This is a genomic window from Collinsella aerofaciens (assembly GCF_015548375.1).
GTDB lineage: Bacteria > Actinomycetota > Coriobacteriia > Coriobacteriales > Coriobacteriaceae > Collinsella > Collinsella aerofaciens_AB.
In genome coordinates this window covers 1-57671 of the sequence record NZ_JADMWW010000010.1, presented here as the reverse complement: position 1 = coordinate 57671, position 57671 = coordinate 1, and the positions used below count along the sequence as shown (strand labels likewise).

Sequence of the window (57671 nt, the reverse complement as noted above, 5' to 3'; positions counted from 1 at the left end):
ATCGGTGCGGTGCTGTCCACCATCTTCGGCACGAATATGAAAGACGGCAGCATCGGGAAGATTTCTGAAAACCGTTTTGCCCGTGCCGATCTGGAACACATCCTGCTGTGCGTGGATGATGATATGCGGATGGAAGCTCTGCGTCAGACCAACTATGTAAAATCCATCGTGACTGCACAGGGCAAAATGGACTTGGAACGCAAGGGCAAGCAGAGTTATCAGGGCTGGATGTTTGCCCGGTTGCTGGCATTCAGCAATGGTGATCTGCAAGCCCTATATGATCGCAGCGATGGTTTTTACCGCAGACAGCTTGTGCTGACCACCAAAGAAAAGCCCATGGACAGAGCCGATGATCCTGACCTTGCAGAGAAGATGAAAGCTGAAGCCGAGGGTATCTTCCTGTGGGCATTTGAAGGCTTACAGCGGCTTGTTGCCAACAACTTTAAGTTTACGGAGAGTGACCGTATCCGGGAAAACCGGGAAGCGGTCAAGCGTGACAACAACAATATCTTTGATTTCATGGAGTCGGAGGGATACATCCGATTGAAAGCGGATGCTTCCATCAGCTCTAAGGATTTCTATGAAATCTACCGGATGTGGTGTGAGGAAAACTCCCTTGCACCGCTGAAAGCCCGTAGATTCAGCGATGCCATGATTGCCAATGCCGGGAGATTCAATCTGGAGCATTGCAACAACATCACCAACTCTGCCGGACGGCGGGTGTGGGGCTTTATGGGCGTGGAAGCTGTGGCAAGACCTCATATAAATGGATTTTACGATGTTTCGCCGTGTACGTACGTACCGGAGGACTGGCGGGATTGATTTTGCCAGTCATGCTCTGTACGTATGTACGCAGCATTTACCCCTGTTTTCTTCCGTTATAGGAAACAGCAGCTTTCAAAGCTGACCTGTTTTCGGGCATTAAAAATCAATGGTAATGGAAACAGCAAAGTTTTTGACCGCAGGACGAAACTATTTCACGAAATCGTGCTTCTCTGAACCGTGTACCCTGTTCACGGAACAATGGGTGTTTTCACTGTTCCAGACCAAACCACACAAAACGGCAAAGTGGGATATGGTCATATATGGACAGGACATCACAAGCGAAATTCTGAACGGATTTCGGAGATTGCAGATTTTTCACTGTTCGGTGCATCCACTCCACCTTGGAGCGCAGAGGTTGCACCGACACATGAACTGAATTATGGAGGATTTTATCAATATGAATATACGCAACGAAATAAAGGCACAGATCATCCGTGCCGGGATGACCATGCAGGAAGTTGTTGACCTGCTCTCGGACGAGTACGGTTGGAGCGACAGCGTTTCCAACCTGTCCGCAAAATTACAGCGGGAAAGTATACGATACAAGGAAGTATTGGAGCTTGCCGCTGTGCTTGGTTACGACATCGTATGGCAGAAAAGACGGGAGAAGTGATACCCCGGCAACAGCCCTCCGCATCTCCCGTCCCCATAGGCGCACCGCAGTGCTGCCCATGGACAGGCAGTGAAAGATACGGTTTTCGCTGCCATCGTCTGCAAGAAATGTTCCGCAGAACAGCTTCATGCAGACGGGCTGACCAAGGTAAAAGGCGCAGACATTTTGCCTTGGTCAGCAGAGGTCACCGCAGTGACCGCATTCCCCCTCGGGAGAGCCCTCGGAGAGCCCACGGCACTTTGTAGCCAGCATGGATGAAAGTGTAATAGTGGGTTATTACACTTTGAAAAAGTGCCGTTCCTCAGCCCTCCGCTGTCTGCAAATCTTAAAGAAAGGACAAAAATCTATGGCAAGAAATGATGGAATTGATCGTACCTTAGCCAGAAATCAGGACTTGGAAACTCCGGATGATGTGACAAAAGTACAGGAACACAATGAGCGTGAAAAAGACCGTTATTCCAATGTGGACATCGTGCCGGAACGTACTGCGCTGAATGTTCACTTCAAGTCTCCCACTGACGATTATGTAAAAATGTTTGAGCAGATGGAGCAGGACAAGATCATCTCCACCAGAGGGCTGAAACCGGATGCCGTCAAATATGGCGAGTTGGTTTTCGATGTGAACTCCGCTTATTTCTACAACCACGGCGGCTATGAGTTTGCAAAACAGTTTTATGCCGATGCCTATAAAGCCGCCGTGGAGATCGTGGGCGGTGAGCAGTATATCCTCTCCGCTGTAATGCATGCCGACGAGCGCAACCGGGCAATGTCGGAAGCTCTGGGTGAGGATGTGTACCACTATCACCTTCATGTGGTTTATATCCCGGTGGTGGAGAAACAAATCCTGTGGTCGAAGCGATGCAAGGATGAATCCCTCCGGGGAACGGTAAAGGAAACGATCACACAGGTCAGCCGCAGTAAGAAGTGGGAATCCAAACCCGTTCTTGATGAAAACGGAAATCCTATGTTGAACGCAAAAGGGAAAAAGATTTTGAAGTCGTCCTACAGTGTGCTGCAGGATGACTTTTTCAATTTCATGCGAAACGCTGGTTATACCGATGTAGAGCGTGGAGAATGTGGCAGCACCGAAGAACATCTGACGGTGACACAGTTCAAGGTACAGGCCGAACAGCAGCGTTTGGAAGCTGTGACCGGACAGGTGGCACAGGCCGAGCAGAGCTTAGCGGATGCCAAAGCTGCCACGGAGAAGCAGAAAAAGAAACTGGAAGCTCTGAAAAAGGAAACTCAGGCTGCTAAGTCTGTTGCTATGACTGCACATGAGATTGAGTCGATGGGCAAGAAAAATCCCATTACGGGAAATGTTACCATGACGGCGGATGAGTGCCGCACGCTAAAGGATTATGCGGTCAGCAGCTTTGCGGAAAAGTCTGAGAAGCTGAAATACAAGCAGAAATTCGAGCAGGCAGATAAAAACGCAAAGATATGGAAAGACCGTTTTGAAAAACTGAACAAAGACTATGAGGAGCTGAAACAGAAAGCCCAGCCTTTCCTGGATGCGATTGAGATTGCATCTGAAAAGGTCTGGGCTTTTATCAATGCCATCCTCGCCAGGGGAAAGGAACTGTATGAACACAAACACCCTGCCCGCAATCGTGGACAGGACATGGAAATTTAAGAAAGGAACTATTTGCCTATGAAGAAAACCGTAGATGAAATTAACAAGATGATTATGGAAGATGCCCCGATGGAAGAAATCAACGATGCCATCGGCTATATTGATATTTGCTCCTGCTTCGATCCGATTTTTGAGCCGCCTATTGATTTTCTGGAAGAATGCCGCAAGCGTTGGGAAGCGGCACAGTCCTCTTTCTGCAAAACCATTGAGTGCAAGATCGGAAACACATGGTATGTGATTGAAACGGAGTGTGATGGAAATGAGCCACTTACCGACAAGGTAAAACGGCTCATTTTTTCTGACAAGGGGGTGATTTGTTAATGACTGCGACACAAAAGCATGATATAATTCCAATATGCACAACGGTACTGTCGGCTGACCAACCACCGAAGGAGGATATTATGTTGGATCAGCAGAAAATTACCATTCTCTATTGCCGTCTGAGCAACGAGGATGCCCAGGAAGGCGAGAGTAACAGTATCGCAAATCAGAGAGAGTATTTAACCCGATATGCCCGTGACCACGGGTATACAAACCTGAAAATTCTGGTGGATGACGGTTATACGGGGACGAACTTCAATCGTCCCGGTGTGCAGGAAGGCTTTGAGCTTGTCAAGCAGGGGCTTGTGGGCTGCTGGCTGGTCAAAGACCTCAGCCGCTTTGGTCGTGACTATCTGACTGTTGGACAATATACGGATATTATCTTTCCGAGTTATGATGTCCGCTTTATCGCTATAAATGATGGCGTAGACAGCAACCGGGGAGACAGCGAGGGCTTCGCCGCAATCCGTAATCTGTTCAACGAGTGGTATCCCCGTGATACCAGCAAGAAAGTCCGTGTCAGTTTGCGGCAGAGAGGAACCAGTGGGAAGCACATGGGCAAACCGCCCTACGGATACCGCTGTGACCCGGAGGACAAGGATCACTGGATTCTGGATGAAGAAGCGGCTCCGGTAGTCAAGCTCATCTTCGACCTTTGCATTGACGGCAAAGGCCCGGAGCAGATTGCAAGGATTCTGGAAGAAAAGCAGATTATGACCGCAAAGGCACTCTATGCCAAGCGAAAGAAAAAGCCGATGCCGGAAAGACCGTACCACTGGGGCAACCAGTCCATTGCAGGGATTTTGGAACGGCAGGAGTACACAGGCTGTACCTGCAACTTCAAGACTTATTCCAAGTCCTACAAGCTGAAAAAGCGGATTCCCAATGAGCCGGAGAATATGTTTTATCTGCCGGACACACAGGAAGCGATTGTATCTCAGGCACAGTTTGACAGGGTGCAGGAACTGAGGAAAAACAAACGCCGCCCCGCAAAAGCGGAACGGCAGGGATTGTTCTCCGGGCTTCTGTTTTGTGCCGATTGCGGCGGCAAGCTCCACTTTGCCACAAGCAAAAGCTTTGAGGGCAAGCAGGATCACTACGTCTGCAACAACTACAAGAGCAACCGTGGTACTTGTACTGCCCACTATATCCGGGAAGATGTGCTTCGTGAAATCGTTCTGGAACGCATCCGGGCAGTCAATGAGTATATCCGAAGCGATGTGGACGGTTTTCAGGAGGAATGGCTGCAATGCCGCAGGACTGACCAGGAGCGCAGCATCCGGGATGACAAAAAGAAGCTGGAACAGGCAAAGAAACGCCTTGCCGATCTGGATGTCATCATCGCCCGGCTGTACGAGGACTATGTTCTTGGAAATCTCAATCAGGACAGATACAGAAAGATGTCTGCGGACTATGAAGCGGAGCAGGAACGGTTAAAGCTCGAAATTGAAGTTATCGAAGAATGGGTGGAACAGCGGGAAGAAATGAACGACGGTCTGGATGCCTTTATCGCCCTGACACAGAAATATGTGGATGTGGAGGAGCTGACACAGACCATCGTGAACGAGTATATCAAGAAAATCATCGTCTATGCCCCGGACAAATCCAGCGGCAAGCGCAAGCAGAAAGTGAAGATTTTCTTCAACTTCGTGGACGATGTAGATATTCCCGTTATTTCCGAGCCTATCATCACGCAAACAACCTATGAACACAGAAAAACGGCGTGACCTTCGGGTCACACCGTTCTCTGCGACAAAATAGTTACTTGTCACTATTAAGCCTTGTAGAGTCAAGGTTTGTGTTGGCGGCAGGGCGAAAAAAGTCACGCTCCGAGTACGATGCTTTGACCCCTCCGTGCCCCTCACCTCGCCTCAAACCATCACAACATTCGACGTTTTTTGCCAAAAACGGGAAAAGCATCGAATGTTGTGATGGTTTTTCTGCCACTCGACCGGGTGGAATCGCTTTCTTGCGCACGAAGGTGTGCGGACCCGTGGGCAGGGGAATAAGGTTGGTTATCCGACTCCATTGGAGGGCTCATGGACCTGCCGATTGTCCTGTCCCATAAGACTGCCTGGCTGTACCACAACGTGGCGCGCCCGTCCGAGCCGCTCTCGCGAGCAAGCAGCCTATACGATGAGGACTCGCTTGCTAACGAGGCGGAGCCGACCGCGAGCCTGCCCAAATTGGGACTCGATGCCAAGGGGCTGAGGGCTTCAACGGCAGTTGGGATCGTTACCGACTATCTGGTTTCGCTTGGTATTCCACGAGAAGAGCTCGATCATATCGACACGCTCGTCAACTTCGATTTTGAGCGCTCGACGCCGGCTGGATTCAGGCGCCACGTGTTTGGAGCGCCGTACCTTCAGACCATCTTATCGAGGTGGCAGAGGGCCTTCTAGTGGTTGATGAGGCCATGTGCTTTGTCCAAGCGGGTTCGTGGATGAGCGAGCCCGAGCAGCTGGAATATGGCTACGAAATCTGCGCTCGATACCATTTGAATCATCTGTCGACAGGCGATTATATCGAGATGGGGCAGAGGTATACCGTTGCCGACTTGATTGCCTATTGCAATGAGAACCGATCTTGTCAGGGGGCCATACGCGCGGCCGCCGTGCTCAAGCGCGTGCACGATGGCGCGCGATCGCCCATGGAGACGGCCACTGCAATCATGGTCGTAGCAAAACGTTCCCAGGGAGGGCTGGGATATGCCAAGATCGAGCTCAACCATCGGGTCGATGTTCCCAACGAGTTCAAGTATCTCGCAAAGGCCGGGTATTTCGAGATCGACGTATATGCGCCTGCGAGCGGTACGGGGATTGAATACAACGGCTCGGACCATCTTGATAAACAGCGCAGTGCGTCGGATGCGGAGCGCATGACCGTGCTGAGCGCGCTGGGCTTTAGGATGATCGTCCTCACCGGGACTCAGTTTGCCCACCAGCTGCAATTGCACCGGGCGATGAACGCTATCGCGCTCGCTATGGGCCTTAAGTGCGACCGAAGCGAAGCGTTCCAGAAACGTCAAAACGACCTGCGAGAATTCGTGATTCGACACTGGGACGGCGGCCTTTAGGGGCGTTTTGGTCCTTCTACGGGGTGCCGTGGGCAGGCAAGCCATCACAACATTCGACGTTTATCGCCAAAAACGGGAAAAGCATCGAATGTTGTGATGGTTTGTATGCTGAGGATGGGCTTGGGAAGCCGGTCTTGCTCGAAGCGACCTGTCCTGTCGTACGGGTGTCGGCATAATTCTCTCGTGGGGTATTATGTTTTCCGAAGAATAAAACGCCGCGTGAGGGGAGGGCCGCGTGGACGGGCACGTGCAACATGACGGCTTTGGCCGCGACATCAACTACCTGCGCATTGCCGTTACCGACAAGTGCAATTTCCGCTGCATCTATTGCATGCCGGCCGATGGCGTGGCGCCCCGTGCACACGACGAGCTGCTCAGTGCCGAGGAAATCGCCCGCTTTGTGCGCTTGGTGGCGGGGGAGGGCATTCGCCGCGTGCGCCTGACGGGCGGCGAGCCGCTGGTCAGCCGCCGTATTATTCCGCTTATTCGCGACATCCGCGCGATTCCGCAGATCGAGGACATCTCGCTCACCACCAACGGCGCCCTGCTGCCCAAGCTGGCGCCGCAGCTCAAAGATGCCGGGCTTAACCGCGTCAACATCTCGCTCGACACGCTCGACCCTACGCTCTTTGGAAAGATCACGCGTCTGGGTCGGCTCGAGCAGACCATGGCTGGCATCGACGCGGCGCTGGCTTGGGGCTTTGAGCCCGTTAAGGTCAACTGTGTTGTGGTGCGCCGGCTCAACCAGGATGTGGCGGCCCTCGCGCGACTCACGCTCGACCGCCCCATCCACCTGCGATTTATCGAATACATGCCCATCGGCGACGAGCACACGAGCTCGCATTGCGCTGTGGACCCTCACGCGCCCGCGCTCAATCCCGAGCTGTGGGACGCGAGCGACACCGTGCCGAGTGACGAGCTGCGGGCGCGCATCAATGCCGGGGCAGCCGCGGCGGGGCTGGGCGAGCTCGAGCCGCTCGGCATCAACGACGCTCCTGCCGGCGCGGGCCCTGCGCGCTATTGGCACTTTCCTGGCGCGACGGGAACGGTCGGTTTCATTAGCGCCATGTCCAACCATTTTTGTGCGAATTGCAACCGTCTGCGCCTGACGGCCGATGGCAACGTGCGTCCGTGCCTGTTCAGTGATGCCGAGTATTCGGTGCGCGACGCCCTGCGCCGTGGTGACGATATGCAGGTACTTTCGATTTGGCGCGATGCCGTGGCCCACAAACCGCAGGAACACGCGATAATTGAGGGCACGCAACGATTTATGTCCCAAATCGGAGGATGATCATATGGCCAAGAGCAGGTACGCCGATGCCACCAAGGCCGCTCGCAGGGCCGCGATGTCTGCCCACAAAGGCACGGCTGCGGCGAATGCTGGTAACGCCGACGCGTCCGCACAGCCGACTGCCAGTGCTGCCACCGAGCCCGCCCGCGACGCCCGTCGCGACGAGCTGACGCATGTGGACGCCAAGGGCGAGGTGCGCATGGTCGACGTGTCCGACAAGGCCGAGACCCATCGCATCGCCATCGCCGAGGGCACCATCCTAATGCACCCCGAGACGCAGGCCATGGTGCTGCAGGACCGCGCCAAAAAGGGCGACGTGCTCGCTTGCGCGCGCGTGGCGGGCATCATGGCCATCAAACGCACGAGCGACATCATCCCCATGTGCCATCCGTTGCTCATTACCAAGAGCAAGTGCGACATTGCGCCCATCGCTGCGGCGGGGACGCCGGCCGAGGACGTGCCCGAGGGCTGGGCACCGGCGCGCACGGACGGGCAGGTTGGCTTTCACGTACTGGTTACGGCCGGCGTGACGGGCAAGACGGGTATCGAGATGGAGGCGTTGACCGGCGCGAGTGCCGCGTGCCTAACGATCTACGACATGTGCAAAGCCGTCGATCGCGGCATGGAGATTGTCGACGTGCGCCTGTTGCACAAGGAGGGCGGCCGCTCGGGCGTGTGGGATCGCGCAGAGCGCCAGGCCGCTGCTACTGAGGCCGTGGCCGCTGACGGTGCCGCGCCCGCAAGCGCACCCGTCGCCGTCGCTCCCGCAGCTCCCACTCCGGCCGTCCCCGCGATCGCGTTTATCGGCTACCAAAACTCGGGCAAGACCACGCTCGTCGAGAAGGTTATCGCCGAGCTCACCCGCCGCGGCCTGCGCGTGGGTTCGCTCAAACATCACGGGCACCACGGCTTTGATATCGATGTGCCCGCTAAGGACACTTGGCGCCATCACCAGGCCGGATCCAAGCACGTGGGCCTCATCTGCGCCACGCGCTGGGCGGAGTACGCCGACACGCGCGAGGAGGACGAGATGCCCGCGCGTGAGCTGCTGTCGCGCTACAACGATGTCGACGTGGTGATCATCGAGGGCTACAAGACCGAGGGCTTCGACAACATCGTGGTCGCGCGCTCTGGTGTTGACCGTCTGCGCGGCAAGAGCTCGCTCGACCTGGTCGATGGTCACACGCTGGCCCTTGCCTGCAACGAGGCTCTGGCGCGCCAGGCATTCGATGCCGGCTTCGCGACCCGAGCCATCAACATCAACGACGCCCGAGCCATCTGCGACCTTATCCAAGATCACCTTTAAGGCTTGACGCTGCGCCAGCTCCAAGCACCCCATCTCGCCCCTCAAGCCGTCGCTCGCGTACCAAAGTACGCGTTGCTCATCTTTCGGGGCGACCTGGGGTACTTGGAACCGGCTCGCTGCGTTGCCATAACATGCCAAAAAGGGACAGGTTTATTTTGGCAGGTTTTATCTGGGCAAACGTCATTTCCGCCACAAAGGGGCCAGGCACCTTTGTGGCGGTTTTTGCTTTGGTGGATGTGTGGGACATGCCTTACAATCTACCAAGTAGTTCGTGCTGGCAAAAACGGAGAGAAGGGGCTTGATGCGTCCTTAATGTTTCATGCGGATAGATTGATTTGACAGACGGTGGCGAATGCCCGCCGTCCGCATTCGTACGAAACAAGGAGTCTCCATGCTCGCCTCTCTTTTCTCAAAGCCTCAACCTTCGCTGTCCGTGCAGGCCAAACGCCTGGTGGCGATGCGCTTTCTCATCTACACCGGTTTTCAGACCAGCTACTTCATCGGCGTCATCGGAACGCTCACCTATGCAGACGATGCCTCGGTCGTGGCGACATCGCTGGCCGTCCTGTTTATGAACGTATTCGTGATCTTGGGATCCTTTGCGGGTGGCGCGGCGCTTGACGCCTGGGGCCCGCGCCGTCATTTCTTGCTGAGCATCGTGGGCACGTTGGCAACCGGCGCGGCGATCCTCGTTTTTGGCAGCGCGACCGGCATCGTCCTGCTCGGCGCGGTGCTCCTGGGCTTTGTGATGGGATTCGCCCAGCCCATCGCCACATCCTATCCAGCCTACCTCACTGACGATCCTGTCGAGCTCAAAGACATCAACTCCGCCATCGCCATGTTCTCCAACGTGAGCATTATCGTCGGCCCCACACTGGGCGGCTTTGTCGCAGCTGCTGCGTCGTCGCGTGCGGTGTTCGTGCTCATGATGATCTTTACCGTACTGGCGCTCGTCGCCGGTTGGGGCTTTAGACCGCAGACCAGCCATGTCGCCGGAGATGCGGATGCCGATTCGGCAGAGGAAGGGGGGCGTGCGGGACAAAGCTCCAACCCCAGCACATCCGCCCGCGTCACCTTCGCGACCAGTATCAAGACGGTCTTTACCAATAGCATCCTCGCCCTGCTGTTCTGCATTATTTTTCTTTCAAACTTTGGCTACGGCGCCTTCGATCCACTGGAGTCGTTCTTCTACCGCGATGTCCTACATGTCGGTGTCGAATGGATGGGCTGGCTCTCGTCGGCCAGCGGTGTGGGCGCGGTGCTGGGCGCTGTTATTGCGCTTCGTTTGCCGCCGCACCTAATCAACCTTAAAACGCTGCTCGCGGCGCTTATGTCCGTGGGCCTGGGAAGCCTGCTCTACGTGGGAACGCCGTACGTGGGTGTGACCCTCGTCGGCCAGATTGCCCTGGGTGTGGCCTGGGGCGTCGTCAACCCGCTCCACAACACGATCGTGCAAACGACGGCCCCGCTCGAGCAACTCGGTCGCATCAACTCGGTCATGGGTTTTGGCAATATGTTCGCCGGCGTGGCCCCGCTGGCGATTGCCCCGTGGCTGGCGGCGACATTTGGCGTGCAACAGGCGCTCGTAGGGGCGGGCATGGTCGTGACGGCAGTTCCCGCGGCGTTGCTGCTGTTTGGACGCCGGCATTTTGATCGTGCCGCAAGGCAGTAAAAACCATCACAACATTCGATGAAAATCGCGATTTTGCCGAAAAACGTCGAATGTTGTGATGGTTTGCGCCCCGGGCCAGGCCACCCTTCGGGTCCGGTCACCACAAAGGGGCCAGACACCTTTGTGGTGGTTTTTGCTTTGACGGGACGCGCCCGCGCCTTGGTATACCATGTACGCCGTTCACGAATACACCCCACACCGCCGCACAACCCAGAAAGGCCCCCATGGACGCCACCTTCAGCCACATCAAAGCCGTGTTCTGCGATATCGACGGCACGCTGCTCACGAGCCAGCACACGGTGTCCCCGCGCACCGTGGCGGCGATCCGCGCCCTGCGCGAGCGCGGCGTGCTCTTTGGCCTGTGCACCGGGCGTGACGCCCACGCGACCGAGGCCATGTACGAGCTCTGGGGCATCGAAGGCCTGGTGGACGTGCTCGTGGGCTGCGGTGGCGCTGAGGTCATCGACCGCGCGCACGACATCAACGAGCTGAGCTATCCGCTGCCGGGCGAGACCATCGCGCGTATCTGCAAGCACATGGCGGACCTTCCGGCAACGCCCGTCTGCCCCCGAGACGGCGTGTTCTACGTGCCCGAGAGCAACGCGTGCGTCGAGCACCTGTCGCGCGTCGACGGCGTGCCCTACCAGGTGGTCGATTTTGCCGAGTTCTTGCGCGAGCCGCAGCCCAAGGTGATGTTTACCATGGCGCCCGAGGTAATGCCGCGGGTGATTGAGCGGGCATCGACGTTTGTCGATGACACTGTTAAGGCGGCGGCTCTGCAAACCACGCAGTGGCTCTACGAGTTCATGGATCTGCGCGTGTCCAAGACGCGCGGCCTGCGGCGCGTCGCGGAACTCAATGACATGGGGCTCCAGAACATTTGCGTGTTCGGCGATGCGGACAACGACGCCGGCATGGTGGCCGACGCCGGCGTGGGCGTGGCCATGGCAAACGGCAGCGACGCCACCCGTGCCGCGGCGGACTTTGTAACCGCGAGCAACGACGAAGACGGTATCGCGATCTTTATCCAGGAGCACCTGCTGTAGTACTGCGCGCTGGACAAAAACCACCACGAAGGGGACAGGCACCTTTGTGGTGGTTCGATCAGGCGTCCCGGCAACCGATTGCCGGGACGCTTATTGTTCCGAGGCGAATCGACGCGGTGAACAAACGACCACTCGCAGCCAAATATCGACCGTTCACAGATTGAGTAGGTTAAAACAAAATGTTGTACAAATAACAACAGAGTGTCATTTCTCTATATTTGCCAGCAGTTCTACCTGCGGTTTTCCATAATTGAAAAATCGAATAACACAGCATGATTAAATAAATGTCAAGGAAAAGACTCTGAGAAAAGAAATTGACAGAATCGGGCTTTTCGTTGTTTAAACAATGAGTAATAATATGTATATCTTGCGCGAGCAATTATAGGTTGCGCGCTCTATACTAATTCGTGAAAGAGCAAGATCGCGGTCTCTTGGGGAGGAGACATCGATGACAGCAAATTCAGATAAATCTAAGCAGGACAATAAAGCGGCACATCGTGTGCTGGCAGGTGTTTTGTGCGGAGCTTCCGTTTTGAGCCTGGTACTGTCGCTCGTTATGCCCCCGATTTCGCAGGCCATCGCCAGCGACACCCAGACAGTTTCTACCGAGGAAACTGTAATGGGGTGCTCAAAGTGAAGAAGTTCGCCGCATGTAGCTTTATGGCAACTGTTCTCGTTGCAAGCACGCTGCTGTCCCCGTTCAGCGCGGCCACCTCTGCGAGCGCGGCTACCACTGTGAACAAGGGCATCTACAAGCCCACGCCTATCGGCATCGGTACGAATATCGATGTCTCTACCCCCGATCCCGGCGTGGCCACCTACGTCGGCCGCGACATGTACATCGGTGGTAAACCGAGCAACACTAAAACTCTTGATGCGAGCAACGCCCCCGCCGGCTCATATGCCGCTGAGGCGGAGGGCCTTACCGTGGTCCGTGGCAAGCTTGCCATGAATCCACTCAAAGAGAGCTGGCCCTATGAAGGTATTGGCGCTGGTTTCCGCTTTGGCACCGTTGGTTTTGGTTCCCAGTTCCGTCCTGTCGACGGCAGCACCGTGCTTGCGGTGGCTGGAATCGACAGTGCGATCACCAACATGAGCGTTGGTTACAGCGGCGACTTGCCGGGGAAGACTACCGTTGGCGCTTGGAACAAAGGCGCTTGGGTCGGCAAAGCGAGAACGGCTGACTCCGCTGGCTATGACTACACCGCGAAGATCGCCGGTCCCATTACCTATTGGAATACTAATAACGGGCGCCAGTCTGTGGTGAAAACCCAGGGTTATTGGTACGCGGGCGAGAACGCTCAGGACAGTACTCTGTTCAACCAAGTTAACTTCCTCAAGGACATTAATGGCAAGGATTATTCGAATTACAGCGGAGAGACGGGCTATCTCAACACGCTTTCTAATCAGCTGAATTCGTTTGCGAAGACGGGCAAAGTGAGCTACGGCGTTGCTCCGGCGTGCGATAAGGACAACCGCTACATCATCAACAAGTACAACAATACGGATTATAGCTATGGCCTGGTGTTTGATGGGTCGGATAAGACCATCAATGAGGACTGCGCCGATACGTCGCTCAATAGTAAGCAATTCAAGAATAGCGAGCGTCTTATCACGTTTAAGGGTGACAACACCTCTATGCAGCAGGTGTTCACCATCGATGCTTCTGAGCTGAGCAATACATACAACAACGAGTATTATCGTGGCGTTGATTTCGCATTCGAGGGCATTCCAGATGGCGCCTCGGTTGTTGTGAACGTTACCGGATCTTCGAATATTGAGTTTCACAATGGCTGGCGCTTTTGGTGGAACGGCACCGAGATTTCGCGTTATTACGAAACTCGATATTCCGGCACGGCGGAGGGCAAGGCATACGCGACGGCTTCTCAATCCGTCATATGGAACTTTGTTGATACGCAAAGCCTTACCATTCGGGGCGGCATCGCGGGAGAGGACCGCGCGGACTGGGAATACGATGGCGCAGCCACTGGTGCCAAGTGGACTGACGACGATCCTGCGGCGGCTATGATCGGCAGCATCCTTGTACCCAACGGAAGCTTCGACGACCATGTGACCACCAACGGTCGCGTTTATGTGGGTGTCGATTTCTCAATGAACAGCCCGAAGGTTGCCGCACAATTTGGTGAGGGTAACTCGGCTTCCGTCATCGACATGGACCAGGAGCGTCACAACTTCCCGTGGTCCGGTACCTACACGCCCGGCGGCTCCGCCGTTGCGTGGAGCAAGGTCGATGCGGCGGACGACAAACCGCTCGCGGGTTCCGAGTGGGCCATCTACGCGACTGAGGACAATGCACGGAAGGATGAGAAACGTATCGTCTCCATTGTGGATAACGGCAAGAATGACTCCGATCCTGCCGTTGGCACCATTCAGTTCAACTACCTGAACCAGAAGGCCAATATTGGCAACCCTGATGACAAAGACTACTTCACGTACTACATTCGCGAGACTAAGGCGCCGGAGGGCTACGAGCTTTCCAATGCGATCTATACCTCGAAGATGTTCCACACGGGCGATGAACTCAACCTTGTGGGCAACGTGGACGCCAACGGCAATGAGGTTTCACGTCCGCAGAGCGCCATCCCCAACGCCAAGATTACCGGTACGGTGTTTTGGACCAAGGTGGCGGAGGGCGACGCAGGACACACTCCTTTGGCTGGTTCTGAGTGGAAGCTCACCAAGACCAAGGACGCCGATGGTACGGACGTTAACCAGTCCTGGACCGTGAGCGATCAGTCGGATTCGGGTGAGATCACGTGGAAAGACATTGATGGCACGTCTGGCAAGTTCAAGCTCGAGGGCCTGCTGCCGGGTACGTACACGCTTGTTGAGATCCAGGCTCCGTTTGGCTACGAGAAGAACTCGACGGTCTACGAGTTCACGGTGTCCAGCACGGATGGCTCCATTGCGTGGACCGAGGGCAAGAAACCGACGATTGACGGGAGCAACGTCTACATCTCCGACTCGTGCTCCGTTACGTCCGTGGAAATCCCGGTGATTAAGTCCGTCCGTAATACGGATTGGCCGAAGGATTCCAACGGTAACTACGTTGCGTTCGACTTCAGCATCGAGGCTACGGGGCCAAATAAGGATAGCGCGCCTAAGCCTGGCCCGAAGCCTATTTCCGTCGCTCCCGCAGACTCCACCAAGGTCAACGACATCGTGGCATATTTTGGCAAAATCTCGTTCTCCAAAAAGCACCTCGCCACGAACGACGCTTCGAACCCGACTGGCGCCAAGACCTATACCTACACGGTGAAGGAGGTCACGCCTACCACCGGCGCCATCGACAAGCTCCGCTACTCCAAGGCCGAGTACCAGGTGGCCGTCACGGTGAAGGCCAAGCTGAATGACGCCGGCAAGTACTCCGGCCTCACCACCTCCACCACGGTCACGCAGGTGAAGGACGACATGGGCAACACCGTTAATAAGGACATCGGCACCGTCGACGCGCCCAACGCCATCCCTGCCTCCACCTTCACCAACGTGAAAGTTCTCACGGACCTCCCGCTCACCGGCGCGGGTTGGACCGAAAACTCCATGCTCCTCGTGGGCGCCGGTCTCATGCTTCTGAGCGGCATCGCTGCGGGAGCGTATTGGTTCGTTACAAAGCGCCGCCAGGACGACCCGTCCGATGGCGCTGGTAGATAGATGTTTATGAATGTCGGGCTCATTTCTGAAAGGGGAATCATGAACCGATTCGTACAAAAGCTGATCGCCGGCGCCGCCGCCGTAGCGATCGCCGTAACCGGCCTGTTGGGTGGAGCGCCTGTGGCCAAGGCTGCGGATCCCGCACAGGGAACCATCAAGATTACGAACGCTGAGAACGATAGCGTTGAGCACACGCTCTCCGGCTGGAAGCTCGCTTCATTGAAGAACATTGACACGGATGCCAACAATAACCTCACGTTCCTCATCGACACCAATGATAATCTTGTGGACGAGATCGAAGCTTCGATGACCAAGGACCAGCTCAAAGCGTACAAGGCAGACGGCAACTACTATACTCCGGGCGGCACAGACAACAACCCGATCGGTTACCTGGTTGCCAACGTCTTCAAGGACCTCAGCGAGCCGAACGATCCGTGGGGTGGAGACGCGTCTGCGCTGCGCACTTTCGCCACGACGCTCTCCAAGAAGCTCGCCGAGGACGACGCGCCTAATGCTGATAAGGCTGATTTCAAGAGCAGCGCCACCGGTTCCGAGAATACCTGTGAACAGGGCCTTTGGTTCCTGAAGGACACCTCTGCTGATCCGACGACGCAGTCTATTCCCATAATCGTAGCCACGAAGCTCGATGGCTACGACCAGACTTCGACCTGGGGCCAGGTTATCCTGAAGATGAACGTGCCGACCGTTGACAAGAAGATCACCGAGTCTGTTAGCGGCACTGTTACTGGCGGCACCAAAGCTGACGCCCGTATCGGTGGTGTTGTGAAGTATGAGCTCAGCTCCGTCATTCCGACCTACACCGGCTACGACATGACCACTCCACCCCGTGTGTTTAAGCTTATCGATACCGCATCCAAGGGTTTGACGGTTGACGTGAGCTCTGTGAAGTCCGTTAAACTCACCAAGGGTACTGATACAGTTACCCTGACCGATAAAGACTATGCCGTTTCTTCTGACTTCTATGCCCTTACCGAGGATCAGAAAGGCTACAACGCCGAGTATGCTGGCGGTAAGGTGACCACCATCGACCTGGCCAACTACGTTAACAAGGCAGCTGGCTCTACCTCCTCTACCGATGGCATTCTCGAGGGCGCAACTGTGACCGTTGAGTTCGAGGCTACCGTCAACAAGGACGCGACCATCGCTTCCGTGGGCAACCCCAACTCTGTCGAGCTCGAGTACTCCCACACGCCTGATAACAAGTTCACCAGGATTCCCGGTCCCGAGGTTCGTGTCTACACCTACAAGTTCGGTATCCTGAAGACCGACATGGCTGGCAAAAAAGAGCTTTCTGGTGCTAAGTTCGCGATTGCCCGCGTGAACGGTAGCACCGAGACGTTCATGACCCAAGACACCGAGACCAAGGTCTGGAAGAATCTCACTACTGACAAGCCCAATGCCGATGCAGCCGATGATGTGTTCACCACCGATGGTAACGGCAAGATCGCCATGTCCGGTCTGCCTGCTGGCACCTACCACGTCTACGAGATCAAGGCTCCGACCGGTTATACCAACATTGGCCTGCCTGACTTTACCTTCACTATTGGTGCTACCTTCTCTGGGACGCCTGAAACTGCAACCGTGTCTTACAGCAAGAAAACCGGCGATGATCGTATCTCCGTTGGGACCAGCGATGGCCAGGCTACGGTTAAGAACGCCAAGAACCTCACCGAGCTGCCCTTGACCGGTGACCTGGGCATCAAGGTCTTCATCACCGTGGGCGTGCTGCTCATGGCTGCTGGCGCCGCCTTCGCCCTGAGTGCACGTATGCGCTCTTAATCCCCTAGCTTGATGACGCGGCGAGCGGGCGATCGTCGTCTCCTATCAGCGCCCGTGCGCCGCGTTCTCACATTCCCTTTCGCCGCACCCCGTCGCGCTTGGACCCGCGGCGGGGTGTGGTGCATTAACCGTGTCCTCGCACCCACACCCCCGGAGGTGAACCACATGAAGGCAATCAAGCCCGTATCGACGATGCGCACGCCGAGGGGCGGTTCGAACCCGGCTTCCACCAGCCGGCGTAAACCGCCCCTCGTCCTGCGCCTGCTTTCCCTTCTGTGCTTTGCCGCCGGCTTTGTTATCGTGGCCACGCCCCTCGTCCTGCGCGCCATGTCCCAGGCCGAGCAAACTGCCGCCGTTACCGCTGCGCAAAACACCGTGGATGGCTGGCCCTATCCGCAAGCGGAGGAGGCCCTCGCGGCCGCTCGCGCCTATAACGAGCAGCTGGCTGCCGGCGGTCAGGACGTTATCGGCGAGGTCGTGGACCCGTTTGGAAACACCTCTGGCGCCTCCACCGCCTCTGGCTCTGAGGATTCCATCGCCTCGCAAGATACCACCTACCAGGGACTCCTTAACGCGGGATCGGGCCTTATGTGCTCGGTGCGTATCCCCAAGATCGACGTGAATCTGCCCGTGTACCACGGCACCTCCACCGAGGTGCTCGCCGCGGGCGCCGGCCACCTGTACGGAACGTCGCTGCCCGTGGGCGGCGAGAGCACGCATGCCGTGCTCACCGGTCACCGTGGCGTGCCGGGCTCGCTCCTGTTCACGCGCTTGGATGAGCTGCAGGTGGGCGACTCGTTCTACATCGAGGTGATGGGCGAGGAGCTGGGTTACAAGATCGACCGCATAGACGTGATTGAGCCCGACGACGATTCCAAGCTGCGCGTGACCGCCGGCGAGGACCGCGTGACGCTCATGACCTGCACGCCCTACGGCGTGAACTCGCACCGCCTGCTGGTATCGGGTGTGCGTGCAAGCATTCCGGATGAGGTCCCCGTGCCCGAGGACGCGCAGGGCATCAACACCACCGCGGTGGCGCTGGGCGTTCTGGGCGCGCTGCTGGCGATTGTTGTGGGTCTCGTTGTGGCCGGGCGCGTGCGCAAGAAGCGGCGCGCGGCGCAGCGTGCCGCCGTTGCCGCCGCGGTGACGCTGGACGCCGACGCGGCTGGTGGCGATGGCGGAAACGGGTGGGCCGTGGGAGCCTCCAGGCCTGCGGCCCCCTTCGCCTCCTCTGCTTCAGCCTCCTCGGCTTCCCCCGATTCCGATGCTTATTCACCCGAGTATCGCGGGCGACACCTGCGGTAGCGCCTGCATTGGTGCTCAATATCGCTCGAAGTGCAGCGCCTTCGCTCGCTTCCTGGTCATTTGCCAGAACCGCGGCGCTATCCCGAACATGCCGTACGACGCGATGGTCGAGCTTCCCGCCTACATCGGCAAGAACGGCCCCGAGGTCATCTCGCGCGACAACATCCCGCTGTTCCAGCAGGGCCTCATGATGCAGCAGCTCAACTCCGAGAAGCTCGTGGTCGAGGCGTGCATCGAGGGTTCGTATGAGAAGGCGCTCAAGGCGTTCACGCTCAACAAGACCGTGCCGTCCATGACGGTCGCCAAGGAGATTCTCGACGACATGATCGAGGCCAACAAGGATTTCTGGCCTGAGCTTAAGTAACGAGGCCTTCGACGGCCCGACTGCGAACGGTTCGCAGCGGCCTTTGAGGTCCATAGGCTCCCCCTGGGGTCCATCCTAGGGGGGAGCCTCTCAGAAGCGCCCCGAGGGGCGCTTCTTGTGTATATGGAGGCAAAAGGGATATACAGTCTTCATATACGGCCTCCTTTTAGTAGGGTCGATTTCTCCGGTTGATTTCTGATCTCAGCTGAACATACTGAGCGGATAGGCCGTTCCCGCAGTTAGCCGAAAGCCCCCGGGGTCCCTCCCGGGCTCCGGGGCGGCATTTTCCCAGTTGAAGGAACGGTGGAGATGTGTTTCGGTGGGTCCGGTGGCCATGCTCCGCTCTCCGCCCGGCACCTCTTCCAAGGGAATCGACGAGGGCGCCGGCGCCCAGTATGTCTAAGTGAACGGTTCTTTGGGCAATACTGCTTATGATTTTACGACTGATGATAAGGGCGAAATCAGCGTCAAGGGCCTCGATGCTGGCGCTTACACGGTCGAGGAGACCCATACGCTCTCCGGCTATAACACCGTGCCCAAATTCACGTTCACCATTACTGCCACGGGTCTTAATCAGAATGAGGGCGAGAATACGTTGACGGTGACCACATCCAAGAATGGTTCTGGTCTCGTCACCAATTCCTCTTCTGGTGGCGGCACCGTTACCCTTACCGTCAAGAACAAGAAAGGCTCCGGCCTCCCGCTGACCGGTCTTAACGGCGTGACCTTCACTTGGATCGCTGGCAGCGCAGTGCTGTGCATCGGCGTGGCACACCTCATCCGCAGCCGTAAGCAGGCTGAGGAGTCCGAGCAGGAGTAACGCTCACTCACCCATCCCTTTGGCAGGTGGGATGTGATGGCCATGAGACTTGCGGACACTTTTCTCGTCCATCGACGTTCTTGCTTTGCCATTCTCTTTTCGGGGCAGACTCCGCACTGGAGTCTGCCCCGTTCTTTTTGGGATAACGCAGCCAGGCTCCACCGTCCGATGCGGGTACGTTCGTCATCGCGTTTCTTGACTCTTATAAGGTTCAGTTTAAGGTCCGTAGGCGCACGCGCGGTGCGGACGGTAGAAGGCATTTGCGCCGCGCGTGCAAATTGAAATGCCCGTGGTTCGGAGTCCGGACATTTAACAACACCGGAAACTGGTCGCCCGCGCTTTCGAACACTTACGCAGGGTGCGTCGTTTCCTGTAACGATTGTATCCCGAATCATCCGCTGATCCGGGATATTCTGAAAACGCAAATAATGGACTTATGCACGAAAGGAATCTCGTTAATTCCGAAAATTATGTATAATTCCAATTTAAACTGGAACCAAGCGAAAACGATGGAAATGAACGAAGCGCTAATCTACCTACAAGAAGCATTAGGCCTCTCCGCCAAGACCAAAACTTGGCCTGGATCCGCACACTTGCCGCTGCATCTGCGGGCGATTGAGGTCCGCGCTGTTGACGCAAACGGTTTTTCGTTTTTGCTTGCAAGTTTGCCTACTGGCGTCGGGCTTCCCGAGGCTAAGAGAGTCTATAGTCAGCTAGCCTTACGCGCGGAGACTCCTGTTGTCGTTTCGTTTCCTGATGCCGATGCGCGTCAGCGCAAAGCATTGGTCGCACAAGGGATTCCCTTTGTCTGCCAAGGTAGACAGGCTTTTCTTCCATTTATGGGCACAGCCTGCACGGAGAGGGGCGGTGCCTGGTTTCGCAATCACGCGACCAAGATGTCACCCAACGCACAGGCTGCCGCAATCTGGGGAGCAGCCCAGGAGCCATATCGCCCCTATGACCTTTGTCGCGCGCTTGGGATTTCGGCAAGCCGCGCGAGTGAGGCCATAACCGAGCTTGTCGACAGGGGGCTCGCGAGGCGCGAGCGTTGCGAGCGACGTGTTGTCGTGCTCCCTGTTGCCGTTGATCTTCTGCTTAGCGAGCACATGACAGAGCTCTCCTCGCCTGTCTCGAAGGTCTTTTTTGCAAGGAAGACACCGCAGATTGACTGTCTTGTTGACGCCGGGGAGACGGCGCTCGCCGCGCGTTCCATGCTCGCTGCACCGGGCATGGAACAAAAGGCCGTCTTAAGAAGTGCATGGCGTAAACTGAGCGACCTCGAAGTCGCAGACGGGGAGTTGCCGGATAACGAAACGGCGATGATCCAAGTGTGGCGCTATGCGCCCGTGTTTGCCGGTTCCTCCCGTGTCGACGACATTTCGCTTGCGCTATCTTTGGCGGCAATCGACGATGAGCGAATTCAGCTCGAAGTCGATCGCATGTTTGGAAAGGAATATCCATGGCAAGAAGCGCTGTAGAAGGTCTCCAAAAATTTCAGCAGCATATGCAAGAAGCTGCAGGATCGTATGCTCTTATCGGCGGCACGGCATGCGACATTTTGCTCGCGGAGGCGGGACTTCCGTTTAGGGCGACTCACGATTTTGATGTGGTAATTGTCGCCGATGACCGGTTGCCTCAGACGGCAGAAGCTATATGGACTTTGGTGCGTGATGGCGGTTATCGCTGCGGCTGGGGCGAAGGCAAAGACTCATGTTTTTATCGGTTTACAGAGCCTAAGAGGCCGGGTTACCCTCATATGATCGAACTCTTCGGGAAGTGCCCTGACTTTCTAAAGGGTCGTGAGGGGATTGATGTGGCGCCAATTCACGTTGATGAAAACATAAGCAGTCTTTCGGCAATTTTGTTGGACGATGCTTACTATAGCTTGCTCCTTCAGGGAATTCGGACCGTAGGCGGCGTTTCGGTCCTGGGTACGGAATACATTGTTCCGTTCAAAGCGAAGGCGTATCTCGACCTAAAAGCTAGAAGGGAAGCGGGGGAGAACGTTGATTCGAGGAAGGTAAAAAAGCATAAACGTGATGCGCTGAGGCTTGCTCAGCTGCTTGGCGAGTCGGAAGGTGTCGACCTGCGCGGAGAGCTGAAGGACGATATGCTTGCGTTTGTTAAAGATTGTGAGGTGGGCGACGTCAATCTGAAACAGATTGGGATTGCGGGCGTAACGATGGCGCAGTTGCTCGAGACGATGAAAGCAACATATGGCTTGATTAGTTGAGTGGGGTAACGTGGCCCGGACGGTGCAGTCTAGCTGCGTTGTCCGGCGCATGGGCTCGCTATTCGGCTATTATTTGTTTAGACAACTTGAGTTGTAGAGGAGTGACCGGCGATGGTGCAGGGCGCCAAACATATGAAGAGCAATAACGCCGCGGCCAACGGTGGCTCAAGCCCTCAGCCCAAACCTCAACCAAAGTCCAAACGCCGTCGCAAGCGACTGCCGCGCTGGGCCGATCGGCTCATCACCATCGTTATCATCCTTATTGGCGTGGGCCTTATGACCTGGCCGTGGATCTTGGACCGGCTCGAGGCCTCGGGCGTGTTCAATCAGATCAGCACGGTGTCCAGCACCGTGGACGCGCTGTCTGCCGAAGAGCGCGAGCGCATTCTGCTTCAGGCGCGCTCCTTTAACGAGCAGCTGGCGGGCGAGGCCACCGAGCTTCCCGCCGACCAGATCGAGCCCTATGCCCAGCAGCTCATCTTTGACCGCGACCCCATGATGAGCTGGGTCGAGATCCCCTCCATCGACGTGAGCATGCCCATCTACCACGGCACGAGCGAGGAAGTCCTCATGGCGGGCGTCGGCCACCTGGAGGGCACGAGCCTGCCGGTTGGCGGCACCTCGACGCATTGCGTGCTCACCGCGCACTCGGGCATGCGCAACCTGAGCATGTTCGACGACATTCACTCGCTGGAGCCCGGCGACCTGGTGCTGCTGCACACCATGAACAAGACGCTCGCCTACAAGATGGTGGACTCCGAGGTGGTGCTGCCCGAGGAGATGGAGTCGCTGACCATCGAGCCCGGCGCCGACAAGGTGACGCTCGTCACCTGCACGCCCTACGGCGTGAACGACCATCGCCTGCTGGTGCATTGCGTGCGCACCATGTACAACAAGAAGGACGTCGACAAGCAAAAGTCGCTGGCCGGCCGCCACTGGGGCAAGCGCGAGTTTGCCGTGCTTATTGTAGTCGTGGCCATTGTGCTGTTGCTGCTGGACATCGTGATCCACGCGGTCCGCAAGCGCCGCAAGGCCAAGGCCTCGGCATAAGACATTCTTCAGAACCACCACAATGGGGACAGGCACCTTTGTGGTGGTCGGGGCTTTCGAACCATCACAACATTCGATGAAAATCGCGATTTTGACGAAAAACGTCGAATGTTGTGATGCTTTTCGTTGCGGGCACGACGGTTTTCGTTGCGGGCGGGATGGTTTTCGTTGCGGACGGGACGGTTTTCGCTGCAGAATCGCCAGCCCGCCGCCTGCCAACCGCCGCCCTCGTTACGTTTTCGCTGCATTTGGGTAAAGCGCCTGCTCCAAGCGGCGTTGGCTTGTATACTAGAGCGGTTTATCTGTTATGCGGAAGGGAGCGCCTATGGCACTCAGCGAGAAAGACGTGCGCGGCATCGCCGAGTACGCAAAGATCGCACTGACCGATGACGAGCTCACCCAGATGACGTCCTACCTGAACGACGCCGTCCAGATGCTCGAGCCCGTCTTGCAATATGACTTACCCGACGTGGAACCCACGTTCCATCCCATCGGAAGCCTGTCCAACGTGATGGGCGATGACCTGCGCGAGCCCGAGCGCGACCTGCCGCTCGACGTCGCGCTCGAAAACGCCGGCAGCGCGCGCGACCGCTACTTCCGCGTGCCGTCCATTTTGGGAGAGGGGGAGAGCGAGTAATGGCGCAGAGCTTCGATTCCCTTACCGCCGCCCAGATCGCCGCGGGCGTTGCCGCCGGCGACTTTACCGCTACCGAGGTGGCTCAGGCCTCCCTTGCCGCCATCGAGGCGCGCGAAGGCGGGGTCCAGGCATTCCTGCAGGTGGCACCCGAGCTCGCGCTCGAGGCCGCTGCGCGCGTGGATGCCGACCGTGCCGCAGGCAAGCCGCTGCCCCCGCTTGCGGGCGTGCCGCTGGCCATCAAAGACAACATGAACCTCGTGGGCACGCGCACCACCTGTGCTTCCCGCATGCTCGGGGACTACCGGAGCGTCTACACCGCCACCTGCGTCCAGCGCATGCTCGATGCCGGCTGCCTGCCCATGGGCAAGGCCAACATGGACGAGTTTGCCTTTGGCAGCTCTACCGAGAGCTCGGCGTTCCACCGCACCAACAACCCTTGGGATACCGAGCGCGTGCCCGGCGGCTCCTCGGGCGGCTCCGCTGCCGCCGTCGCCGCGGGCGAGGTCGCGCTCTCGCTGGGCTCGGACACCGGCGGCTCCATTCGCCAGCCGGCGTCGCTGTGCGGCGTGGTGGGCTTTAAGCCCACGTATGGCGCCGTGAGCCGTTACGGCGTGGTTGCCTTTGGCTCGTCGCTCGACCAGGTGGGCCCCTTTGGCCGCACGGTCGAGGATGTCGCGCTGGCCATGAACGCGCTTACCGGTGCGGGCCACGATTCGTACGACTGCACTAGCCAGGATTGCGCCGTCGACTTTACCGAGCATCTCAACGACAGCATCGAGGGCAAGCGCGTGGGCATTATCCCTGCGTTTATGGAGGCCGAGGGCCTGACGCCCGAGGTCAAGGCTGCTGTTCAGCGCGCCGCCCAGGAGCTGCAGAACCAGGGCGCCGAGCTGGTCGAGGTCGACCTACCGCACCTGGACGCCGCCATCGCCGCCTACTACGTCATCGGCCCTGCCGAGGCGTTCTCCAACCTGGCCCGTTTTGACGGCATTCGCTACGGCTATCAGGAGGAGGGCTGCGCCAACCTGTCCGACCAGAGCTCGCTGTCGCGCGCCCACGGCTTTGGCGCCGAGGCCAAGCGCCGTCAGATGCTCGGCGCCTACCTGCTGAGCTCGGGCGTGTACGACAAGTACTACTACGCCGCGCAGAAGGCCCGCACGCTCATCACGCAGGACTACGATGCTGCGTATGCCAAGGTGGACACCATCCTCATGCCCGCCTCGCCGCGCACGGCCTTTAAGTTTGGCGAGATCAGCGACCCCACGCAGATGTACCTCTCCGACCTGTACACCATCTCGCTCAACATTTGCGGCAACGGCGGCATCTCGGTGCCGCTGGGCCTGGGCGAGGATACTCAGCTGCCCGTTTCTGCCCAGCTGGTTGGTCCAGCCTTTAAGGACCGTCAGCTGCTCACGTTTGCCCGCGCCCTGGAGCGCGGCTTTGCCGATGCCGCCACGGGTGCGCCCGCGCTTTCCGTCGCGCCCGATTTTGCCGGGAAGGGAGGCGAGCTGTAATGAAGGAGCTTTCCGAGGTCCTGCAGGATTGGGAGGCCGTGATCGGCCTGGAGATCCATACCGAGCTCACCGCACTCGATACCAAGATGTTCTGCAACTGCAAGCTCAGCCACGATGACGAGCCCAACGCCAACGTGTGCCCGGTGTGCCTGGGCCTGCCCGGCGCCCTGCCGGTGCCTAACAAGAAGGCAATCGAGAGCATCGTCAAGGCCGGTCTCGCCACCAATTGCGAGATCCAGCGCCACTCGATGTTCTACCGCAAACACTACTTCTATCCCGATATGGCCAAGAACTTCCAAACCACGCAGGGTCCGGTCGCCTTTGCCATGTACGGCCACCTGGATCTGGATGTGACCGGTCGCGGCGCCGCTGAGCGTCCCGACTGCGCGTTTGGCGAGGCCGAGGCCCAGAGCCTGGCGAGCGCCTCTGCCAACGCCGAGGGCCTGTCCACGTCCATGACGTCGACCATGTGCGAGGGCAACCAGCGCGCCGGCCACCTGGCCAGCTACGATGCGTCCAACCTGCAGATGCCCGAGCGCCGCGAGGACGGCTCCTACACGGTGCCCATCCGCATCCTGCGCATCCACATGGAGGAGGACGCCGCCAAGATGGTGCACGTGGGCGGTGCCGAGGGCCGCATTACCGCTGCGGCCGAGTCGCTCGTCGACTACAACCGCTGCGGCACGCCGTTGATTGAGCTCGTTACCGAGCCCGATCTGCGCACGCCCGAGGAGGCCCGCCTGTTTATGGAGAAGCTCCGTCGCATCTTTGTGACGCTGGGCATTTCCGACTGCTCCATGGAGAAGGGTTCCATGCGCTGCGACGGCAACGTGTCGCTGCGTCGCCGTGGCGAGACCAAGCTGGGTACTAAGACCGAGCTTAAGAACCTCAACTCGTTTAAGAGCCTGCATGACGGCCTTGCCTACGAGATTTGCCGTCAGGCCGAGGTGCTCGAGGAGGGCGGAATCATCTATCAGGAGACCCGCCACTGGGAGCCCAGCCGCAAGCGCACCGTGGTCATGCGCGTGAAGGAGACGGCCGACGACTATCGCCTGTTCCCCGATCCCGACCTGGCGCCGTTCGATCTGGACGACGAGTTCATCGACCGCTGCCGTGGCGAGATCCCTGAGCTGCCCGATGCCAAGCGCGTCCGTTTTGAGGCCGACTTTGGCATCAAGGCGGCCGATGCCGAGCAGATTGCCGGCGACCCGGAGTTTGCCGAGTTCTTTGAGGCCGCCGCTGCCGGCATGGCTGGCAAGGAGGCCCAGACGGTCGCAAACCTGCTGGTGAACGAGATGATCGCCTACCTTAAGGGCGCGGGTGTGTCGCTCACCGAATCCGGCGTTGCGCCGGCTCAGGTGGCAGCGCTGGCCAAGCTGCTGGCGACCGATGCCATCAGTTCCAATCAGGCGCACGAGGTCTTTGAGGCCATGGCCCAGACCGGTGATGACCCCAACAAGATCGTCGACGAGCGCGGTATGCGCCAGGTGAGCGATGCCGGCGCGCTGCAGCCGATCGTGGACGAGGTGCTGGCAAACTGTGCCGATCAGGCGCAGCAGTATCGTGACGGCAACCAGAAGGTCATCGGCTTTTTGGTGGGCCAGTGCATGAAGGCGAGCCGCGGCAAGGGCAACCCGAAGCTCTTCAACGAGTTGCTGAGAACGTCGCTCTCGTAGCTGCGAGGCCGGGGAAGCCCCGAGTCGCCGGGGTGTTTCCTCCAAATTTCAAACAGTCCTATGCAAGACGAAGGCCACATTTAGTGGCCTTCTTTGCATGCGGAACTCATTTGGAGCAAACACCCCGACGACTCGGGGCTTCCCCGGCCAGACGACTCGGCCGTTCGGGTCAGGTGGGCTGAATGGAATTGAGTGAATGGGCGCGCCGTTGGCGCGCCCATTGTTTTGAAGGGAACTCATTTTGAGCAAGCACCCGCCCTGCCGGGGCTCCCTGGTTCCGTGACGACTCGGCCGTTCGGGTCAGGCGGGCTGATAGAAAGATGGTGACGGAGGCGCCACTGGCGCCTCCGTCTTTTGAATGTGATGAAAGTGTGGCGAAACAAGCTTAAAACTTCCGTAAATGTGATAAACATCACGTTTTCCCTGAGGTAAAATGTGGCAAATATCACGTTTACGGAAGTTTCTTTGCGGGAGGTTCGGTTATGCAGCGAGATATCATTGCCAAGCTTAACGCTTGGAAAGCGTCAGAATATCGTAAGCCGCTTATCCTTAAGGGGGCGCGCCAGGTTGGAAAGACGTGGGCGCTTAAGGAGTTCGGCCGAACCTCGTACCTCAATTTTGTGTATCTGACGCTCGAGGAGCCGTCACCTGGGGTACAGAGCGAGTACGCTCAGTTTTTCGAAGGTACGCGCGATCCTCGACGGATCATCTCAAATCTTTCCCTGGCACTTGGACAGCCTATCGAGCCCGGCGAAACGCTGCTTATTATTGATGAGATCCAGGATTGTCCTTCTGCAGTCGGCGCCCTTAAATACTTCTGTGACGAGGCCCCCGAGTATCACGTCGCATGCGCAGGGTCTTTGTTGGGCGTTCGCTTGTCCCGTGAGACCAGCGCTTTTCCGGTGGGAAAGGTCGAGTTCATGGAGATGCGCCCCATGAGCTTTTCCGAGTTTCTGAAAGCCGAGGGCGCTGCAAACTACGACGAATACCTTGGCGGCCTGGATCAGATCGAGACAGTGCCCGATTTCTTCCATGTCCGTCTCGTCGAGCATCTTCGTCGTTATTTTGCATGCGGCGGCATGCCAGAGGCTCTTGGCCGGTGGGTGGAGACGGGCGATATCGTTCAGGTCGATAAGGTGTTGTCTGATCTCTTGGATTCCTACGAGCGCGATTTTGCCAAGCATGGTGGCCGTGCGCAGTTCGCCAAGCTTTCGCAAATATGGAACTCGATTCCAGCTCAGTTGGCGCGCGAGAACAAAAAGTTCGTTTGGGGTGCGGTGCGCGAGGGGGCTCGTGCTCGAGAATACGAGGATGCTCTGGAATGGCTTGCCGATGCTGGGCTCATCACGGCGGTTCGCCTTAATGCTGCCGGTGGTGTGCCGCTCTCTGCGTACGATGACCTCAAGGCATTTAAAGTCTACTGTCTTGATGTCGGCTTGCTGCGCCGCATGGCAAGGCTGGATGCGTCCGCTTTTGCCATCTCGGATGCGCTATTTTCGGAGTTCAAAGGTTCGTTCGCCGAGAACTATGTGCTTCAGGCATTACTTTCACAGTTAGATGCTGCTCCGCGTTATTGGACAAACGAGAAGCCGAAGCACGAAGTCGATTTTTTGATTCAGGTCGGAAACGAAATCGTTCCCGTCGAGGTCAAATCGGGAGAGGTCGTTCATTCCAAGAGCCTTAAGTACTATGCCGACAAGCATGCGGAGACGACTCCATTGAGGGTCCGCTACTCACTTAAGAACCTAAAGCTCGACGACGGGGTGCTCAACATTCCGTTGTATTTGGCTGATCGATCTGTCCCTCTTATCAAAAAGGCGCTTGATTGTGCGCATCTTGACGTTTAGATCCCGGGTGAGCTGACGGGCGGCGGCTAATTAATCGCTCCGTTACGGCCAGGGAGCTTGGGCCTTAGCGATGCTTGCTTCGCCAAGCCGTGGGTGTCATGCCGGTGTATTGCTTGAAGGCTTGGGCGAAGGCGGCCTGCTGAGGGTAGCCTAGACGCTCTGCCACCTGCGCTATCGTGAGCGCGCTATCTGCCAAAAGGTCCTGCGCTCGCTCCATACGGCGTCTGCGAATGTAGGCGCCCAGGGACTCGCCGGTTTGGGCCTTAAAGGTGGCGCATAGTTTGGAGCGGCTTGTGTAGAGCCTCTCGGCCACCTCGTTGATACCCACATGTCTGCCTTTGTCGAGCGTGCGCTCAATCATTGCCGTTGCTTCTTCGGCCATGGTTATGCTGACGCGTGTGTCTGCCGCCTGCCGCGCCTGCTTGTGGGCCGCGCGCGAACAGGCGAGCTCCGCGACCATGGTCTCCACGATGCCCTGCATATAGACGTGTCCGCCTACGGTTTGGGCACGGTCCTCGTTAATCCGGCGCAGCGTGTGATAGATGGCAGACGTCGCTTCCTCGTGCCATGGCTCGGCAAACGCCTCAAAGATTCCCGCGAACTCGGTGGGATAGCGGTGCTCCAGTTCGTCAAAATATCCAGGCAAAAAGAGCACCGAGCGCGAGTGATAAAGTTCCCCCGCAAACAGCGGGCTTAATTCCTCGCCACAGCTATCTTGGATAAAGCTGCAAACGGCATTGTTTGGCCACGGTCCATGCGATGGTTTGAGGTTCGCGGGCGTTATGCCAGTCTCGGGCATGCATGTAAGTGTGGGCGCGCTGACTTCGCTCACGCAGGCGTATGGCTCGGGTGTGTATTCGGCCAGGTACATATCGTGCGTCGGGGTGATGAAATGCTCCATGACGATGCAGGCAGGGGAGAGAGGCATGATCCATGCGCGGCCGTGCGCCCGGTCGTTTGCCACCTCGCCGGTAAAGACGGCGCCCTTGCCGGTAAGCTCCAGGCCAAACTGCTCAAACTGCGGTGCGTAGAGCTCGGTTATGTCGGTCGCTGCCTGCCGTATTTGCAAAAGCGTCCCTTTCCTTTGCAGAAACGTCCATGCCTGGCTTGATCGTGAGCCATGGCTAACACGTCAATGATAAGTTCATTACGGTTAACTCTCAAGCCGTTAGAAAGGAATCTCATGGCAAAGGGATCAAAAAAGGAAGGTGGCGGTATCGGCGAGCTGCTTGCTTAAGCTGGTGACCGCAAATTCCTAACGTATTTGGGCATGGCGCTCTCGGCGCTCTCGCAGCTGCTGAGCTTTGGCCCGTACGTGTGCATTTGGCTTGTCGCGCGCGATTTGATCGCCGTGGCGCCTAACTGGAGCGAAGCCACCGATATCGCGATGTATGGCTGGTGGGCCGTGGGTTTTGCCCTAGCAAGCATCGTAGCTTATTTCATGGGGCTCATGTGCACGCACCTGTCTGCGTTTCGCTGCGCGTCCAATATCCGCAAGACTACGAGCGAGCACCTGCTTAAGCTGCCGCTTGGCTACTTTGACACACACGCCACCGGTGAGCTGCGTCGTGTTGTAGACGGATGCGCCGCCTCCACCGAGACTTTGCTCGCACACATGCTGCCCGATATCGCAGGCGCCGCTGCCATGGTCGTGGGCTTGCTCGTGCTGCTTTTCGCCCTCGATTGGCGCTTGGGCGCGGCATGCCTCATCTCGGTGGCCATTTCGCTTGGCGCCATGGCCGCCATGATGGGCGGCAAAGGCGCCGAGTTCATGAAGGCCTACATGGGAGCGCTGGTCAAGATGAACAAGACCGGCACCGAATACGTACGCGGCATCCCTGTGGTCAAGGTGTTTCAGCAGACGGTCTACTCCTTTAAGGCCTTCCACGATGCGATTGCCGAATACGCCGATATGGCACAAAACTATTCGGGCACGTTCTGTCGAGGCCCGCAGGTGCTCAACCTTACCGCGCTCAATGGCCTTGTGGCATTTCTCTTGCCCGTGGCATTGCTGTTGGCGCCGGGCGAGACGGACTTCGCGCACTTTATGGCCAACTTCACGTTTTACGCGATCTTTTCGGCCGTGGTGCCGACGGCCATGACCAAGCTCATGTTTGTGGGCGAGGCCTCTCAGATGAGTGCCGATTCGCTGGCTCGTATTCGAAGCGTCATGGAATCCAAGCAGCTCTCCGTGCCCGCCCAACCCAAGCACCCTGCCGGCGCCGACGTGCGATTTGAGGACGTGAGCTTTACGTACGAGGGTGCCGAAGCACCTGCCGTTAGCCATGTGAGTTTCAGCGTTCCCGCTGGTAGCACCCTCGCCCTGGTGGGTCCCTCGGGTGGCGGCAAGTCAACCTGCGCAAGCCTGATTTCGCGTTTTTGGGATGTTTCCGCAGGTCGCGTGCTCGTAGGCGGCGTAGACGTTCGCGACATGGACCCGCACGAGCTTATGGACCAGGTTGCCTTCGTGTTCCAGACCAACCAGCTGTTCCGGCAAACACTTGCCGATAACGTGCGTGCCTCCAAGCCTACGGCCACTGACGACGAAGTGCGTGCGGTCCTCTCCGCAGCTCAGTGCGACGACATTGTGGCCAAGCTCCCACAGGGCATCAATACCATGCTCGGTGCCGGCGGAGCATATCTTTCGGGCGGCGAGGTCCAGCGCGTGGCACTCGCCCGCGCGATCCTTAAGGACGCACCTATCGTGGTGCTCGATGAGGCCACGGCGTTTGCCGATCCCGAGAACGAGGCGCTCATCCAGCGCGCCTTTAGCAAGCTGGCGGCGGGTCGCACGGTCATTATGATTGCGCACCGACTCTCGACTGTAGTGGGCGCAGACCAAATCGTGGTGCTCAACCAGGGCAGCGTACAGGAGTCGGGTACCCATGCCGAGTTGCTGTCCCAAGAGGGTCTGTATGCCAAGATGTGGGCCGAATACGAACAGGCCGCGAGCTGGAAGATCACTGCTGCCGCGGATGTCGCGGTGGCGAAGGGAGGCGAGGCCTAAATGTTCGCCTCATTCCAAAAGAAGTATTTCCTATCCGATAAAGGCGTCGCCGGCGTAAAACGCGGCATTTTCTGGACCACGCTCACCAATCTTGTGACCATGGCCGGCATGGGCTTTTTGTTCCTGGTCATGGCCGGCTTTGTCGAGCATCTCGTCACCGGTGCCGACCTGCCGGATGCCCTGCCGATCGTGGGCGGCCTCCTGGTCTTTTTTGTGTTGCTCTTTGCCTCTAACTGGCAGCAGTATTACTACACCTACTGCATCTTTTACGAGGAGTGCGGCAAGCAGCGCATGGGGATTGCCGAGCGCTTGCGCAAACTGCCGTTGTCGTTTTTCGGCCGTCGTGATCTGGCCGATCTAACCGAAACCATCATGGGCGACGTTCAGACTATGGAGCATGCCTACAGCCATGTGCTGGGAGAACTCTGGGGCGCCATCATCGCAAGCGCCATCGTGTTCGTGGCGTCGCTGTTCTTTTGCTGGCAGCTGGCGATTGCGGCGTTTTGGAGCGTGCCCGTGGCCTTTGCCGTGCTGTATCTGACACGCGGGCCCATGACCCCGGTGTTCGACCGCGTGCGCGCCGAGAAGGTCATGGTCACCGAGGCGATCCAGGAGACGCTTGACTGCGTGCGCGAGATCCGCGCCACCAACCAGGAGGCTCATTATCTTGAGGGGCTCAACGCCGTGATCGATGCCGAGGAGCGCGAGACCACCAAAGGCGAGCTCGCCAATGGGCTTTTGGTCAACTCCGCCTTTGCCATCCTGCGCCTGGGGATTGCCACCACGTTGGTCACGGGCGCTGCGATGGTCGCCTCCGGCCAGGTCGACTTTTTGGTGATGTTTGCCTTCCTGCTCATGGTGAGCCGCATCTATGCGCCCTTCGATCAGGCACTGATGCTGATGTCCGAGCTGTTTGCCGCCGAGTCGTCGGCCAAGCGCATGCGCTCCATCATGGAGGAGCCCGTGGCGCGGGGCAGCGAGCAGTTTGAACCCGTGGGTCATGACGTGGTGTTCGATCACGTGGCATTTGGCTATGGTGCGGGCAGCGACGGACGCGCCGGCGAGAAGGTTTTGACCGATGTGAGCTTTACCGCCAAGGAAGGCGAGGTCACGGCACTGGTCGGTCCTTCGGGTTCCGGTAAGTCTACGGTGAGCCGCCTGGCCGCGCGCTTTTGGGATGCTACCGAAGGCACGGTCACCGTGGGTGGCGTGGATGTTGCGAGCGTTGATCCCGAGGTGCTGCTGCGCGACTACGCTATTGTGTTCCAAGACGTGCTACTCTTTGACGACACGGTGATGGGAAACATCCGTCTTGGACGTCGCGATGCCACCGATGAGGAAGTGCTTGCTGCCGCGCGTGCCGCCAACTGCGACGAGTTTGTGAACCGCATGCCGCAGGGCTATGACACCATGATCGGCGAGAATGGCTCCAAGCTGTCCGGCGGCGAGCGCCAGCGCATCTCCATCGCCCGCGCGCTGCTCAAAGACGCGCCGATCGTGTTGCTGGACGAGGCGACGGCGAGTTTGGATGTGGAGAACGAGACCGTGGTGCAGCAGGCGCTCTCCCGCCTGCTCGCAGGCAAGACGGTAATCGTGATCGCCCACCGTATGCGTACGGTGGAAAATGCCGACAAAATCGTTGTACTCAAGGATGGTGTGGTTGCCGAGCAGGGCACTCCGGCGCAGCTCAAGGCGGCAGGTGGAGAATTCGCCCGCATGGTTGCGCTGCAAAAGGAAGCGGCTGACTGGCGGCTGTAGGAATATGACAAAGGGACGGTCCCCTGGTCATATTGAGTTCGCCCCCATAGTTTCCAAAAAGTTAACCTTTGTTGAACTTAATAGTTAGATAAACTAAACTATTTTCCAAAAGTGTGCTCGAGCAAACTTGTTTACTCGGGTGCTGAGGCACCGTGCCGCGTCCAATGCGGCAAAAGGGAGAAGCAACATGAAGAAGTCGACGTTCAATACCCTGCTTGTCGGTGGCGGTTTTCTGCTTGGCACGGCCGGCATCAAGCTGCTTACCAGCGCTCCGGTCAAGAATGCCTGCGTGCAGGGTATCGCGTGCGGCATGCGCATCAAGAACGGCTACCAGGACATGGTCGAGCAGGCCAAGGCCAATGTCGACGACATGGTTGCCGAGGCTGCCTACATCACCCAGAGCGAGGCCGCTGCTGACGAGGCAGCCGAGTAACGCTCCCAGGCACAAACTATGAGATTCTCGATTATTAGCGAGATCCCCGGCAGGACCCGTCTTCAATTGGCGGGTCCTGTGCCAGAGAGCGATCTCGATGCACTTCTTAAGCTCAGCGGCGATATCGACGGCGTGCACAAGGTGCGCGTTTATGGCCGTATTGGTCAGATGGCGCTGGAGTACGATGAGCCGCGCCGCGCGAGCGTGCTCGACGCCCTGGGCGCACTCGATGCTCAAGCTATCGCCGATGCCAAGTCGGGTTACGTGATGCAACTCGAGCCGCGCAAGCACAAACTCGTTATGGACCTGGCGACACTCGTCGGTGCCCATTACGCACGTCGCTGGTTCTTGCCGACGCCTCTGCGTGCGGTGTTTGTCGTGGCCGGTTACATGGCATTTTTGCGCGCTGCCCTTCATGAACTGGCGCAGCCGCGCCTGACCGTTCCTGTGCTCGACGCTTCGGCCATCGGCATTTCGTTCGTCAAGCGTGATGTCGACACCGCGGGGCAGACGATGTTCCTGCTCAACGTGGGCGAGCTGCTCGAGGACTACACCCGTGCCATGAGCGAAAACGAGCTCATCAACTCGCTGCTCGACGTGCCCGACAAGGCGCAAAAGGTCGTCGGCGACACTGAGGTAAGCGTTGCCGCCACCGAGCTTGAACCCGGCGATTTGGTCGCCGTGCGCACCGGCATGTCCATCTGCATCGACGGCGTGGTCGAGCAGGGGAGCGCTATGGTCAACCAGGCGACCCTGACCGGCGAACCGTTGGCCGTCGAGCGCAGCGTGGGCGACGACGTGTTCGCCGGCACCGTCGTGGAAGACGGCAGCATCTTGGTGCGTGTGCGCGCCAATACGGCGCAAACCAAACTGCGCTCAATCGTCTCGCTCGTGCAGACGGCCGACTCGCTCAAGTCCGAGGGCCAGTCGCATATGGAGGACCTCGCCAACAAGATCGTCCCGTGGAACTTCCTGCTTGCGGGCCTGGTCGCGCTCACTACGCGCAGCCTTATCAAGACCTCGGCGGCGCTGATGGTCGACTACTCGTGCGCGCTCAAGCTCACGGGTTCCGTTGCCGTCATGACTGCCATGAGCGATGCTGCCAAGATGGGCGTCATGGTCAAGGGCGCAAAGTACTTTGAGTCGTTTGCCAAGGCCGACACCATTGTGTTTGATAAGACCGGCACGCTCACCGAGGCTCAGCCGCGCCTGGCTTGCGTGCTCACGACCGACGGCTGGAGCGAGGACGAGGTCCTGCGCCTTTCCGCTTGCTTGGAGGAGCATTTCCCTCATCCGGTAGCACGCGCCGTGGTCAATGCGGCACGTGAGCGTGGACTCGAGCACCGCGAGCGTCACGCTGCTGTCGAGTATATTGTGGCGCACGGTATCGCTTCGTCCATTGAAGGGCGTCGCGCCATCATCGGTTCCGCGCACTTTGTATTTGAGGATGAGAGCGCGCAGCTCGAGTCCGACATTAAGGAGCAAATTGAGTCCCAGATGCAGGGCCTGTCGCCGCTGTATCTGGCGGTCGACGGCACGGTCGTGGGCGTGCTCGGCATCGAGGATCCGCTTAAGCCCGGGGTCCGTGAAGCCATCGCCGACCTGCATGCGCTGGGCGTCAAACATGTCGTTATGCTCACGGGCGATTCTGAACGCACGGCCGAGCGCATTGCGCGCGAGGCGGGTGTCGATGAGTTTAAGGCCGAGCTGCTGCCCGAGGACAAGTACGCCTATGTGGAGCGCATTAAGGGCGAGGGGCGTCACGTTGCCATGGTGGGCGACGGCGTTAACGATTCGCCGGCGCTCGGTTTGGCCGACGTGGGCTTGGCGATGGGTGGCGGAAGCGACATCGCCAAGGAGGTCGCCGATATCATCCTGACTGACACGGATCTCGCCGCGATCGTGCGCCTGCGCCGCATGAGTCAGGGCCTCGTTGATCGTCTGACGAGCTCCTACTCTAAGGTGATACTCACCAACTCGGCGCTCCTGGCGCTGGGCATTACCGGCATGATCACTCCGCAGACGTCGTCACTGCTGCACAACGGCTCAACGATCGCCTACAGCCTGGGCAACGCAAAGGCGTACTTGCGTTAGCGTTTTCGATTGAGTATATGGCCTGCATTCGGGCGGCACCGCAGCCGCCAGGGTGCAGGCCTTCTTTTGTTTGACGAGAGGTTAGCGCGGATATATGCTCGTGCTAGCAAAGCTAGCAAATGCTGAAGGTGAGGTTGAGATGGCTACCGTTGGCGGCATGGCGCAGGTGAACGTTCGCGTGGATCGCCAGGTCAAGAACCGTGCCGAGGAGGCGCTGCAGCTTTCGGGCAGGTCACTGCCCGAGCTCATCAAAAAGGTTGTGGTCAAGGTCGCACAGGGTGGCGGGCAGTGTGAGGAAGTGCTGTCTGCCGTTGATGGTCGGCAACAAACCGTCGCGCACGATACTCCGTTCGCCGCATCATGGGCGGCGGCGGATCAGCTTTACGCGGACCTGGCCATCGCTCCGTCGCCCGTATCCGACGATCGCGGTTGGGACACAATCTATTCCGAAGCCATGGATGAGCATTATCGCCAAAAGGGGATGATCCAGTGAGTGGGGCGCCTCTCAAGATCATGGTAGACGCCAACGTATGGGTTGATTCGTTTTGCGTCGACCATGCCGAGTCGCTTGCCGCGCGTGCGTTTATTGGTCAGGCGACGGAGACGGGGGCATTGCTGTTCTTTCCGGTGCATATCGCCAAGGACGTGCTGTACGTTGTCCAACACGAACTGAAGCGCAGCGTTCTTGCCAGCGGGGGAGCGCTCGACGAGGCGTCTGCCCGTGCAATTGGCGATGCGGCGTTGGTGTTTGTTCGGAACATGACCGAAAACGCCACGGCCGTGGGCGCAGATGCATCGGACCTTTGGCTGGCCGACAAATACTTAGCGCTCCATCGCGATTACGAGGACAACTTGGTGCTCGCCGCATGCAAGCGCGCACAGGTCGATTACTTGGTAACTAACGATCGCAAACTGCTCGAACATGCCGATCTTGCAGCAAAGACCCCGCGCCAAATGATGCCGATTCTGGCTTTGGCCGAACGCGGCGGCGCGGCCATCGGTTGACGCGAACTGGTTGCGGGCCTCTTGGACGACGATGCGCCAAGGGGCCCGCGTCTGCTATTTACAAAAGCTCGGCCTTAATGGCGGGACTTTCTGCGAGCTTCTCGGCTGCCTTTTCGTCGGAGCTGTCGAGTGCTGCCAGGCTTCGGTAGACCCACTCGTTGACCTGGGTGTTCTTGACGCCTGAGGTCTGCATAAGGGCGCCTACCTCGCGGATTGCTGCGAGCAGATCGGCCTTGGGACCCGCGAGCTCGACCTCGATGCCGCGGTAGGCGGCCACGCCGCGGTTCTCACTCACGTGGTCGATAAAGCCCTCGACGGTCTCAAGCTGCTGGGCGAGAGCCGCATCATCGTCAGCGTCCAGCGCGACGAGTGCGTTCGATACCGTGAGGGCGGGATGTCCGCAGGGGACAAAGCCTTCGATGACATCCATGGCTTCGGTAATGGTTGAGCCCAGGCCTGCGAGGGCATTGACGAGTTGCTGCTTGGTATCCATAACGGTCCTTTCGACGGGTCAATTTTGCTTGGCGAAAATATACGTGACGCGATCGGTAACAAAAGTGCGAAGTGCAGCGCACATTGGGGTCTTCACAGCTCGTGCATAGAACAGCTGTCCGCTTTCAGAACGTGGTAAGATAACACTCCACAAGCGGGGCTCGCTCCGCATGCTCCTTGAAAAGTCGACGGGTGTTGGGCGCTCGTGCCCAATGCCATCCAGACTTTCCCGACATTCGGGGGCGACTGGTTTCGACACGATAGCTCTGAGAGAGGAAGCAAGCCGAGGTCTCCTCGCCTCGTTAAACAGGGGTACCGTCAAATTGAATTGACAACAACTCTTCTTTTGAGCCTATGGCTCTCGCTGCTTAGTTTATAGCGGCGCGTCAACCCGGTGATTTCCCCGACACCGGCGCGACGTCATTTTAGGGGAATGCTCCCGCGCACGTAATCGGTATGGCGCGGGCTAAGACCGAACCGGTTGGGATGCCGCGAGCGTGTCGCTGTGCGCAAAGCGTCCGAGACTAAACCAGCGACTGAGCTTGGAGATGCCAATCAGGGGGCTTTCGTGGACCGGAGTTCGATTCTCCGCGCCTCCACCATAAGCAACAGGCAGGTAGATATTCGTATCTACCTGCCTTTTTATTTCTAGTCCGTACCGCGGAGAATCGAACTCTGTGCAGGGCGCGAGCGTAAAGAAAACGCCTCAGTGACGCAGAGTGGGGCGCGCTTTCCCAATGGCGGCCCAGGCGGAAAGTACGTCCCGGAATCCGCGCTCAGAACGGGACGCGCTTTCCCAGCGGCGGTCCAAGTGGAAAGCGCATCCCGGAATCCCGCCTCAAACTGGGGCACACTTTCCGCTTCACCTGCCGCCTCGAAAAACCTGCGCGCTCGCCATCCCAAAACTGGGTAGAAGAAAGCCAAAACGCAATCGCAGGAGGTCAACATGACTGCAGAAGATAAGGCAAAGAACGCTGGCAAGGTCGCGCTCGTTTTGGAGGGCGGTAGTTTTCGCGGGCAGTTTACTGCGGGCGTGCTCGACGTTCTCATGGAGGCCGGCGTCGAGATTCCGGCGGTCTACGGTGTATCGGCCGGCGCCCTCAACGGCGTGAACTACAAGTCGCACCAGATCGGCCGTGCCAACCGCATCAACCTGGCTTTCTGCAATGACAACCGCTTCATGGGCGCCGCATCGTTTGCGTCCACGGGCTCTATTGTGGGTTACGACTTTATCTTCAACGATGTCCAGGACCGCCTAGATCCCTTTGACAACGAGACGTTCGACGCAAGCCCCATCGAGATGTACGCCGTCGCGACGGACATGCTTTTTGGAACCGCCACGTACCTGCCGGTCAAAAGCGCCGTACTTGACCTCGACGCTGTTCGCGCCTCGACCTCGCTGCCGCTGGTGACGCCGCCGGTCGAGATTGACGGGCACAAATACGTCGACGGCGGCGTAGCCGATTCGGTCCCCATCGAGCATGTGCTCGAGGAGGCGGGCTTCGATCGCGCGGTTGTCATTGTCACGCAGGACCGCTCGTACGAGAAAAAGCCCTACGAGTTTATGCCCGCCGCGCGCGCCCGCTATGCCGACTACCCCTATCTGCTCGAGGCTATCGAGGCGCGCCACGACCGTTATAACATCCAGCGCATGCATCTGTGGAAGTATGAGCGCGAGGGCCGTGCGCTGGTCGTTGCTCCGCAAAAGCCGGTCGAGGTCGGCCATGTCGAGCACGATTCGGCAAAGCTTTTGGACCTGTATATCCAGGGCCGTCAGGAGGCAAAGCGCCTGCTCGCGGAAATCCAAGAGTTCGTTGAGCGCTAGCGATAGCGAACCCTCAAAAAAATGACAACAGCTAAAGAGCTGGAAAAATCACGGCTCGTGGATGACATGTGCAGAAACTCTGGTCGGAGCCAAAATACCTGTTGACTCGTACGGCGAGCGGGGTAATATGGACGGGTTACTTGCAGAGCCCCGTGAATCTCTGTAACAACACGTACTGTACATGGAGGAGTCTAAGTGATTTCGAAATCGACTCACTACGCCAAGCAGGGCGAGGTCCAGCGCAACTGGGTTCTCGTCGACGCCGATGGTGCTGTCCTGGGCCGTCTTGCCACCCAGATCGCAATGATCCTGCGCGGTAAGAACAAGCCCCAGTTCACGCCCAACAGCGACTGCGGCGACTTCGTTGTCGTCATCAACGCCGATAAGGTCCAGCTTACCGGTAACAAGGCCGACACGAAGACCTATTATCGCCACAGCGGCTACAACGGCGGCCTTAAGGCTGAGAGCTTCCGCCAGGCTATGGAGAAGCACCCGGAGAAGGTCATCGAGCGCGCCGTTCGCGGTATGCTGCCCAAGACCACCCTCGGCCGTGCCCAGATGACCAAGCTTAAGGTCTACGCTGGTGCCGAGCATCCGCATGCTGCCCAGAACCCCACGAAGATTGAGCTGGAGGCTTAAAGATGGCTGAGAACACCGTTGTCTACCAGGGTACCGGCCGTCGTAAGAACGCCGTCGCCCGCGTCCGTCTCGTCCCCGGCACCGGCAAGGTGACCATCAACAAGCGTGACGCCGAGCAGTATTTCGGCCGTCATCAGCTCGTTGAGAACGCCCTTGCTCCCTTCAAGGTGACCGACACCGCCGGTCAGTTCGACGTTATCGCTCTGTGCGATGGCGGCGGCATCTCCGGTCAGTCCGGCGCTCTGCGCCTGGGCATCGCTCGCGCTCTTCTGAACGCTGGCGACTACCGTGCTGACCTCAAGAAGGCCGGTTTCCTTACGCGCGATGCTCGCGTGGTCGAGCGCAAGAAGTACGGCCTCAAGAAGGCCCGCCGCGCTCCCCAGTTCTCCAAGCGCTAAGGTTTTATCTCCTTTCGAGATACAATGTACAAGCGGGGCCTGCCGATTCCTCGGCGGGTCCCGCTTTTCTTTTTCGACTAGGGTGGGCGGTTGCATATCGCCTGCTAGGGAAGGAGCAATCCTATGCCCCAGAACATCTTCGGTACCGATGGTGTCCGTGGCGTCGCCAACGCCGATCTTTCGTGCGACCTCGCGTTTCGCCTGGGCCGCGCGGCGACCAAGTTTCTTGGTCCGGACATCTGCATCGGCCGTGACACGCGCCTTTCGGGCACCATGCTCGAGAGCGCTCTGACCGCCGGCATTATGGCCGAGGGCGGCCGTCCGCACTGCTGCGGCGTCATCCCCACGCCTGCCGTGGCACTGCTCACCGTTCAGAACGAGCTCGACGGCGGCATTGTCATCTCCGCTTCGCATAATCCGCCGGAGTTCAACGGCATCAAGTTCTTTAGCCGCAAGGGCATGAAGCTTCCCGATGCTGTCGAGGAAGAGATCAGCGCCTGGGTCATGTCCGAGGAAGCCATGGCTGCCGACACGCTGCCGACCGGCGCCGGCGTGGGCCACATTATCAAGATGAAGGACGCCCGCAAGGCATATGTCGACCACGCTATCGATACGCTTGATGGCCTGAGGCTCGATGGCCTGGTCGTTGCCGTTGACTGCGGTCACGGTGCTTCCTGCCAGACCACGCCCGCCGCGCTGCAGCGCCTGGGTGCCACGGTCCATGCCATCAACACCGATTACTGCGGCACTGACATTAACGTTGAGTGCGGCTCCACTCACCTTGAGCCCCTGCGCGAGCTCGTGCTGCGCACCCATGCTGACATCGGTCTGGCCCACGACGGCGACGCCGACCGCGTACTGTTCGTGGACAGCGAGGGCAATGAGATCGACGGTGACTACATCCTGGCTATCTGCGGTTCTGACCTCGCCGCTCGCGGCAAGCTCGCCAACTCCGAGATCGTCTCGACCGTCATGTGCAATCTGGGCTTCTCCATCGCTATGAAGGAGCAGGGCTTCGAAATGGTTCAGACCGCTGTGGGCGACCGTTATGTTCTTGAGCGCATGCTCGCGGACGGCGCCGTCATCGGCGGCGAACAGTCTGGCCACATCATCTTCTTGGAGCACAACACCACCGGTGACGGCCTGGTGACGGCCCTGCAGCTGTTGGCCGTGCTCAAGCGCACCGGTCGTACCCTCACCGATCTTGCCGGCATCATGAAGAAGTACCCGCAGGTACTCGTCAACGTGCATTCCGATAACAAGGCTGGTCTGGACGATTGCCAGCCTATCTGGGATGCCGTCGCTGCTGCCGAGAAGGAGCTTGACGGCCGCGGCCGCATTCTGGTGCGCCCGAGCGGTACCGAGCCGCTGGTCCGCGTGATGGCCGAGGCCGAGACGCACGAGCTGACCCAGCGCGTTGTCGACGACATCGTCGAGGTTGTCAAGCGCGAACTTCCCTAATGGTCAAAAACCGTTGCCAAGTGGTAAACTGTTAAGGTTATTTTGATTGATTGGTATGTCCGAGGGGGAGCATGTTCACTAAAGTCCTAAGGTCTTTTGGTATGCGTGGTCGAGTCCTTACGCTGGATGCTCCCATCTCGGGCGACGTCATTCCGCTCTCCGAGGTAAACGACCAGACGTTTGCCACCGGCCTTTTGGGCCAGGGCGTGGCGATTCAGCCCACCGGAACGCGTGTGATTGCACCGGCTGATGCCAAGGTCGAGGCCATTTTTCCCACGGGACACGCCGTTGCGCTTAACACGGTCGATGGCTTGGACGTGCTCATCCACGTTGGTTTGGACACTGTTCAGCTCGAGGGCAAGCACTTTACCGTACATGCGCAAGTGGGTGACATCGTCCATAAGGGCGATGTACTTATTGAGTTCGATCGCGAGGCAATTGCTGCCGAGGGCTACGATGTGACGGTTCCCATCTTGGTGTGCAACTCCGTTGAGTTCTCGAGCATCAAGGGCTCCGTTGGCGTGCATGTCGAAGAGATGGACCAGCTCATCGTTGCTCGCGAGCGCTAACAAGTGCACGTGGCCATTAGCCTACAATTCAAACACGTTTACGGAGGGCGCCCTTGAAAGAGGACGCCCTCCGTGGCAAGATGGGAAACGTCCGAGGCTAAACAGCTTCGGGTCACCGTGGACGGGCAGGGGCCTCGACGCGGCTAGACACGAGACACATACATTACGCGACCTCGCCCTGGTGGCCGCACACGTTGGTTGCGGCCGACGCGGGCCGCGGGCAAGTGCTTGTAAGGGAGCCTTGCCTCTCTTGTACGAGAAAGGACGCGTAATGAAGATCATTAAAGCTAAAGACTACGAGGATATGAGCCGCAAGGCCGCCAATATCATCTCGGCGCAGGTTATCCTCAAGCCCGACTGTGTGCTGGGCCTTGCCACCGGCTCCACCCCGATCGGTGCCTACAAGCAGCTCGCTGCTTGGTACAAGAAGGGTGACGTCGACTTTGCCGAGGTCAGCACCTACAACCTGGACGAGTATCGCGGCCTTTCGCATGACGATCCCCAGAGCTATCACTACTTCATGCGTGAGAACTTCTTCGATCACATCAACATTGACCTGAACAACACGCATGTGCCCGACGGTTCCAACCCCGATGCCGCCGCTGCCTGCTCTGAGTACGACAAGATCGTTGCCGCCGCCGGTTACCCGGATCTGCAGCTGCTCGGTATTGGCAACAACGGCCACATCGGCTTCAACGAGCCCGATGACCACTTCTCCAAGGGTACGCACTGCGTCGACCTCACCGAGAGCACCATTCAGGCCAACAGCCGCCTGTTCGACAGCATCGACGATGTTCCGCGTCAGGCCTACACCATGGGTACCCAGACCATCATGTATGCCCGCATGATCCTGGTCGTCGCCAATGGCGAGGCCAAGGCTCAGGCCGTGCATGACATGTGCTATGGTCCGGTTACGCCCGAGTGCCCGGCTTCGATTCTGCAGCTGCACACCAACTGCGTTGTCGTTGCCGACGAGGCCGCCCTTTCGCTCTGCGAGTAGCGCGAATCCTGCAGCTCGACATAGCCTTGCCTAAGGCCTCCGCTTTGCGGGGGCCTTTTTGCTATCCTTTTCCGCCCACTTGACCAAAATCTTGCCGCAAGCTTGACGAATGCCGGATGCCCAACAGCTTGATTCATTCTATATCAGATTCTATGCAAAAATGCCACTAAAAGGTCGTAGACGGTAGCGGGTGCTAGGCGAGTTAAATGACATAGCTGAACCTTGTTCATCTGCGTTACACTGCCGCTTAGATGGGACAAGCTGACAAGCTCATTTACCTGCTTAAAGACCGATTAGTCGGGGGATTAATAACAATCGGCCCTCGCTGTACAAAAACTTGCCGCTTGCGTACCAAAAGACAACCTAAAACACAAGGTCGCTCTATTCATAGCGCGGCTTGTATGGTCTTGCGGCTACAGTGTCCATACGGTCGAGTTGAGGAGCGGGCATGGTAAACGATTTGAGCGGTATAGACGACCTCGAGCTGATGCCGTTAGGCGGAGGCTATATGGTGCGACGCGAACGCTTGATGAATGAGCTTATTGCCAAGGGCCGAAAGGCCGGCATCGTGGTTCTTTATGCGCCCGACGGGTTTGGGAAGACCTCGGTGCTGCTGCAGTACACCCATGAGGTTAAATGCGACCCGACGCGAGGCCCCGTGCGGATTATCGAGGCCGATCGCGCCACTGGGCGCGAGGTGTTTATGCAGCTCGAGGTGGTTACCGAAGAACTCAAAGACAAACCGCACTCTCTTATCGCGATTGATAATGTGCCAAACCTCGATCAGCACGATACCGAAGACCTCATCGACAGGATCCGCGGCCTGCGCGCTATGGGGGTAGGGGTCTTTATCTCCTGCCGTCCTTCAAATCGTCAGCTGATTCATGGGCTGGGCGATTCGGTTAAGATCAATGCGCAGATGCTCAAGGTGCATGCCTATGAGTATTCGGCGTGGGCATCGGCGTTTTCGATCAGCACATCGCTCGACTTTTATCAGCTCACGCAAGGCGTGCCCGAGCTTGTTTCGGCATTGCAGACGGGTCTGTATGGCCAAGGCGACGTAGCCGGCCTGCTCGAAAACGAGATTGTCAACGTATATGGCGCGGCACTTGCCGATCTGGCTTCGCTCGACAATAATGCGCTGTTTTGCGTGGCATGTCTCATGGTTTTGATGGGCGAGGGCAATATCGCAGAACTCGAGGCTTGTGGGGTGAGGTTGTCGATGGTCGACCAGTCCTACTTTGTGCGCGACTACCCGATCTTTGGCTTGGATCCCGCCGAGCGGAGTTTTACGTGTCTGGGCACGGAGGATAACGGACGCTTGCGTTTGCGTAAGTTGGTGGCCGAGGTTCGCCCCGAACTTGTTCCGAGGGCGGCCCGGATTTTGCTTAAGGCGGGCCGATGCGATGCGGCGATGGGCCTGGCGGACGCCTTTTTGGACCGTGAAGCGGTCCTTGAACTTGCTGGGCAGTATGGGGTCGATCTGGCCCTGACGGGGCACGGGGCCGATATCTGCCGAGCAGCGCTGGGCACGATCGATGCTGACGATCCGGCTCCAGAGCCAACGCCTGCCGAGGCACTCGGCGTATATCTGGCAGCGGTCAGCGTGTCCAATACAAAGCTCGCCCGCTATATGGCATCGGTCATCGAACGCGGGGGCGAACGGGCGGCCTGCGAAATAGACCCTGTTTCATGGAGGGTGGCCCAGACACTGACGGCTGTTTGCTATGGGGACAACGGGCTTGGGCTTCCTACGAACCTGGCCGTGCCAGAAATCGAGACATCCCACACCGCACTCGATATGTTGTCCGCGCATATCGAGGTCAAGCGATGCCTGACCGAACGGGGAGATGACGGCGGCGTTCTACAGCAGCTCAAAACGAGCAAGGCCTACGACTGCGAGCTCGACATCGCGGGGATTGTTATACGGGCCGATAGCATGCTGGTGGAGCTCTTTGACGGGTCGTTTGCGGGAACCGACGAGCGCGACGACGAGATGACGGTGGTGCGGGAGGCGCTCGACGTACGTGGGCTTAAGGCGATGGCTATCTGGGTGCGCATGGTGTTGGCGGCACGGCGGCTCCTTTCCGGCTTGCCGGTAACCGACGATGCGGCGTTCAACGAGCTCGATCGTTTTGCCGTGCGCATGCGCGACAACCAGATTCAGCTGTTTGGCCTGTTGCTAGAAGGCTGGCAGTCGCTGGCAGAGGGACGGCCGGTTAATGCAAAGTTCCGTGCGGTCCAAGTGCTCAAACTTGCCGAGGAGTCGATTGCGTACATGCGCGATAACGCATTGCTGCTGGAGCGCGCGGCATATCTGCGTAACACCTCGATGGTTTCGGTGCGCGAGGAAGCGGAGCTACTCGATATAAGCCAGACGCAGGTTGGTGGAGCGGAGGCCTGGATGGTTGCGCTGCATTTGGCCTGTGCGGGGCGAGATAGCGATCTTGCGGCCTGGATGTCCATGAATCGTGCGGGGATTCTAGAGCCATCGTATCGGCTCTTTGCGCGCCTTGCCATGCATTGTCTGGGCGAGCCGGCGGCCAGGATACGCAAGAAGCTTCCCGTGCGCGAGCTGTCGCGGTACTCGCTGCGCGACGATTTGGAAGGGGAGGGCGAGCGCCTGTTCCAGGCTGGCGAGGTTGAAGCCGTTGATACCATCGACCATATCGAGATTCGCATGTTTGGTGCGTTTCGCGCCGAACGCGACGGGTTTCCCATCACGGACAAAATGTGGCGCCGCAAGAAGGCGGCGACGCTTGCCGAGCGGCTTGCGCTGGGCATGGATGCGCTCGTCGATCGTGAGACGCTGGCCATGGAGCTGTGGCCCCATGCCGAGTACAATAGCGCCCGCAATAACCTGTACTCGACGATATCGCGCTTGCGGTCGGCTTTGGGGCCGACGCCGGATGGCAAGTCGTGTGTGCTCATCCAAAATGAATGCATCGGACTCAACGGCGACTACGTCAAGACCGATGTGCGGCTGTTTGACCAGATAAGCCGCGAGGTTTTGGGAAATCGCACGGGTGCGCGCGGGCCCCATTTAGTTGAGCTGTGCCTTAAGATTGAGCAGCTTTATGCCGGACCGCTGTATGTTCCCAATGGCTGTAATCCCACCTACTTTTTGCGTATGCGACGCATTATGCAGTCAAAGTACATCGACTGCATGATTAAGGGGGCCAATGCCGCTCTAGAAGAAAACGATCTGCAGTCGGCGATTTGGCTGGCGGAGTCGGGGCTTCGACAGGAAACGGCGCGTGAGGATATGGTGCGCTGCGCCATGCGCGTCTACAGTGCGGCGGGGCGGCGGCGCGATATCGTCGAGCTGTACAGCGGGCATATGCACCATCTGAGGGAGCAGGTCAATGGTGTGCCCGAGCCCGAGACGCGGCGTCTATACGAGCGCTTGGTGGAGGGTCGGCTCAACCGCGTGCTGGTCGAGCGATAAAAAACGGGTGCCCGAAGTACTTGGGCACCCGTAAGCTTGCTATGTGTTGGCTCGCCGGATTATTGGCTCTTAGACGAGCTTGATCTTCTCGATATCCTTGCGCGAGGACTCGCGATACAGCGAGAACTTGCGGCCGATAACCTGAACGACGTCGGCGTGGCAGCGCTCGGCGAGCTCCTCGGCGGCCTCGCGGGCGGAAAGGCTGGAGCCATCGAGCACGGAGCACTTAACGAGCTCGTGCTTCTCCAGGTAGGCGACCGTCTGCTCGACGGTGCCCTCGTTGACGTCGGACTTGCCGATGATGATGGCGGGGTTGAGGTGATGGGCCATGCTGCGAAGCTGCTTGACCTGGGCTCCTGTCAGTGCCATGGGTTCTCGCTTTCTATGTATGGGGCGCCCCGCGACGGGGCCTTAATTTACGTGAGCTGTCCCACGATAGCGCAGGAACGGTGCGGTGTGGAGCGCGTTTGCCCAGTTCAAAAAGAATGCGGATGCCGAGTGAGTGGGCAGTGCGGGCTGCGAACAGGCTATGAGCTGGGCGCAGAGACCGGCTCCCATGCAATAAACGCCCAACGAACCTTGCGGACATGATCGAGCATATAGCGCCCCTGCGGCACGCCCTTGGAGCCCGGCTCACCGGCATGGGGGTTCTCGATCATGTGCTGGGCGATGTAGTCGCGCAGACGGTCGACCTTATCCTCGTTGCCATGCTCAAGCATGCGGGAAAAGTCCGCCACGCCCGCTTCAAGGCTGTCGAAGGTATCGCGACGCGGCGATTCAAAGTACGTGACCTGCGGCAGGGCACCCATCTGAATGAGGATGTTGAAGGCGTACACAAAGCCATTGCTGCAGGTAACCGAGGCGCCAATAGCGTTCATCAAGTGCAGATCATGGCGCGGGCTGGAGTTGGCGACCATCGTGACAGCACAACGCCGACGAGCCGTGCGGTCGAGCTTGGCAAGCGCATCTTTTAGATTGGTCGTCGTAACCGACCGACTGGCAAAGGCAACATCCACCGCTTTCGCGACCGGTCCAACCAAATCCCAGTCATCATCCCAAGCAAGCTCAAGCGGCGTAATGCGCCCCTCGAGCCCATAGTACTCAATGCCAGCATCAAGCGTGCCCAACATAGCAGGAGAAAAGTCAGCAGCAATCACAGGATGTCCGTCTTGCGCAAGCGGAATAGCAATCGACCCAGCCCCACACCCCATATCAAGCACCGACTCACCAGGCTTCAACGCCAACAGCTTTATAAAATCCCGAGCATAAGGGGCAGTCTCCAACGGCCGAAAATGCCGAGCCCGCTTATCCCACTCAAAAGAATCATCAGCCCGATGTCGAGCAGCTTGCAAGCGCATCCATTCGCCATTCCAATCCGCAGAAAGCAGCTCAGAACGAATCAAATCATCAGCCACGGGCCATCTCCCTCACAACAAAAAAGCGACTCCTCCCAAAAGAAGAGCCGCAACCAGCATATATCAGAAAGAACCGATCCAACGCCAAACCGCCCTCACAACCAAGGCGGGCAGGAGCGAAGCGACTGCCATACGGGATAGAACCCAACTGAGGTCCCGTTGTGCGGGAGTCCCGGGGAGGGCAAATATATAAGGTCGATCGCGAGTTCCGCACGAGCCGGAGAGCACTTAATGTGCTCTCCGTGCGAGTCAGGACTGTCCGAGCAGGCGACCTTATATATTTGCCCTCCTCGGGACTCCTCGCCCGAACCCCTCAGCTAGTTCTTCAGCGAGTTCAGCGGCGCCGGGAAGCGTCCACCACGGTGGGCAAGCACGGTGCCGGCGTTGGGGTTCACCGGCATGATGGGCGCACGGCCAAACAGGCCGCCGTACTCAACGCAGTCGCCCACGCCCTTGCCGATAGCGGGAATCACGCGGACGGCCGTGGTCTTGTTGTTGATGACGCCGATGGCCATCTCGTCGGCGATGATGCCGGCGATGGTCTCGACCGGGGTGTCACCGGGGATGGCGATCATGTCCAGGCCGACGGAGCATACGCAGGTCATAGCCTCAAGTTTCTCGAGCGAAAGCGCACCGGCCTCGACGGCGGCGATCATGCCGGCGTCCTCGGACACGGGGATAAAAGCGCCCGAGAGGCCGCCCACGCTGGAGCTGGCCATGACGCCGCCCTTCTTGACGGCATCGTTGAGCATGGCGAGCGCGCAGGTCGTGCCGGGGCCACCGCAGGTGCCCACGCCGATGATCTCGAGGATGCGCGCGACGGAGTCGCCGATGGCGGGCGTGGGGGCCAGCGACAGGTCGACAATGCCCTTCTCGACACCCAGGCGATGGGCGGCCTCGCGGCTCATGAGTTCGCCGGCGCGGGTGATCTTAAAGGCGGTCTGTTTAATCTTCTCGGCGACTTCCATCATCGAGGCGGAATCGGGCAGCGTCTCCAAGGCAGCAGCCATAACGCCGGGGCCCGAGACGCCAACGTTGATGACGGCGTCGGCCTCGCCACCGCCGTGGACGGCGCCCGCCATAAACGGGGAGTCCTCGACCATGTTGGCAAAGCAGACAAACTTGGACGCGCCAACGGAATCCTGGTCGGCCGTGAGTTTAGCGGCATCGATGATGGTCTGGGCGGCCATAAGCACGGCGTCCATGTTGATACCGGCGCGCAGGCTGGCGACGTTGACGCTGGAGCAGACGCGGCTCGTGGTGGCGAGCGCCTGGGGGATGGACTGGATGACGCGGCGGTCGGCGTCGCCGATGCCCTTCTGGACGAGCGCGGAGAAGCCGCCCAGGTAATCGATGCCGAGCGTCTCGGCCGCGCGGTCGAGGGCATGCGCGATGGGGGTGAGGTCCTCATCCTTGCAGCACGCGGCGATCTGCGCCACCGGGGTGACGGAAACGCGCTTGTTGACGATGGGGATACCGTACTCGCGCTCGAGGTTCTCGGCGGTCTCGACCAGATGCTCAGCCGTGTGCGTCACGTGGTCGTAGATTTTCGTGCACATGCGGTCGAGGTTCTCGTCGCCGCAACCCATGAGCGAAACACCCATGGTGATGGTCCTGATGTCGAGGTTCTGCTCCTCAACCATGCCGCGGGTTTCCGCGATTTCTGCGGGCGTGATCGCCATCCTTGCGCTCCTATCTGCCAAAACGAGCATAGTCTTATCTATTCTAACGTGCCGCACGTGCCAAGTGGCGCATGCGGCACGTTTTGGTGCTCGGTTGTTTCCGTTGTGTTACTGCCCAAAGACCTCTTCGGCGATACGGGCGCTTTCGGCGGCGTCCTTGGCGTAGTAGTCGGCGCCGATCTGCTTGGCGTATTCGGGGGTGAGCACGGCGCCGCCCACGATGATCTTGACGCCCGGCACCTCGGCATGAAGCAGCTTGATGGTCTCCTCCATGGCGACGACCGTGGTAGTCATAAGCGCCGAGAGGCCGACGAGTTTGATATCGCGCTCCTTGACGGTCTTGAGTACCTCCTGCGGATCGACGTCGCGGCCCAGGTCAAAGACGGTGTAGCCGTAGTTATCAAGCAGCATCTTGACGATGTTCTTACCGATGTCGTGGATATCGCCCTTGACGGTGGCCACGCAGATCTTGCCCTTGTCGGCGATCTCACCGGCGGGCATCAGCCGCTTGATGGTGTCGAAGCCCACGCGTGCGGCCTCGGCCGAGGCCATGAGCTGCGGCAGGAAGAACTTGCCCTGGTCAAAGAGGACGCCAACCTCGTCGAGGGCGGGGATAAAGTGGTTGTTGATAAGATCCATAGCGTCGTGGTCGGCCAGCAGGCGCTCAGTCTCGGTCGCGATCTCGCCCTTACGGCCCGAGACGACCATGCGACGAATTGGGTCGTCGTTGCCGTCGGTGCCGGCGGTGCCAGCAGCGGACACGGTGTCGGTCGATGCGGCCTGAGCTGCTGCCGGGTTTGCGGCGATCTTGTACGGATCGGTCCAGCCGGCGTAGCGCTCGATGTATCCGGTCGAGCCCTCGTCCTCAACGCTCAGGACGCGACAGCTGTAGACGGTATCCATAAAGCGCTTGGAGCCCGGGTTCATGATGGGGGCGTCCAGGCCCGCGCCGAAGGCGGCGGCCAAAAAGACCGAACCCAGCAGCGGGCGGGCAGGCAGGCCAAAGCTGATGTTCGACACGCCGAGCGCGCATTTGACGCCCAGACGCTCCTTGCACAGGGACATGGCGCGTAGGATCTGCTCAGCCTGGCGTTGATTAGTCGAGGCGGTCATGACCAGGCAGTCGATGAGGATGCGGTCCGGGCCGATGCCGTAGCGGGCAGCCTCGGCCACGATGCGCTCGGCGATGGCGAAGCGGGCCTCGGCGGTATCGGGGATGCCGCCTTCGTCGAGCGTGAGGCCGACGACGTTGGTGCCGTAGTGGGCGACCAGCGGGAAGATCTCGTCCATGATCTGCTGTTTGCCATTGACCGAGTTGATGATGGGCTTGCCGGCGTAGCGGCGCACGGCTGCCTCGACGGCTGCGGGGTCGGTGGAGTCGATCTGCAACGGCAGCAGCGTGGAGCCCTGGAGCTGCTCGGTCGCCTGTTGGATGATCTTGACCTCGTCGATCTCGGGCAGGCCCACGTTGACGTCCAGGATGTCGGCGCCCTGTTCCTGCTGGCTGATGCCCTGGCTCACGACGTAGTCTAGGTCGCCGTCGCGCAGGGCCTGCTGCAGGCGCTTTTTGCCGGTGGGATTGATGCGCTCGCCGATGACGGCGATCTTGTGGCCGTCGCAGGGAAGGTCCACGACCGTCTGGGCGCTCGTGACCGACATGCTAGGCTTGCGGTGGCGCGGGCTGGGCGTGTGGTTGTCGATAAGCGTGCGCAGGGCGGCCATGTGCGCCGGCGTGGTGCCGCAGCAGCCGCCCACGACGCTCACGCCGTCGGCGATCATGCCGGCGACGGCCTCGGCGTATTCGGGGGCTTGGATATCAAAGACGGTGTTGCCGTCGTCGTCCACATGGGGGAGTCCTGCATTAGCCTGCACCATAACGGGCTTGTCGGTAACGGTGAGCATACGTGCGGCGAGCCCCCGGAGCTCGGCCGGTCCCTGGCTGCAGTTGATGCCCAAAACGTCGGCGCCGATGGCATCGAGCGTGATGGCGGCCACCTCGGGACTCGTGCCCAGGAAGGTGCGACCGTCTTCCTCGAAGGTCATGGTGGCAAAGACGGGCAGGTCGGAGTTTTCGCGACAGGCGAGGACGGCCGCCTTGATCTCGGCCAGGTCGGTCATAGTCTCGATAATAATGAGGTCCACGCCCGCATCGACGCCAGCGCGCACTTCCTCGGCAAAGAGGTCATAGGCCTCGTCAAAGCTGAGGGTGCCTAAGGGACGAAGCAGCGCGCCGATGGGGCCGATATCGCCGGCGACGTAGCGGGCGCCGGCCTCGCGGGCGCAGGCGACAGCGGCGGCAAAGACGTCTGCCACGGTGGCGGCGCCGTCGAGCTTGTGGGCGTTGGCGCCAAAGGTGTTGGCGGTGATCACGTCGCAGCCAGCCTCGACGTACTGGCGCTGAATGTCGGTAATGACCTGGGGTTCCTCAAAGTTGAGCAGCTCGGGCAGGGCGCCCGCCTTCATGCCAGCGGCCTGCAACATGGTGCCCATGCCGCCGTCGAACAGCAGGTGTCCCGTGCCATCGATGGCCGCACGCAGGCGATCGTCCTTAATGCGCAGATCGTCGATCGTGCGCGTCTTGTACGTGGCACCGTTGCGACGTGCGGCATCAACAGGTGCCGCCAATGCAGTGCCGTCAGAATCATGAGTGATAAGCGGAGTAAACATCGAGGGCTCCTAATGGCTGGAATAGCAGGTGGTGTGGGCGGCGCGGAAGCGGCAGTGCTCGCGCATGCGGCAGATATTGCAGGTGGGGCGGCTCTGGGCGTCGTGGACTTCGCCGTCAAACAGACCGATCACCGCGGTCACGCTCTTGGTGGGCATGAGTAGGCTGGTGGGTGTGACGGTCAGACCGATGAGCCGCGTGGCGTTGAGCGCATTGACGATTGAGCGCTGGGCCGAGAGCGGGCAGTCGCCGTAGCCGGGACTAAAGCGCCAGTTGCCGGCGAGCCCATGAACGGCGGCGTCCGTCTTGACCTGCTGGTCCATTTGCTCAACGGCGGCTTCCACGTAAGCGGAGCACGCGGCGTCGAGCACGGCGCCCTCCAGGGGATGTTGGGCTCCCGTGGTGCGCAGGCGACGCTCGGCGTCCATGCCGAGGGTGCATGCCATGAGCGCGGCAAAGCGGGCATCTTTGAGATGTCGATAGATATCGCGACCCCGCAGCTCAACGTTGGTGCCGACCAAGCGAATGCAAGGCTCACTTTGTTCGTCCACGCCCGTGGCATCGACGGCAAACACGCGGCGCACGCCACGGGGCTCAATGTCCAGTTCCAGACGTTCAACGACAAGCTCAATACGTCGTGACAGTTCGGGCTCAATCTGCTGGCCGCCGTAACCCAGATACCGCAGCATCTCGGCACGGTCGACACGGGGATGGTGTGCGGCATCGACACGGTAAAGCGCCGGCGACGCAAGGTCGGCCGGCACTTCGACAGCGGTTGTATCGATGTGCGGTTTTTCCATTACCCCAGGCGCTCCATAATGGTCGCGGCGATCGCAGGACGGTTCATAGTGTACAGGTGCAGGCCGTCGGCGCCGTGCTCCTTGAGGTCGCAAAGTTGGCGGGCGGCATAATCTACACCGGCTGCCTGCAGGCTCTCGGGGTCGTTCTCGTACTTGGCGAGAATCTTGATGACGGGGGAGGGCAGCGACGCGCCGCACATAAAGACCATGCGGCTGATCTGCGACTTGCCCATAAACGGCATGATGCCCGCGGTAATGGGCACGGTGATACCGGCCTTGTCGGCAAGCTCGCGAAAACGGTAGAAGCACTCGTTATCAAAGAAGAGCTGTGTCACAAAGAAGCTCGCGCCGGCGTCCTGTTTTTGCTTGAGGTGTTCGACCGAGAGGTTGAGATCCTCACAGGCAATGTGGCCCTCGGGGTAGGCTGCGGCGCCCACGCAAAAGCCGGCGTCGACGAGCTCGGGGATGAGGTCGCGGGCGTAGGCGTAGTCGGAGGCGGGCTTGTCGTCCTCGGTCGCGCCGGCAGGGAGATCGCCACGCAGGGCCAGAATGTTTTCAACGCCGGCGGTGCGATACTCGTCGATCTTGGCGGTGATGTCGGCGTGGGTGCGGCCCACGCAGGTGAGGTGTGCCACCGAGGGCGTGTCGAATTCGCTCGAAATCATATGCGCGATGGGGGCGGTGGTGGCACCGTTGCCCGAGCCGCCGGCCGAGCAGGTGACCGAGACAAAGCTCGGCGAAAGCTTGCACAGATTGCCTGCCACTTCGCGAGCCGTGTCGAGGGTGAGCTCGCCCTTGGGCGGGAACATCTCAAACGAAACGGGCGCGGTGCCCTGGGATGCTGCCTGCTTAAAAACCTCGTCGACGCGCATATCGTGCTCCTCTAGATACGTAATAGTGTGATGTGTTGTAAGGATTCTACAGCACCACTGTGTCACGGTGGAGTTTCACTCGTTATTCGGGGATACCAATCAAAGATGCCTTGCTATCGGCTTTCTCTATAACAGAGCGGCTAATCTAGGCACGGACTATAAAGACTGGTATCTGATGCAAAATACCAGTTAATAGAGCTCCATCCCAAATTGACTACCCTTAAACCATGGGGAGAGGTCTGCAATTTATGCAGTTGATTGGCTGTTGAGGGTGGCAACGCCGCCTCGATAGGGTAACCTCATTGATTGGTTTCGCGACAGCAACATAACGGTAATGTCGCGGAAACACGGCGAGTCTAAGCTATGACTCGTTCGTTAGTAATCAACACCGCTTCTCACGCGGTGCCGATACGAAGGGAGTTCCGTATGGCCGAACTTACTGACCGCTTCGGGACCATGGTGTTCTCTGAGGAAGTCATGAAGGACTACCTCCCCAAGGACATTTGGAAGCGCCTTGCTGCAACCCTCGAGGGCGGTGAGCCGCTCGACCTGGATGTGGCCAACGCCGTTGCCCATGCCATGAAGGTCTGGGCCATCTCCAAGGGTGCGACGCACTATGCGCACTGGTTCCAGCCGCTTTCGGGCATTACTTCCGAGAAGCACGACAGCTTCCTGGAGCCCAACCACGACGGCACCGCCATTACCAAGTTTACGGGCAAGAACCTCATCCAGGGCGAGCCCGATGCCTCGAGCTTCCCCAACGGCGGCCTGCGTGCTACCTTCGAGGCCCGTGGCTACACCGCTTGGGACCCCACTAGCCCCGCCTTTATCAAGGACGATGTCCTGTGCATCCCCACGGCTTTCTGCTCCTACACGGGCGAGGCCCTGGACAAGAAGACCCCGCTGCTGCGTTCCATGACCGCGCTCTCGCGTGAGTCCAAGCGCGTTTTGGCGCTGTTCGGTAAGACCCCCAAGAAGGTCGTTCCTTCCGTGGGCGACGAGCAGGAGTACTTCCTGATCAAGAAGGACGCCTACCGCAAGCGCAAGGACCTGGTCATTACCGGCCGCACCCTCTTTGGCGCCGCTCCCTGCAAGGGCCAGGAGCTCGAGGAGCACTACTTTGGCGCTATCCGCCCCACCGTCTCGGCCTATATGAAGGATCTGGACGATGAGCTGTGGGCGCTTGGCATTCCCGCCAAGACCAAGCACAACGAGGTTGCTCCCTGCCAGCATGAGCTCGCCCCCGTCTATGGCGAAGTCAACGAGGCCATCGACCAGAATCTGGTCATGATGGAGAAGATGAAGCTCATCGCCTCCCGCCACGACTTGGTCTGCCTGCTGCACGAGAAGCCCTTCGAGGGCATTAACGGCTCGGGCAAGCACAACAACTGGTCGCTTGGCACCGAGTCCGAGAACCTGCTCGATCCGGGCGACACTCCGCTCGACAACCTGCAGTTCATCGTCTTCCTCACCGCGGTAATCGAGGCCGTCGATAACTATCAGGAGCTCCTGCGTGCCTCCGTTGCCTCGGCCGGTAACGACCATCGTCTGGGCGCCAACGAGGCTCCTCCGGCGATTATGTCCATCTTCCTGGGCGACCAGCTTACCGAGGTCGTCGAGAAGATCATCGATGGCAAGGCTTCCGTCCATGCCACGCGCGGCGTGCTCGACCTGGGCGCCGATACTCTGCCCAAGCTGATGCAGGACAACACCGACCGCAACCGCACCTCCCCGTTTGCCTTCACCGGCAATAAGTTCGAGTTCCGTGCCTGCGGCTCCGAGCAGAACGTCTCCGACTCCAACCTGGTGCTCGATGCCGCCGTGGCCAAGTCGCTCAAGTCCTTCGCCGACGCGCTTGAGGGTACGCCCGAGGATGAGTTCCAGGACGCTGCGCTCGAGTACTGCAAGAAGGTCCTGACCGACCACCAGCGCATCCTCTTCTCCGGTGACGGCTACTCCGATGAGTGGCCCGTCGAGGCCGAGAAGCGCGGCCTTGCCAACAACAAGACCACGGCCGACGCCCTGCCCGCCTTTGTTTCCGATAAGGCCATCGCACTCTTTGAGGAGACGGGTGTCCTGACCAAGGCCGAGGCTCAGTGCCGCTACGACTGCAAGCTCGAGAAGTACAACAAGCTCATGAACATCGAGGCTACCACGATGGTTCGCGAGGCGCGTCGTACCTATCGCCCGGTCATTACCGCCTATGCCACCAAGGTCGCTAAGGGCCTTGAGACTATTCGTGCTGCCGGTGCTGAGGCCGCCATGCAGTGCGAGCAGAACACGCTCAACAAGCTCTGCAACGGCATTACCACCATCAACGACTCCATCAAGGCGCTTGACGCCGTGCATCAGAAGGCTGAGGCCCTCGATGGCCAGGAGCAGGCCAACGTGTACGCGCACGAGGTCGTTCCCGCTATGGATGCGCTGCGTGCCGCCGTGGACGCCATGGAGGAGATCGTGGCAGCCGACTACTGGCCGGTCCCGACCTACGACGACATCCTGTTCTACGTGTAGGGCGTAACTGACATATCGTCACGGTATTGAGCCGGGGTCCGCATCATGCGGGCCCCGGTTTTTGTTTGCGAAGGACGCTTTGAAGCCCGTTTTGCCGCCGATTTGCCTAGGTATAAAGGGCTATGGGCAAAAAACGTCAAATATGAGTACTGTCACAAGTCCTGTAGCATTATCTTTTTGCAAAATATGCAGTGTTACACAACATATGTCCAAGTACTTAGCTGATAAACGCTTGCAATTCTTCCGCCGTAGGACCCCTGGCGTCTAAATCGCCTTCTGATGGCATGAAATCGCTGTTACTAAAATGGTAACAGTACTCATATTTGCCATTTTTTGTCCACAGGCCTTTGGATGACAGTGTGATTTAATACCCTCGGGGTTCGAATCCCGGCATTTCGGTAGCAAAAAGCCCGCTACCGCGAGGGTAACGGGCTCTTCAATTCAAATGGTGCCCCCAGCGGGATGTCCGCGTGCGGCTGGCGCCGCCCGCTTCCGCTGCGTCGCTTCGCTCCTTGCGTGCTGCGCTGGAAAACGCTTGCGCGTTTCCTCAGCTCCGCACCCTGTCGGGTTCGAATCCCGGCACATGGATAGCAAAAAGCCCGTCACCGCGGGGGTAACGGGCTTTTTAATTTAAATGGTGCCCCCAGCGGGATTCGAACCCGCGATATCCACCTTGAAAGGGTGGCGTCCTTGGCCGCTAGACGATGGGGACAGCGGGAAAGAGTATAGCAGACTTTTTTAGCCGTTCACATATCGTTGGCAAACTGAAAAACCACCACAAAGGTGCCTTGATTATCAACTTCATCCGAACATTTCCCACATTCATCCGCACATGTGCGGATGAATGTGGGAACCCGATACCCTGAGGGCCGGACCGGCCGGCCCCGGGA

46 protein-coding genes, 1 tRNA gene and 1 other RNA gene (1 of these 48 running past the window's edge) are annotated in these 57671 nt (G+C 58.9%); 39 read left to right on the top strand and 9 right to left on the bottom strand.

Annotated features, from left to right (window positions below; translation table 11 throughout):
• From I1969_RS05805 to I1969_RS05690, 24 genes are all read left to right on the top strand, one after another.
• Window positions 1-822, top strand: the 3' portion of a protein-coding gene (locus I1969_RS05805) for a DNA primase family protein (RefSeq protein ID WP_271748027.1). The gene continues 552 nt to the left of window position 1, outside the view; the window shows 822 of its 1374 coding nt (coding positions 553-1374); its start codon lies beyond the left edge, outside the window; it ends in the stop codon at window positions 820-822.
• Between the two features lie 382 nt (window positions 823-1204).
• A complete protein-coding gene (locus tag I1969_RS05800) occupies window positions 1205-1438 on the top strand; it encodes a type 2 periplasmic-binding domain-containing protein (RefSeq protein ID WP_229028283.1) in 234 nt (77 codons plus the stop codon).
• 346 nt (window positions 1439-1784) lie between these two features.
• Window positions 1785-3074, top strand: coding sequence for a plasmid recombination protein (locus I1969_RS05795; RefSeq protein ID WP_033121833.1), 1290 nt, complete (start codon window positions 1785-1787; stop codon window positions 3072-3074).
• 18 nt (window positions 3075-3092) lie between these two features.
• Window positions 3093-3395, top strand: coding sequence for a hypothetical protein (locus I1969_RS05790; RefSeq protein ID WP_033121834.1), 303 nt, complete (start codon window positions 3093-3095; stop codon window positions 3393-3395).
• An 80-nt stretch (window positions 3396-3475) separates the two neighbouring features.
• Window positions 3476-5122, top strand: a complete 1647-nt coding sequence (locus I1969_RS05785) for a recombinase family protein (protein WP_199572093.1) — start codon at window positions 3476-3478, stop codon at window positions 5120-5122.
• Between the two features lie 312 nt (window positions 5123-5434).
• Complete coding sequence (locus I1969_RS05780) at window positions 5435-5797, top strand: hypothetical protein (RefSeq protein WP_195233782.1); 363 nt, start codon at window positions 5435-5437, stop codon at window positions 5795-5797.
• Entirely contained in the window at window positions 5797-6471 is a 675-nt protein-coding gene (locus I1969_RS05775) for a hypothetical protein (RefSeq protein WP_195233780.1), read from the top strand. Before I1969_RS05780 ends, I1969_RS05775 begins: the two co-directional genes overlap by 1 nt.
• A 235-nt stretch (window positions 6472-6706) precedes the next feature.
• Entirely contained in the window at window positions 6707-7762 is a 1056-nt protein-coding gene (gene moaA, locus I1969_RS05770; protein ID WP_271748025.1) for a GTP 3',8-cyclase MoaA, read from the top strand.
• 4 nt (window positions 7763-7766) lie between these two features.
• On the top strand, window positions 7767-9068 hold the full coding sequence (gene mobB, locus I1969_RS11310; protein ID WP_271748024.1) for a molybdopterin-guanine dinucleotide biosynthesis protein B: 1302 nt from the start codon (window positions 7767-7769) through the stop codon (window positions 9066-9068).
• Window positions 9069-9459: 391 nt separating this feature from the next.
• Complete coding sequence (locus I1969_RS05760) at window positions 9460-10740, top strand: MFS transporter (protein WP_195233778.1); 1281 nt, start codon at window positions 9460-9462, stop codon at window positions 10738-10740.
• A 224-nt stretch (window positions 10741-10964) separates the two neighbouring features.
• A complete protein-coding gene (locus tag I1969_RS05755; protein WP_195233776.1) occupies window positions 10965-11786 on the top strand; it encodes an HAD family hydrolase in 822 nt (273 codons plus the stop codon).
• Window positions 11787-12234: 448 nt separating this feature from the next.
• Window positions 12235-12423 (top strand): hypothetical protein, encoded by a 189-nt coding sequence (locus I1969_RS05750; protein ID WP_195233775.1) that lies wholly within the window; start codon window positions 12235-12237, stop codon window positions 12421-12423.
• Window positions 12411-15458, top strand: a complete 3048-nt coding sequence (locus I1969_RS05745; protein ID WP_195233773.1) for a SpaA isopeptide-forming pilin-related protein — start codon at window positions 12411-12413, stop codon at window positions 15456-15458. Before I1969_RS05750 ends, I1969_RS05745 begins: the two co-directional genes overlap by 13 nt.
• Window positions 15459-15497: 39 nt before the next feature.
• Complete coding sequence (locus tag I1969_RS05740; protein ID WP_195233771.1) at window positions 15498-17258, top strand: isopeptide-forming domain-containing fimbrial protein; 1761 nt, start codon at window positions 15498-15500, stop codon at window positions 17256-17258.
• A gap of 165 nt (window positions 17259-17423) precedes the next feature.
• A complete protein-coding gene (locus I1969_RS05735; protein WP_195233763.1) occupies window positions 17424-18563 on the top strand; it encodes a class C sortase in 1140 nt (379 codons plus the stop codon).
• On the top strand, window positions 18523-18927 hold the full coding sequence (locus tag I1969_RS05730; protein ID WP_229028282.1) for a family 4 glycosyl hydrolase: 405 nt from the start codon (window positions 18523-18525) through the stop codon (window positions 18925-18927). The genes I1969_RS05735 and I1969_RS05730 overlap by 41 nt, the downstream gene beginning before the upstream one ends.
• Window positions 18928-19342: 415 nt before the next feature.
• On the top strand, window positions 19343-19747 hold the full coding sequence (locus I1969_RS05725; RefSeq protein WP_195233761.1) for a prealbumin-like fold domain-containing protein: 405 nt from the start codon (window positions 19343-19345) through the stop codon (window positions 19745-19747).
• A 509-nt stretch (window positions 19748-20256) separates the two neighbouring features.
• Window positions 20257-21225, top strand: a complete 969-nt coding sequence (locus tag I1969_RS05720) for a MarR family transcriptional regulator (protein WP_195233759.1) — start codon at window positions 20257-20259, stop codon at window positions 21223-21225.
• A complete protein-coding gene (locus tag I1969_RS05715) occupies window positions 21207-21980 on the top strand; it encodes a hypothetical protein (RefSeq protein ID WP_195233757.1) in 774 nt (257 codons plus the stop codon). The genes I1969_RS05720 and I1969_RS05715 overlap by 19 nt, the downstream gene beginning before the upstream one ends.
• Window positions 21981-22112: 132 nt before the next feature.
• Window positions 22113-23030, top strand: coding sequence for a class C sortase (locus I1969_RS05710; protein WP_195233755.1), 918 nt, complete (start codon window positions 22113-22115; stop codon window positions 23028-23030).
• Window positions 23031-23355: 325 nt separating this feature from the next.
• On the top strand, window positions 23356-23667 hold the full coding sequence (gatC, locus tag I1969_RS05705) for an Asp-tRNA(Asn)/Glu-tRNA(Gln) amidotransferase subunit GatC (protein ID WP_055287082.1): 312 nt from the start codon (window positions 23356-23358) through the stop codon (window positions 23665-23667).
• On the top strand, window positions 23667-25181 hold the full coding sequence (gatA, locus tag I1969_RS05700; RefSeq protein ID WP_195233725.1) for an Asp-tRNA(Asn)/Glu-tRNA(Gln) amidotransferase subunit GatA: 1515 nt from the start codon (window positions 23667-23669) through the stop codon (window positions 25179-25181). Before gatC ends, gatA begins: the two co-directional genes overlap by 1 nt.
• Window positions 25181-26857: an Asp-tRNA(Asn)/Glu-tRNA(Gln) amidotransferase subunit GatB gene (gene gatB / locus I1969_RS05695; RefSeq protein WP_195233723.1), complete on the top strand. Its 1677-nt coding sequence runs from the start codon at window positions 25181-25183 to the stop codon at window positions 26855-26857. Before gatA ends, gatB begins: the two co-directional genes overlap by 1 nt.
• A 482-nt stretch (window positions 26858-27339) precedes the next feature.
• Complete coding sequence (locus I1969_RS05690; RefSeq protein ID WP_195233721.1) at window positions 27340-28704, top strand: ATP-binding protein; 1365 nt, start codon at window positions 27340-27342, stop codon at window positions 28702-28704.
• A 64-nt stretch (window positions 28705-28768) separates the two neighbouring features.
• On the opposite strand, the gene I1969_RS05685 is transcribed toward I1969_RS05690, so the two are convergent.
• Entirely contained in the window at window positions 28769-29773 is a 1005-nt protein-coding gene (locus tag I1969_RS05685; RefSeq protein ID WP_195233719.1) for a helix-turn-helix transcriptional regulator, read from the bottom strand.
• Window positions 29774-29974: 201 nt separating this feature from the next.
• Here I1969_RS05685 and I1969_RS05680 point away from each other — a divergent pair, with 201 nt between their 5' ends.
• The 6 genes from I1969_RS05680 (at window position 29975) to I1969_RS05655 (ending at window position 37001) form a co-directional block, all read left to right on the top strand.
• Window positions 29975-31711, top strand: a complete 1737-nt coding sequence (locus I1969_RS05680) for an ABC transporter ATP-binding protein (protein WP_229028281.1) — start codon at window positions 29975-29977, stop codon at window positions 31709-31711.
• A complete protein-coding gene (locus I1969_RS05675) occupies window positions 31712-33469 on the top strand; it encodes an ABC transporter ATP-binding protein (protein WP_195233717.1) in 1758 nt (585 codons plus the stop codon). It begins immediately after the preceding gene.
• A gap of 187 nt (window positions 33470-33656) precedes the next feature.
• A complete protein-coding gene (locus tag I1969_RS05670; RefSeq protein WP_055250999.1) occupies window positions 33657-33902 on the top strand; it encodes a DUF6110 family protein in 246 nt (81 codons plus the stop codon).
• Between the two features lie 78 nt (window positions 33903-33980).
• The gene (locus I1969_RS05665; protein ID WP_271748022.1) at window positions 33981-35996 is read left to right on the top strand and encodes a heavy metal translocating P-type ATPase; all 2016 of its coding nucleotides are present in this window, start codon (window positions 33981-33983) and stop codon (window positions 35994-35996) included.
• Between the two features lie 139 nt (window positions 35997-36135).
• Window positions 36136-36489, top strand: coding sequence for a hypothetical protein (locus tag I1969_RS05660; RefSeq protein ID WP_195233712.1), 354 nt, complete (start codon window positions 36136-36138; stop codon window positions 36487-36489).
• Window positions 36486-37001, top strand: coding sequence for a type II toxin-antitoxin system VapC family toxin (locus I1969_RS05655; RefSeq protein WP_195233711.1), 516 nt, complete (start codon window positions 36486-36488; stop codon window positions 36999-37001). The genes I1969_RS05660 and I1969_RS05655 overlap by 4 nt, the downstream gene beginning before the upstream one ends.
• A 58-nt stretch (window positions 37002-37059) precedes the next feature.
• On the opposite strand, the gene I1969_RS05650 is transcribed toward I1969_RS05655, so the two are convergent.
• A complete protein-coding gene (locus tag I1969_RS05650) occupies window positions 37060-37494 on the bottom strand; it encodes a hypothetical protein (protein ID WP_195233709.1) in 435 nt (144 codons plus the stop codon).
• A gap of 237 nt (window positions 37495-37731) precedes the next feature.
• Here I1969_RS05650 and ssrA point away from each other — a divergent pair.
• The 8 genes from ssrA to I1969_RS05610 all read left to right on the top strand — a co-directional run bounded on the left by ssrA (window position 37732) and on the right by I1969_RS05610 (window position 46833).
• Window positions 37732-38095, top strand: a transfer-messenger RNA (tmRNA) gene (gene ssrA, locus I1969_RS05645).
• 344 nt (window positions 38096-38439) lie between these two features.
• The gene (locus I1969_RS05640) at window positions 38440-39318 is read left to right on the top strand and encodes a patatin-like phospholipase family protein (protein ID WP_195233707.1); all 879 of its coding nucleotides are present in this window, start codon (window positions 38440-38442) and stop codon (window positions 39316-39318) included.
• Between the two features lie 195 nt (window positions 39319-39513).
• Entirely contained in the window at window positions 39514-39957 is a 444-nt protein-coding gene (gene rplM, locus I1969_RS05635; RefSeq protein ID WP_022094635.1) for a 50S ribosomal protein L13, read from the top strand.
• Between the two features lie 2 nt (window positions 39958-39959).
• On the top strand, window positions 39960-40355 hold the full coding sequence (rpsI, locus tag I1969_RS05630; RefSeq protein ID WP_022094634.1) for a 30S ribosomal protein S9: 396 nt from the start codon (window positions 39960-39962) through the stop codon (window positions 40353-40355).
• A 123-nt stretch (window positions 40356-40478) separates the two neighbouring features.
• The gene (gene glmM, locus I1969_RS05625; protein WP_006234694.1) at window positions 40479-41816 is read left to right on the top strand and encodes a phosphoglucosamine mutase; all 1338 of its coding nucleotides are present in this window, start codon (window positions 40479-40481) and stop codon (window positions 41814-41816) included.
• Window positions 41817-41917: 101 nt separating this feature from the next.
• Window positions 41918-42385, top strand: a complete 468-nt coding sequence (locus tag I1969_RS05620; RefSeq protein ID WP_306421699.1) for a PTS sugar transporter subunit IIA — start codon at window positions 41918-41920, stop codon at window positions 42383-42385.
• Window positions 42386-42656: 271 nt separating this feature from the next.
• Window positions 42657-43385, top strand: a complete 729-nt coding sequence (nagB, locus tag I1969_RS05615; RefSeq protein WP_195233705.1) for a glucosamine-6-phosphate deaminase — start codon at window positions 42657-42659, stop codon at window positions 43383-43385.
• 448 nt (window positions 43386-43833) lie between these two features.
• A complete protein-coding gene (locus I1969_RS05610) occupies window positions 43834-46833 on the top strand; it encodes an AfsR/SARP family transcriptional regulator (protein WP_195233703.1) in 3000 nt (999 codons plus the stop codon).
• A 69-nt stretch (window positions 46834-46902) separates the two neighbouring features.
• On the opposite strand, the gene I1969_RS05605 is transcribed toward I1969_RS05610, so the two are convergent.
• The 6 genes from I1969_RS05605 to I1969_RS05580 form a co-directional block, all read right to left on the bottom strand.
• Window positions 46903-47202 (bottom strand): YhbY family RNA-binding protein, encoded by a 300-nt coding sequence (locus I1969_RS05605; RefSeq protein ID WP_117839974.1) that lies wholly within the window; start codon window positions 47200-47202, stop codon window positions 46903-46905.
• A 158-nt stretch (window positions 47203-47360) separates the two neighbouring features.
• Complete coding sequence (locus I1969_RS05600; protein WP_195233814.1) at window positions 47361-48044, bottom strand: hypothetical protein; 684 nt, start codon at window positions 48042-48044, stop codon at window positions 47361-47363.
• A gap of 521 nt (window positions 48045-48565) precedes the next feature.
• Entirely contained in the window at window positions 48566-49930 is a 1365-nt protein-coding gene (locus I1969_RS05595; RefSeq protein ID WP_035136908.1) for a PFL family protein, read from the bottom strand.
• 108 nt (window positions 49931-50038) lie between these two features.
• Entirely contained in the window at window positions 50039-52597 is a 2559-nt protein-coding gene (locus I1969_RS05590; protein WP_195233700.1) for a homocysteine S-methyltransferase family protein, read from the bottom strand.
• A gap of 9 nt (window positions 52598-52606) precedes the next feature.
• Window positions 52607-53395, bottom strand: a complete 789-nt coding sequence (locus I1969_RS05585) for a hypothetical protein (RefSeq protein ID WP_117745713.1) — start codon at window positions 53393-53395, stop codon at window positions 52607-52609.
• Window positions 53395-54267: a methylenetetrahydrofolate reductase gene (locus I1969_RS05580; protein ID WP_195233698.1), complete on the bottom strand. Its 873-nt coding sequence runs from the start codon at window positions 54265-54267 to the stop codon at window positions 53395-53397. The genes I1969_RS05585 and I1969_RS05580 overlap by 1 nt, the downstream gene beginning before the upstream one ends.
• A 426-nt stretch (window positions 54268-54693) precedes the next feature.
• Between I1969_RS05580 and I1969_RS05575 the strand changes: the two genes are divergently transcribed.
• Entirely contained in the window at window positions 54694-56781 is a 2088-nt protein-coding gene (locus I1969_RS05575; protein WP_195233696.1) for a glutamine synthetase III family protein, read from the top strand.
• A 635-nt stretch (window positions 56782-57416) separates the two neighbouring features.
• Here I1969_RS05575 and I1969_RS05570 read toward each other — a convergent pair.
• Window positions 57417-57493: transfer RNA gene (locus I1969_RS05570), tRNA-Glu, on the bottom strand.
• Between the last annotated feature and the right edge of the window lie 178 nt (window positions 57494-57671).

Bases quoted from the DNA above. Each gene is read 5' to 3' on its own strand.
- I1969_RS05605 (WP_117839974.1), bottom strand. From the start codon at position 47,202: ATGGCACTGACAGGAGCCCAGGTCAAGCAGCTTCGCAGCATGGCCCAT.
- I1969_RS05690 (WP_195233721.1), top strand. From the start codon at position 27,340: ATGCAGCGAGATATCATTGCCAAGCTTAACGCTTGGAAAGCGTCAGAA.
- I1969_RS05790 (WP_033121834.1), top strand. From the start codon at position 3,093: ATGAAGAAAACCGTAGATGAAATTAACAAGATGATTATGGAAGATGCC.
- gatB (WP_195233723.1), top strand. From the start codon at position 25,181: ATGAAGGAGCTTTCCGAGGTCCTGCAGGATTGGGAGGCCGTGATCGGC.
- I1969_RS05620 (WP_306421699.1), top strand. From the start codon at position 41,918: ATGCGTGGTCGAGTCCTTACGCTGGATGCTCCCATCTCGGGCGACGTC.
- I1969_RS05580 (WP_195233698.1), bottom strand. From the start codon at position 54,267: ATGCGCGTCGACGAGGTTTTTAAGCAGGCAGCATCCCAGGGCACCGCG.
- I1969_RS05650 (WP_195233709.1), bottom strand. From the start codon at position 37,494: ATGGATACCAAGCAGCAACTCGTCAATGCCCTCGCAGGCCTGGGCTCA.
- I1969_RS05720 (WP_195233759.1), top strand. From the start codon at position 20,257: ATGGAAATGAACGAAGCGCTAATCTACCTACAAGAAGCATTAGGCCTC.
- I1969_RS05750 (WP_195233775.1), top strand. From the start codon at position 12,235: ATGACAGCAAATTCAGATAAATCTAAGCAGGACAATAAAGCGGCACAT.
- I1969_RS05600 (WP_195233814.1), bottom strand. From the start codon at position 48,044: ATGGGGTGTGGGGCTGGGTCGATTGCTATTCCGCTTGCGCAAGACGGA.
- I1969_RS05715 (WP_195233757.1), top strand. From the start codon at position 21,207: ATGGCAAGAAGCGCTGTAGAAGGTCTCCAAAAATTTCAGCAGCATATG.
- glmM (WP_006234694.1), top strand. From the start codon at position 40,479: ATGCCCCAGAACATCTTCGGTACCGATGGTGTCCGTGGCGTCGCCAAC.
- I1969_RS05575 (WP_195233696.1), top strand. From the start codon at position 54,694: ATGGCCGAACTTACTGACCGCTTCGGGACCATGGTGTTCTCTGAGGAA.
- I1969_RS05610 (WP_195233703.1), top strand. From the start codon at position 43,834: ATGGTAAACGATTTGAGCGGTATAGACGACCTCGAGCTGATGCCGTTA.
- I1969_RS05675 (WP_195233717.1), top strand. From the start codon at position 31,712: ATGTTCGCCTCATTCCAAAAGAAGTATTTCCTATCCGATAAAGGCGTC.
- I1969_RS05670 (WP_055250999.1), top strand. From the start codon at position 33,657: ATGAAGAAGTCGACGTTCAATACCCTGCTTGTCGGTGGCGGTTTTCTG.
- I1969_RS05595 (WP_035136908.1), bottom strand. From the start codon at position 49,930: ATGGCGATCACGCCCGCAGAAATCGCGGAAACCCGCGGCATGGTTGAG.
- I1969_RS05735 (WP_195233763.1), top strand. From the start codon at position 17,424: ATGAAGGCAATCAAGCCCGTATCGACGATGCGCACGCCGAGGGGCGGT.
- I1969_RS05680 (WP_229028281.1), top strand. From the start codon at position 29,975: ATGGCGCTCTCGGCGCTCTCGCAGCTGCTGAGCTTTGGCCCGTACGTG.
- I1969_RS05710 (WP_195233755.1), top strand. From the start codon at position 22,113: ATGAAGAGCAATAACGCCGCGGCCAACGGTGGCTCAAGCCCTCAGCCC.
- I1969_RS05795 (WP_033121833.1), top strand. From the start codon at position 1,785: ATGGCAAGAAATGATGGAATTGATCGTACCTTAGCCAGAAATCAGGAC.
- I1969_RS05780 (WP_195233782.1), top strand. From the start codon at position 5,435: ATGGACCTGCCGATTGTCCTGTCCCATAAGACTGCCTGGCTGTACCAC.
- I1969_RS05740 (WP_195233771.1), top strand. From the start codon at position 15,498: ATGAACCGATTCGTACAAAAGCTGATCGCCGGCGCCGCCGCCGTAGCG.
- rpsI (WP_022094634.1), top strand. From the start codon at position 39,960: ATGGCTGAGAACACCGTTGTCTACCAGGGTACCGGCCGTCGTAAGAAC.
- I1969_RS05785 (WP_199572093.1), top strand. From the start codon at position 3,476: ATGTTGGATCAGCAGAAAATTACCATTCTCTATTGCCGTCTGAGCAAC.
- I1969_RS05585 (WP_117745713.1), bottom strand. From the start codon at position 53,395: ATGGAAAAACCGCACATCGATACAACCGCTGTCGAAGTGCCGGCCGAC.
- I1969_RS05590 (WP_195233700.1), bottom strand. From the start codon at position 52,597: ATGTTTACTCCGCTTATCACTCATGATTCTGACGGCACTGCATTGGCG.
- I1969_RS05800 (WP_229028283.1), top strand. From the start codon at position 1,205: ATGGAGGATTTTATCAATATGAATATACGCAACGAAATAAAGGCACAG.
- gatA (WP_195233725.1), top strand. From the start codon at position 23,667: ATGGCGCAGAGCTTCGATTCCCTTACCGCCGCCCAGATCGCCGCGGGC.
- mobB (WP_271748024.1), top strand. From the start codon at position 7,767: ATGGCCAAGAGCAGGTACGCCGATGCCACCAAGGCCGCTCGCAGGGCC.
- I1969_RS05640 (WP_195233707.1), top strand. From the start codon at position 38,440: ATGACTGCAGAAGATAAGGCAAAGAACGCTGGCAAGGTCGCGCTCGTT.
- I1969_RS05755 (WP_195233776.1), top strand. From the start codon at position 10,965: ATGGACGCCACCTTCAGCCACATCAAAGCCGTGTTCTGCGATATCGAC.
- I1969_RS05730 (WP_229028282.1), top strand. From the start codon at position 18,523: ATGCTTATTCACCCGAGTATCGCGGGCGACACCTGCGGTAGCGCCTGC.
- nagB (WP_195233705.1), top strand. From the start codon at position 42,657: ATGAAGATCATTAAAGCTAAAGACTACGAGGATATGAGCCGCAAGGCC.
- gatC (WP_055287082.1), top strand. From the start codon at position 23,356: ATGGCACTCAGCGAGAAAGACGTGCGCGGCATCGCCGAGTACGCAAAG.
- I1969_RS05760 (WP_195233778.1), top strand. From the start codon at position 9,460: ATGCTCGCCTCTCTTTTCTCAAAGCCTCAACCTTCGCTGTCCGTGCAG.
- I1969_RS05660 (WP_195233712.1), top strand. From the start codon at position 36,136: ATGGCTACCGTTGGCGGCATGGCGCAGGTGAACGTTCGCGTGGATCGC.